The 55,658-nt window shown below is 67.2% G+C and carries 54 protein-coding genes and 3 pseudogenes (2 of these 57 cut by a window edge); 28 read left to right on the top strand and 29 right to left on the bottom strand.

Annotation, left to right across the window (positions count from 1 at the left end):
• Positions 1-205: the final stretch of a hypothetical protein gene (locus K244_RS0121100; protein ID WP_245259796.1), read on the top strand. Its footprint begins 356 nt before the window's first position; only the last 205 of its 561 coding nucleotides appear in the window; its start codon lies beyond the left edge, outside the window; its stop codon occupies positions 203-205.
• 58 nt (positions 206-263) lie between these two features.
• Here the strand turns inward: K244_RS0121100 and K244_RS0121095 are convergent, their stop codons facing one another.
• The 6 genes from K244_RS0121095 to K244_RS0121070 all read right to left on the bottom strand — a co-directional run bounded on the left by K244_RS0121095 (position 264) and on the right by K244_RS0121070 (position 5,038).
• Entirely contained in the window at positions 264-722 is a 459-nt protein-coding gene (locus K244_RS0121095) for a PRC-barrel domain-containing protein (RefSeq protein ID WP_020188288.1), read from the bottom strand.
• A 94-nt stretch (positions 723-816) separates the two neighbouring features.
• Positions 817-1,290 (bottom strand): DsbA family protein, encoded by a 474-nt coding sequence (locus K244_RS0121090; RefSeq protein WP_020188287.1) that lies wholly within the window; start codon positions 1,288-1,290, stop codon positions 817-819.
• A 28-nt stretch (positions 1,291-1,318) separates the two neighbouring features.
• Complete coding sequence (locus K244_RS0121085) at positions 1,319-1,831, bottom strand: redoxin domain-containing protein (protein WP_020188286.1); 513 nt, start codon at positions 1,829-1,831, stop codon at positions 1,319-1,321.
• 18 nt (positions 1,832-1,849) lie between these two features.
• On the bottom strand, positions 1,850-2,455 hold the full coding sequence (locus tag K244_RS0121080) for an HdeD family acid-resistance protein (protein ID WP_020188285.1): 606 nt from the start codon (positions 2,453-2,455) through the stop codon (positions 1,850-1,852).
• Between the two features lie 121 nt (positions 2,456-2,576).
• Complete coding sequence (locus tag K244_RS0121075) at positions 2,577-4,283, bottom strand: cation:proton antiporter (RefSeq protein ID WP_020188284.1); 1,707 nt, start codon at positions 4,281-4,283, stop codon at positions 2,577-2,579.
• 101 nt (positions 4,284-4,384) lie between these two features.
• Positions 4,385-5,038, bottom strand: a complete 654-nt coding sequence (locus K244_RS0121070) for a BON domain-containing protein (protein ID WP_020188283.1) — start codon at positions 5,036-5,038, stop codon at positions 4,385-4,387.
• A gap of 435 nt (positions 5,039-5,473) precedes the next feature.
• On the opposite strand from K244_RS0121070, the gene K244_RS0121065 reads away from it, so the two are divergent.
• Genes K244_RS0121065 through K244_RS0121055 form a run of 3 tightly spaced genes read left to right on the top strand, consistent with a single transcriptional unit; the run spans position 5,474 to position 7,281 of the window.
• The gene (locus tag K244_RS0121065; RefSeq protein WP_020188282.1) at positions 5,474-6,388 is read left to right on the top strand and encodes a J domain-containing protein; all 915 of its coding nucleotides are present in this window, start codon (positions 5,474-5,476) and stop codon (positions 6,386-6,388) included.
• A complete protein-coding gene (locus K244_RS22425; RefSeq protein ID WP_020188281.1) occupies positions 6,385-6,768 on the top strand; it encodes a chaperone modulator CbpM in 384 nt (127 codons plus the stop codon). The genes K244_RS0121065 and K244_RS22425 overlap by 4 nt, the downstream gene beginning before the upstream one ends.
• A 39-nt stretch (positions 6,769-6,807) precedes the next feature.
• The gene (locus K244_RS0121055; protein ID WP_020188280.1) at positions 6,808-7,281 is read left to right on the top strand and encodes a phosphate-starvation-inducible PsiE family protein; all 474 of its coding nucleotides are present in this window, start codon (positions 6,808-6,810) and stop codon (positions 7,279-7,281) included.
• A 5-nt stretch (positions 7,282-7,286) separates the two neighbouring features.
• Here the strand turns inward: K244_RS0121055 and K244_RS0121050 are convergent, their stop codons facing one another.
• The 3 genes from K244_RS0121050 to K244_RS0121040 form a co-directional block, all read right to left on the bottom strand.
• Positions 7,287-7,853 (bottom strand): nucleotide exchange factor GrpE, encoded by a 567-nt coding sequence (locus K244_RS0121050; protein ID WP_020188279.1) that lies wholly within the window; start codon positions 7,851-7,853, stop codon positions 7,287-7,289.
• A gap of 43 nt (positions 7,854-7,896) precedes the next feature.
• Positions 7,897-9,810: a molecular chaperone DnaK gene (gene dnaK, locus K244_RS0121045; protein ID WP_020188278.1), complete on the bottom strand. Its 1,914-nt coding sequence runs from the start codon at positions 9,808-9,810 to the stop codon at positions 7,897-7,899.
• 640 nt (positions 9,811-10,450) lie between these two features.
• The gene (locus K244_RS0121040) at positions 10,451-10,756 is read right to left on the bottom strand and encodes a DUF1275 family protein (RefSeq protein WP_197027194.1); all 306 of its coding nucleotides are present in this window, start codon (positions 10,754-10,756) and stop codon (positions 10,451-10,453) included.
• Here K244_RS0121040 and K244_RS0121035 point away from each other — a divergent pair.
• A complete protein-coding gene (locus tag K244_RS0121035; protein ID WP_081761524.1) occupies positions 10,755-10,976 on the top strand; it encodes a LysR substrate-binding domain-containing protein in 222 nt (73 codons plus the stop codon). The two genes, K244_RS0121040 and K244_RS0121035, sit on opposite strands and share 2 nt — an antisense overlap.
• Positions 10,977-11,107: 131 nt before the next feature.
• On the opposite strand, the pseudogene K244_RS22420 reads toward K244_RS0121035, so the two are convergent.
• From K244_RS22420 to K244_RS0121015, 4 genes and pseudogenes are all read right to left on the bottom strand, one after another.
• A pseudogene (locus K244_RS22420) lies at positions 11,108-11,524 on the bottom strand (SDR family oxidoreductase); the annotation flags it as partial.
• Positions 11,518-11,715 (bottom strand): annotated as a pseudogene (locus tag K244_RS24280) (MFS transporter); the annotation flags it as partial. The pseudogenes K244_RS24280 and K244_RS22420, both read right to left, overlap by 7 nt.
• A gap of 200 nt (positions 11,716-11,915) precedes the next feature.
• Positions 11,916-13,904, bottom strand: coding sequence for a PAS domain-containing sensor histidine kinase (locus K244_RS0121020; protein WP_051460045.1), 1,989 nt, complete (start codon positions 13,902-13,904; stop codon positions 11,916-11,918).
• A 453-nt stretch (positions 13,905-14,357) separates the two neighbouring features.
• Positions 14,358-15,383, bottom strand: coding sequence for a LacI family DNA-binding transcriptional regulator (locus K244_RS0121015; RefSeq protein WP_020188271.1), 1,026 nt, complete (start codon positions 15,381-15,383; stop codon positions 14,358-14,360).
• Positions 15,384-15,623: 240 nt separating this feature from the next.
• Between K244_RS0121015 and K244_RS0121010 the strand changes: the two genes are divergently transcribed.
• The 6 genes from K244_RS0121010 (at position 15,624) to K244_RS0120985 (ending at position 22,238) form a co-directional block, all read left to right on the top strand.
• Positions 15,624-16,859, top strand: coding sequence for a pyridoxal phosphate-dependent aminotransferase (locus tag K244_RS0121010; RefSeq protein WP_020188270.1), 1,236 nt, complete (start codon positions 15,624-15,626; stop codon positions 16,857-16,859).
• 28 nt (positions 16,860-16,887) lie between these two features.
• Positions 16,888-18,201 (top strand): MFS transporter, encoded by a 1,314-nt coding sequence (locus K244_RS0121005; RefSeq protein WP_020188269.1) that lies wholly within the window; start codon positions 16,888-16,890, stop codon positions 18,199-18,201.
• Positions 18,202-18,313: 112 nt separating this feature from the next.
• On the top strand, positions 18,314-19,243 hold the full coding sequence (locus tag K244_RS0121000) for a glyoxylate/hydroxypyruvate reductase A (RefSeq protein WP_020678391.1): 930 nt from the start codon (positions 18,314-18,316) through the stop codon (positions 19,241-19,243).
• A 253-nt stretch (positions 19,244-19,496) separates the two neighbouring features.
• Positions 19,497-20,534, top strand: coding sequence for an ABC transporter substrate-binding protein (locus K244_RS0120995; RefSeq protein WP_020188268.1), 1,038 nt, complete (start codon positions 19,497-19,499; stop codon positions 20,532-20,534).
• Between the two features lie 55 nt (positions 20,535-20,589).
• Positions 20,590-21,408: an ABC transporter permease gene (locus tag K244_RS0120990; protein ID WP_020188267.1), complete on the top strand. Its 819-nt coding sequence runs from the start codon at positions 20,590-20,592 to the stop codon at positions 21,406-21,408.
• 35 nt (positions 21,409-21,443) lie between these two features.
• Entirely contained in the window at positions 21,444-22,238 is a 795-nt protein-coding gene (locus K244_RS0120985) for an ABC transporter ATP-binding protein (RefSeq protein ID WP_020188266.1), read from the top strand.
• A gap of 193 nt (positions 22,239-22,431) precedes the next feature.
• On the opposite strand, the gene K244_RS0120975 is transcribed toward K244_RS0120985, so the two are convergent.
• From K244_RS0120975 to K244_RS0120940, 8 genes are all read right to left on the bottom strand, one after another.
• A complete protein-coding gene (locus K244_RS0120975) occupies positions 22,432-24,153 on the bottom strand; it encodes an FAD-binding protein (protein ID WP_020188264.1) in 1,722 nt (573 codons plus the stop codon).
• A gap of 13 nt (positions 24,154-24,166) precedes the next feature.
• Complete coding sequence (locus tag K244_RS0120970) at positions 24,167-24,625, bottom strand: MaoC family dehydratase (protein ID WP_020188263.1); 459 nt, start codon at positions 24,623-24,625, stop codon at positions 24,167-24,169.
• Positions 24,622-25,842, bottom strand: coding sequence for a CaiB/BaiF CoA-transferase family protein (locus K244_RS0120965; RefSeq protein WP_020188262.1), 1,221 nt, complete (start codon positions 25,840-25,842; stop codon positions 24,622-24,624). The genes K244_RS0120970 and K244_RS0120965 overlap by 4 nt, the downstream gene beginning before the upstream one ends.
• Entirely contained in the window at positions 25,839-26,933 is a 1,095-nt protein-coding gene (ugpC, locus tag K244_RS0120960) for a sn-glycerol-3-phosphate ABC transporter ATP-binding protein UgpC (protein ID WP_020188261.1), read from the bottom strand. Before ugpC ends, K244_RS0120965 begins: the two co-directional genes overlap by 4 nt.
• Positions 26,934-26,960: 27 nt before the next feature.
• A complete protein-coding gene (locus K244_RS0120955) occupies positions 26,961-27,833 on the bottom strand; it encodes a carbohydrate ABC transporter permease (RefSeq protein WP_020188260.1) in 873 nt (290 codons plus the stop codon).
• 2 nt (positions 27,834-27,835) lie between these two features.
• Complete coding sequence (locus tag K244_RS0120950) at positions 27,836-28,684, bottom strand: sugar ABC transporter permease (RefSeq protein WP_245259793.1); 849 nt, start codon at positions 28,682-28,684, stop codon at positions 27,836-27,838.
• A gap of 55 nt (positions 28,685-28,739) precedes the next feature.
• Positions 28,740-30,005, bottom strand: a complete 1,266-nt coding sequence (locus K244_RS0120945) for an extracellular solute-binding protein (protein ID WP_051460044.1) — start codon at positions 30,003-30,005, stop codon at positions 28,740-28,742.
• 110 nt (positions 30,006-30,115) lie between these two features.
• Complete coding sequence (locus K244_RS0120940) at positions 30,116-31,309, bottom strand: CoA transferase (RefSeq protein ID WP_020188257.1); 1,194 nt, start codon at positions 31,307-31,309, stop codon at positions 30,116-30,118.
• A gap of 239 nt (positions 31,310-31,548) precedes the next feature.
• On the opposite strand from K244_RS0120940, the gene K244_RS0120935 reads away from it, so the two are divergent.
• Positions 31,549-32,646: a LacI family DNA-binding transcriptional regulator gene (locus K244_RS0120935; RefSeq protein ID WP_020188256.1), complete on the top strand. Its 1,098-nt coding sequence runs from the start codon at positions 31,549-31,551 to the stop codon at positions 32,644-32,646.
• A 1-nt stretch (position 32,647) separates the two neighbouring features.
• Here K244_RS0120935 and K244_RS0120930 read toward each other — a convergent pair whose 3' ends face one another.
• A complete protein-coding gene (locus K244_RS0120930; protein ID WP_020188255.1) occupies positions 32,648-33,829 on the bottom strand; it encodes a glycoside hydrolase family 88 protein in 1,182 nt (393 codons plus the stop codon).
• Between the two features lie 101 nt (positions 33,830-33,930).
• Between K244_RS0120930 and K244_RS0120925 the strand changes: the two genes are divergently transcribed.
• Positions 33,931-34,746 carry an enoyl-CoA hydratase-related protein gene (locus tag K244_RS0120925; protein WP_020188254.1) on the top strand — a complete coding sequence of 272 codons (816 nt, stop codon included), beginning with the start codon at positions 33,931-33,933 and terminating at the stop codon, positions 34,744-34,746.
• A 6-nt stretch (positions 34,747-34,752) separates the two neighbouring features.
• On the opposite strand, the gene K244_RS0120920 is transcribed toward K244_RS0120925, so the two are convergent.
• The 4 genes and pseudogenes from K244_RS0120920 to K244_RS0120910 all read right to left on the bottom strand — a co-directional run bounded on the left by K244_RS0120920 (position 34,753) and on the right by K244_RS0120910 (position 37,269).
• Positions 34,753-35,199: a DMT family transporter gene (locus K244_RS0120920; RefSeq protein WP_020188253.1), complete on the bottom strand. Its 447-nt coding sequence runs from the start codon at positions 35,197-35,199 to the stop codon at positions 34,753-34,755.
• Between the two features lie 343 nt (positions 35,200-35,542).
• A complete protein-coding gene (locus tag K244_RS24275) occupies positions 35,543-35,980 on the bottom strand; it encodes a chorismate mutase (protein ID WP_020188252.1) in 438 nt (145 codons plus the stop codon).
• A gap of 52 nt (positions 35,981-36,032) precedes the next feature.
• Positions 36,033-36,260 (bottom strand): annotated as a pseudogene (locus K244_RS24270) (SDR family NAD(P)-dependent oxidoreductase); the annotation flags it as partial.
• A gap of 97 nt (positions 36,261-36,357) precedes the next feature.
• Positions 36,358-37,269: a hydrogen peroxide-inducible genes activator gene (locus tag K244_RS0120910; RefSeq protein ID WP_020188251.1), complete on the bottom strand. Its 912-nt coding sequence runs from the start codon at positions 37,267-37,269 to the stop codon at positions 36,358-36,360.
• A 158-nt stretch (positions 37,270-37,427) separates the two neighbouring features.
• Between K244_RS0120910 and katG the strand changes: the two genes are divergently transcribed.
• On the top strand, positions 37,428-39,599 hold the full coding sequence (katG, locus tag K244_RS0120905; RefSeq protein ID WP_020188250.1) for a catalase/peroxidase HPI: 2,172 nt from the start codon (positions 37,428-37,430) through the stop codon (positions 39,597-39,599).
• 136 nt (positions 39,600-39,735) lie between these two features.
• Here the strand turns inward: katG and K244_RS0120900 are convergent, their stop codons facing one another.
• Positions 39,736-40,104, bottom strand: coding sequence for a nuclear transport factor 2 family protein (locus K244_RS0120900; protein WP_020188249.1), 369 nt, complete (start codon positions 40,102-40,104; stop codon positions 39,736-39,738).
• 38 nt (positions 40,105-40,142) lie between these two features.
• Complete coding sequence (locus tag K244_RS0120895; protein WP_020188248.1) at positions 40,143-40,586, bottom strand: OsmC family protein; 444 nt, start codon at positions 40,584-40,586, stop codon at positions 40,143-40,145.
• Positions 40,587-40,856: 270 nt separating this feature from the next.
• Between K244_RS0120895 and K244_RS0120890 the strand changes: the two genes are divergently transcribed.
• The 10 genes from K244_RS0120890 to K244_RS0120845 all read left to right on the top strand — a co-directional run bounded on the left by K244_RS0120890 (position 40,857) and on the right by K244_RS0120845 (position 51,017).
• Complete coding sequence (locus tag K244_RS0120890; RefSeq protein ID WP_051460043.1) at positions 40,857-41,609, top strand: GntR family transcriptional regulator; 753 nt, start codon at positions 40,857-40,859, stop codon at positions 41,607-41,609.
• A complete protein-coding gene (locus K244_RS0120885; RefSeq protein WP_036305849.1) occupies positions 41,593-42,363 on the top strand; it encodes an ABC transporter ATP-binding protein in 771 nt (256 codons plus the stop codon). Before K244_RS0120890 ends, K244_RS0120885 begins: the two co-directional genes overlap by 17 nt.
• 4 nt (positions 42,364-42,367) lie before the next feature.
• On the top strand, positions 42,368-43,207 hold the full coding sequence (locus K244_RS0120880) for an ABC transporter permease (protein ID WP_020188245.1): 840 nt from the start codon (positions 42,368-42,370) through the stop codon (positions 43,205-43,207).
• A gap of 40 nt (positions 43,208-43,247) precedes the next feature.
• A complete protein-coding gene (locus K244_RS0120875) occupies positions 43,248-44,228 on the top strand; it encodes an MqnA/MqnD/SBP family protein (RefSeq protein ID WP_020188244.1) in 981 nt (326 codons plus the stop codon).
• Positions 44,229-44,294: 66 nt separating this feature from the next.
• Positions 44,295-45,311: a zinc-binding dehydrogenase gene (locus tag K244_RS0120870; protein WP_024816664.1), complete on the top strand. Its 1,017-nt coding sequence runs from the start codon at positions 44,295-44,297 to the stop codon at positions 45,309-45,311.
• A gap of 29 nt (positions 45,312-45,340) precedes the next feature.
• On the top strand, positions 45,341-45,748 hold the full coding sequence (locus K244_RS0120865) for a PaaI family thioesterase (protein WP_036307224.1): 408 nt from the start codon (positions 45,341-45,343) through the stop codon (positions 45,746-45,748).
• 12 nt (positions 45,749-45,760) lie between these two features.
• Positions 45,761-46,564, top strand: coding sequence for a VOC family protein (locus tag K244_RS0120860; RefSeq protein WP_020188241.1), 804 nt, complete (start codon positions 45,761-45,763; stop codon positions 46,562-46,564).
• Entirely contained in the window at positions 46,561-48,045 is a 1,485-nt protein-coding gene (locus K244_RS0120855; RefSeq protein WP_020188240.1) for a class I adenylate-forming enzyme family protein, read from the top strand. Before K244_RS0120860 ends, K244_RS0120855 begins: the two co-directional genes overlap by 4 nt.
• Before the next feature lie 211 nt (positions 48,046-48,256).
• A complete protein-coding gene (locus K244_RS0120850) occupies positions 48,257-49,354 on the top strand; it encodes a PLP-dependent cysteine synthase family protein (protein WP_020188239.1) in 1,098 nt (365 codons plus the stop codon).
• A gap of 40 nt (positions 49,355-49,394) precedes the next feature.
• The gene (locus K244_RS0120845; protein WP_020188238.1) at positions 49,395-51,017 is read left to right on the top strand and encodes a gamma-glutamyltransferase family protein; all 1,623 of its coding nucleotides are present in this window, start codon (positions 49,395-49,397) and stop codon (positions 51,015-51,017) included.
• Positions 51,018-51,057: 40 nt separating this feature from the next.
• On the opposite strand, the gene K244_RS0120840 is transcribed toward K244_RS0120845, so the two are convergent.
• Complete coding sequence (locus K244_RS0120840) at positions 51,058-51,723, bottom strand: GntR family transcriptional regulator (RefSeq protein WP_020188237.1); 666 nt, start codon at positions 51,721-51,723, stop codon at positions 51,058-51,060.
• 169 nt (positions 51,724-51,892) lie between these two features.
• On the opposite strand from K244_RS0120840, the gene K244_RS0120835 reads away from it, so the two are divergent.
• The 4 genes from K244_RS0120835 to K244_RS0120820 form a co-directional block, all read left to right on the top strand.
• On the top strand, positions 51,893-53,515 hold the full coding sequence (locus K244_RS0120835) for an ABC transporter substrate-binding protein (RefSeq protein WP_020188236.1): 1,623 nt from the start codon (positions 51,893-51,895) through the stop codon (positions 53,513-53,515).
• A gap of 96 nt (positions 53,516-53,611) precedes the next feature.
• Positions 53,612-54,625, top strand: coding sequence for an ABC transporter permease (locus tag K244_RS0120830; RefSeq protein ID WP_020188235.1), 1,014 nt, complete (start codon positions 53,612-53,614; stop codon positions 54,623-54,625).
• Complete coding sequence (locus tag K244_RS0120825) at positions 54,622-55,560, top strand: ABC transporter permease (protein WP_020188234.1); 939 nt, start codon at positions 54,622-54,624, stop codon at positions 55,558-55,560. Before K244_RS0120830 ends, K244_RS0120825 begins: the two co-directional genes overlap by 4 nt.
• Before the next feature lie 4 nt (positions 55,561-55,564).
• Positions 55,565-55,658, top strand: partial view of an ABC transporter ATP-binding protein gene (locus K244_RS0120820; protein ID WP_020188233.1) — the beginning only. Its footprint extends 1,592 nt past the window's final position; 94 of the gene's 1,686 nt are visible here — the first part of the coding sequence; its start codon is at positions 55,565-55,567; its stop codon lies beyond the right edge, outside the window.

The raw sequence follows: 55,658 nt of genomic DNA, 5'->3' as shown, positions 1-55,658 counted from the left end.
CGTCCGGGAGATCGACGAGCATGGCGCCGAGGCGTTCACGTTCCGCTCCATGGATAGTCTCGAGAAGACCAATCCCGAACTGATGCAGATGGCGCATCAATTCGCCGCTCGAAACCAGGACTATCTCGGCGTCATGCAAGGCTTCGCCCTGTTGCACCGGAGCCTCGTCGTCCAGTCGGGGGCCGACAGGTCCAGTCTGCACTGATCGTCGATACGCGCCGGGCGTCACGATCGGCGCCTGCCGTCCGGCGCGACGGTGGACGTCACTGCTTGTACTGGAACTCCGGCAGCTTCCCGAGAGCTTCCTTCGAGCCGCCGCCGAGGGTGATGCTGCCGCCGTCATCGCTGATATTAAGGCTTGTATAGGGAACCGCGACGAGGTGGCCGCCCAATCCCAAGAAGCCGCCCACCTGGAGAATGGCGAACAGATCCCGGTCTTTCGTAATGATCAGATCGTCCAGCGACCCGATCTTTTCCTTCTTGTCGTTCTCGACGTTCGCGCCGATGAGCTTGGATACCTGATAGCCTTGCGCGACAGCTTTTATGTCGACAACGACGAGGCGAACAACCTGCGCCTGAACGGCGTCGGCGGCCCCCGAACAGATCAGGGCCGCGGCCGACAGGACGCAAGCCGAGGCGGCGCGCCGACTTAAGATGTGATTGGACGTAGATATGTCGTCGCTAGATTTGCCGACGTGGTGCGATCGTGTGGCGAATGACATGGTATCCTCATTTTATCTAAGTGTTTGCATGAGGAGCCACGGTGACTGTTGGTGGGGCGAGTTGCGTTGACGACCGTCAGTTCCTTGAAAAGAGCTAACGCGTCGTCGCCAGGAGGAGCCGATCGATGGCCTCGCCAAGTCCAAACACCCCGTTGGGGCTGTCGTAACGCGCGCCATTGATGAAGAAGGTAGGCGTGCCATTGACGCCGCTGCGCACGCCGCCAGCGAAGTCAGCCCGGACCTTTCCGGCGTAGAGGCCGGAGGCGAGAGCGTCGCGCAGCGCAACAGTCGAAAGGTTCAGGCTGGAGGCCAGCGCGATCATCAACGGCACGCTCAACCGGCGCTGATTGGCGAACAGCGCGTCGTGCATCGACCAGAACAGGCCGTTGCCGCCGGCGAACTCCGCCGTCTCCGCCGCCGGGCCCGAATGCGGATGCACCTCGACCAGAGGGAAGTGCCGGAAGACCAGGCGAAGTTCGCGGCTGAAGCGCGCCTGGACCCGTTCGATGACAGGCTGCGCCGCTCCGCAGTAAGGGCATTCATAATCGCCGTACTCGACCAGCGTCACGAGCGCCTCCTGGCTGCCTCGGATGTGGTCATGCGATGTTACGGGAACCCTGAGCGTCGCCATCTTTGTTCTCCGTTGCTGGCAGCCCTTCAAGCGCATCCAAAATGCCGTCGGCGCCCGGATTCACCGCGATCGGAGAGCGGTAGCTCCAGGCGATTATGCCTTTCTCGTCAATGACAAACAGCGCCCGCTCCGCCACCCCCTCCGTCTCCCGATAAGCGGAGTAGCTTTTCGCGACCGCGCCCTTTGGCTCGAAGTCCGACAGCAGCGCGAAGTGCAGCTTGCGGTCGCGGGCGAACGCCTGATGGCACCAGGCGCCGTCGACCGAGATGCCGAGCAGCTCCGCGCCGTAGCGGCGAAACTCCGGGAGGATGTGGTTGTAGAGGGACATCTGGTCGCCGCAGACCGGACTCCAGTCCGCCGGGTAGAAGGCCAGCACCACCCGACGACCGGAAAATTCGCTGAGCGAGAGCGTCTGGTCGGGAGTGACGTGAAGGGTGAAGTCGGGGGCCTGAGCGCCCTTCGCAAGGATTTCTGTCATGGTTTGCCTCCCTGGGGGTCAGGCGGACGCCGCCAATTGTCCTGGCTCGTGTTCGCCGCGATGCTTCCGGAGCTGAAAGGCCAAGGCGATCAGGATCACGCCCAGCACCAGCGAATAGGCCGCCAACCACCAGGTGAGCACCAGCGCGCCGATCAGCGGCGCGGCGAACAGCAGCACGCCGTAGATCAGCGACGCGACGCCGCCGACCACCAATATCCACCGTCCATGGCTTATCTTGACGCTGAGCGCGGTCCCAAGCATGAGCCCGCCGGAGACCAGCGCCCACGCCCCAATCATGAAGACGAAGGCGACCACAGTGACGCCCGGCAAGAACGCCGTCAGGACGCCGACGACCACTCCGAACAGTCCGTTGAGGAGAAGCAGCCCCCAACGCTCGCCCTTTCGTGCGCCGCGCGCCGCAAGCACGATGTTGAGGACCCCGTCGACCAGACTATAGGCGGCGAAGACGAGCACGAGAGCCAACAACGCCGCGCCGGGCATGGCGAAGGCGGCGACGCCGAACAGCACGGCGAAGAGGCCGCGCAGCGCGACCGCCCACCAGTTGTCGGCCAGCACGGCGTTCATGGCCTCCACACGGGGGCTGACGGACTGGATCTTAATCATTACTGCGCCTCCGAGGTCCGCTTGCGCCTGAGTACTGTTCTCGCTTCACCGTACCCGGAGGTTGGGCGCGCAACCTTGACGGTCGTCAATTCCCCCTCTCGCGCTCGCGCCGACGTTGCGTTCAGATGCCGACACGGTCGCGCAATTCGGGACTGAGCTCGGCGCGCAGCGCGGTGACAAGGCGCCCGGCCTCTTCCTGGGTGAGCCCGGAGACCAATAGGGCTTGGTCGGCGAGGCCGAGGCCGGCCGCCAGATTTTCCGGGAAGACAACGCTTGCGCCAGCCTGGACGAAATCGGCCATGTCGCGATCGTCGTTCGTGCTGACGATGCAGGCGATCGATGGGTTCCGCCCGCGTGCAAAGGCCAGGATGCGCTCGACGACCGGCCGGTGGTCGAAGGTGATGATCACCAGCTTGACGTTCGCGATGCCCGCCGCCGCGAGGATCCGGTGGTGGCCGGCGTCGCCGTGAACCACCTTGTGGCCCAGGCGCTGGGCTTCCTTGAAGCGCGCATGGTCGGCCTCGATGAGGAGGTGCGGCAGCTTGGCGGCTTCAAGAGCCGTCGCCACCAGCCGACCGACGCGGCCGCAGCCGCACAACACAATATGGCCGTCCAGCCCTCCGGTCGCCTCGCGGATCGCCGCTTCATCGGCTGTCATTCGCCTCCGCCGGCGGTCGAAAAGCCGTCCGAATATGGCGTTACGCTGAATGATCAGCGGCGCGAGGCCCATGGTCAGCGCCAGAGCGATCAGCACGGGCTGGCCGATCGCCGGAGGCATCAGCCCGGTCGTCATGGCGAGCGTCAGCAGGAGCAGGCCGAATTCCCCGCCATGACCGAGGATGAGCGCGATCCGAACCGAGGTCGCGAACGAGCGGCCGAGCAGCAGGCACACGCCGAGGATGACGATCGGCTTTCCCACAAGGAACACGGCCATCCAGGCGAGGATGGTCGCCGGATGCTCAAGGATCAGTCTGGGATCGAGCGACATGCCGATGGTGACGAAGAACAGGCCGACCAGCACATCGCGGAACGGCCGGATGTCGTCGTCCACCCGATGGCGGAAATCGCTCTCGCCGATCACCATTCCTGCGATGAAGGCGCCGACCGGCAGCGCGAGGCCGGCGAGATGAACCAGATAGGCGGCGCCCAGCGCCACGAGGAGGGCGGCGAGCAGGAACAGGTCGTTGGAGCGGGACTTCACCACCCCGGCGAACAGCGCGCGCACCACCGGGCGCGAGATCACCGCCGCGGCGGCGAGCGCGAGGGCCGCCAGCCCAAGACGCCCCGCGAGGCCGAGCGGCGTGACGGAGTCTTGCCGCGCCCAGCTGTCGAGCAGCACGAGCAGGGGGATGGTCGCGAGATCCTGGAACAGCAAGATGCTGATGGCGCGCCTGCCATGCTGCGTGCCGAGTTCGCCCTGTTCGGCGAGTTGCTTGCCGGCGATCGCGGTGGACGACATCGCGACGGCGCCGCCGAGCAGCACGCAAAGCCGTGGATCGAGCCCGAGCAGCCATAACGGCCCCGCCACCGCCGCCATCGTCGCGCCAACCTGCAGGCCGCCGGCGAGCAGCACGTCGTACCGCGCCGCGAGCAGAGTCGACGGCGAGAACTCCAGCCCCACCATAAACATCAGGAAGACGAGGCCGAGCTCGGCCAGGAAGCGCGTCTCCTCGCCCGCCGCGATCATGTCCAGACCGTACGGACCGATCGCCACGCCGGCGACCAGATAGCCCATGACCGCCGGCATCCCCCACGCTGCGAACACGCCGACAGCGAGAGCCGAAGCGAGGACCAACAGCAGGCTCTGGGTCAACAGGGCGTCGTGCATGGCGGGACGCGGTTCCCGAACTGGGCGCCGACGGCGTCAGCGGGTCGGACGTTCGGCCCGACGGGTCCGCCGGGCCGCTTCAGACCAGCGCCGCCTCAACGTCAGAGGCGGATCGTGATCCGGTTCTCGACCTTGGTGACGCCGGGCGCGCGCCAGGCGGCGCGTTCGGCTTCCTGCCGCTCGGCCCATGATCTGACGGCGCCCTTGAGGATCACCTCGCCCCCGTGAGCTTCAACAGTGATCTGGTTGGCGTCGATCTCCGCGCTGCGGCGAAAGGCGTCCTCGATCTTGGCCTTGATCTCGGTGGGGGTGACGCGCGGCTTGAGGACGATCGTGTTGATGACGCCCTTGATGCCGCGAACGCGCCGCACGGCCTCTTCCGCGCGCGTGCGCTGGTAGTTCCATTCCGCATTGCCTTCGAGCGTGACCCAGCCGTTCTTCACCACCACCTTGATGTTCTCATGCGAGAAGGGCAGCTCGTTCTTGAGCGCAGTCACCGCGTCGCGCGCGAGCTCCGGGTCTGGCCGCTCGCTGCCGCTTGGCAAGCGCACCTCGATGTCGTTGGCCACGCCCAGCACGCCGCCGACGTGCTTCACGTCGCGTTCGGCCTGCCACTTCTGCGTATAGCTCCGAACGAAGCCGGTCAGGGTGACGACGCCGCCCTTGACCGCGACCGCAATGTCGGTCGCGTCGATATCGGCGTCCCATTTGAGTTCGGCTTCCACGTCGCGTTTGATGTCGCCGTCGGATTTCATCTCGCTCTCCCGTGCTCTGGATCGGCTGAGGAACCGCAGGCGCCTGTCGTGCGCTGCGTGGCCGAAGGCTGGCTTGGAAGTCCATGGGCCGCCTTGACGGTCGTCAGCTTTCGCAGCTCGTCGGCTGCGAGCTTGGATCCGGGGCGTGACGCCGCATCAAGTCAGGGAGGGACAGAGCCCTAGAGCGCATGGTCGCGCCGTTGTGTTCGATGGGTTTGCACCCGTGCGCGTTTGGCCGCGCCCGGAGTCCGGTTGGTCCTGCCCGATCTGGCGCTCAGGACGTCGCTCCGGCGCGCTTCCGCTCCCCATTGGCTGAGAGCGGGGGAAGGCGGCAAGAGTGCAGAAGGCGGTTCCCGGCCTCGTTGACGATCGTCAATTCGCTCATCGGCGAGACGAATTATCGTGCTCCATCAACGCATGGGGAGACCAGATGCGATGGCCGCGACCGATCCCTACGAAGTGCTGGGCGTCTCAAGAGACGCCTCGCAGAAGGACATCCAGTCGGCCTTTCGCAATCTCGCCAAGAAACTGCACCCGGATCTCAATCCTGGGGACCGGCAGGCGCAGAGCAAGTTCCAGGACGTGTCGGCGGCTTATGACGTTCTGGGCGACGAGGACAAACGCGCGCGCTTCGATCGCGGCGAGATCGACGCCTCCGGCGCCGAGCAGCCTCAGCGCCGCTACTATCGGGACTTCGCCGAAGCCGGCGGCGCGTCCGACGGATACAGCCAGACATCCGGCTTCCACGATTTTGACGACGCCGATGACATCATCTCCTCGTTCTTCTCGCGCAGCGGTCGGCGCGGCTTCCGCATGCGGGGCGCTGATCGGCGCTTTCGCCTCGAGGTCGATTTCCTGGACGCGGTGAACGGGGCCACGCGGCGCATCGTCCTGCCCGAGGGGACCTCTCTCGATGTGGTCATTCCGCCCGGCGCCCACGACGGTCAGGTGCTCCGGCTCGCCGGCAAGGGAGATCCCGGAGCGGAGGGCGGCGAAGCGGGCGACGCGCTGATCGAGATCGCCGTACGGCCCCATCCCTTCTTCCGCCGCGACGGCCTGAACATCACCCTCGATCTGCCGATCTCTCTCCCCGAAGCGGTGCTCGGCGGGAAGGTCGTCGCGCCGACGCCGTCGGGACCCGTCACCCTGTCCATTCCCAAAGGGTCCAACACCGGGAAAGTGCTGCGCCTGAAGGGCAAGGGCGCGCCGGGACGCGGCGACAAACGCGGCGACGAGTACGTGACATTGAAGATCGTGCTGCCGGCGAAGATCGACCCCGAGCTCGAGGCTTTCGCCAAGCGCTGGAAGGCGGGCAAGACCCATGATCCTCGCGAAGGGTTGCAAGCATGACGATCGACCGCGCCGAAATGTGCCGCAGAGTCAGCGTAGGGCGTCGGTCGCTGCAGCGCTGGATAGAGGCAGGCTGGATACATGCGCCAGACGGCGACGGCGTCATCGCATTCTCCGAGGTGGACGTAGCGAGGGCGGAGCTGATCCGCGATCTCGCGGGTCCCATGGGCGTCAATCAAGACGGCGTCGCCGTCATCCTCGACCTGATTGATCAGATCCATGGCCTCCGCCAAGCGCTGCGAGGCCTGAGCACGGCCGTCGCCGTGCAGGATCTCCCGGTGCGCCAGCGCATCTGGTCGGACGCCGCGACGCATCCTCTTGGCCGGCGCAGGGCTGATTGCACGCTGCCGCCGGCCCGCCGATCTCGTACCACCATGTAAAAGAAATCAAGAACGCCGATCGAGCAACGGGAGGTCGCAGTGGCGATCAAGGACGAACTCAGGGCCGTTCGAGCAGCGTTTATACCCCTCACGATCTATAAGCGCTTCGAGTATGTCGTCATCCTCGCGCTCACCGCCCTTATTTCCATCGTCGTCATCGCGGCGGTATGGACGCTGAGCTTGAAAGTCCTATTCGGCCTGGTCCTCTCCGGCGGAGTGGATCCCGCCGACTACTCCGTCTTTCAAGCCGTGTTCGGCATGATTTTCACCGTCATCATCGCGCTTGAGTTCAAGAAGTCGCTGCTGGTGGCGGCGGAGCCCGGCGGCGACCTATTTCAAATCAGCGCGGTGGTTTTGATAGCGCTGCTCGCGATCTGCCGAAAGTTCATCATTCTCGATCTCGCTGAGACCGATGCGCCGCACGTCATCGCCTTGGCGGCCGCGGCTCTCGCGCTGGGCGTGGTCTACTGGCTAGTGCGCGCTCGGGATGATGGCGCAGGCGAGAACAGCTGACGCGTCTACGTCTCGCGGGGCGCGCTCGGCGGCGCAGCGTGCTTGCTGACGCCGACCAGCGCCGGGCGCAACAGACGCTCATGGTGCATGTAGCCGGGCTGGATGACCTGCGCCACCGCGCCAGGCTCGTACTGTGAGTCCGCCACCTCGAAGCTCGCCTGATGCCGGTGGGGGTCGAACGGCTCGCCGATCGGATCGAGCCGATGAAGGCCGTGCTTTGCGAAGGCGTCGAGCAGAGCGCGGCGCGTCGCCTCGACGCCGGCGATCAATGGGGCGACGGCGGGCTCCGATCGCAGGTCCTCCGGCGCGCTGGCGATGGCGCGCTCAAGATTGTCCGCCGTCGCCAGAAGATCGCGGGCGAAGGCGGACGCCGCATAGCGGACCGCATCCTCGCGCTGCCGTCGCGCCAGTTCGCGCGCATTCTCCTGCTCGGCGAGGGAGCGAAGCAGGCGATCCTTGGTCGTCGCCAGTTCCTCGGCAAGTTTGGCCATGGATGTGTCCGGCGCGGGCTCGCCCTGCAGCGGCTCGCGATCGGGGCCGGCTGCGCCGGCCGCGTTCGTGGTTTCATTCATTGAGCCATCTCCCCGCTTCGCCGGTCGGAGCCGGTCGTCGCCGTCACCGCTTCGCCCGCTTCTGCTCGTCGACCTCCTCGAACTCGGCGTCGACCACATCGTCTTCTTCGGGCCCCCCCGCTGACCCGGCTTCGCCATCGCCTTGCGCGTCGGCGGCGCTGTTCGCGGCCTGATCGATCTTGGTCGACGCTTGCGACAGGGCTTGGCTCTTGGTTTCGATCAGAGACACATCCTCGCCGGCCACCGCCGCTTTGAGCTCGGCCAACGCGGTCTCGATCGCGGTCTTGTCCGCCGACTGGAGCTTGCCGCCATGTTCGGCGAGCGACTTCTCGGTCGAGTGAACGAGACTTTCCGCCTGGTTGCGGGCTTCCGCCAAGGCGCGGCGTTTCTTGTCCGCTTCGGCGTTGGCCTCGGCGTCCTTCACCATCTTCTCGATGTCGGCGTCCGACAGGCCGCCCGAGGCCTGGATGCGGATCTGCTGCTCCTTGCCCGTGCCTTTGTCCTTGGCCGAGACGTTGACGATGCCGTTGGCGTCGATGTCAAACGTCACCTCGATCTGCGGCGCGCCGCGCGGCGCGGGCGGTATGCCGACGAGGTCGAACTGGCCGAGCAGCTTGTTGTCGGCGGCCATCTCGCGTTCGCCCTGGAACACGCGGATGGTCACCGCCTGCTGATTGTCTTCGGCCGTCGAGAAGGTCTGGCTCTTCTTGGCGGGAATGGTGGTGTTGCGCTCGATCAGCCGGGTGAACACGCCGCCGAGCGTCTCGATGCCGAGCGAGAGCGGAGTGACGTCGAGCAGCAGGACGTCCTTGACATCGCCCTGCAACACGCCGGCCTGGATCGCGGCGCCGATGGCGACGACCTCGTCGGGGTTGACGCCCTTGTGAGGCTCCTTGCCGAAGAACTGCTTCACCACCTCCTGGACCTTCGGCATGCGCGTCATGCCGCCGACCAGAACGACCTCGCCGATCTTGCCCGCGTCGAGCGCCGCATCCTTGAGCGCCGCCATGCAGGGGGCGATCGTCCTCTGCACCAGATCTTCCACGAGAACTTCAAGCTTCGAGCGGGTCAGCCTGATGTCGAGATGCTTGGGGCCGGTCTGGTCCGCGCTGATGAAGGGCAGATTGATGCTGGTTTCAAAGGTCGAGGACAGCTCGATCTTCGCTCTCTCGGCCGCTTCGCGCAGCCGTTGGAGGGCCAGACGGTCGTTGCGCAGGTCGATGCCCTGCTGCTTGCGGAACTCGTCCGCGAGGAAATCGATGATCCGCTTGTCGAAGTCTTCGCCGCCGAGGAAAGTGTCGCCGTTGGTCGACTTCACCTCGAACACGCCGTCGCCGATGTCGAGGACCGAGATGTCGAAGGTGCCGCCGCCGAGATCGTAGACGGCGATCGTGCCTTGCCCTTTCTTGTCCAACCCGTAAGCGAGCGCGGCCGCGGTCGGCTCGTTGATGATGCGCAGGACCTCGAGGCCGGCGATCCGGCCCGCGTCCTTGGTCGCCTGGCGCTGGGAATCGTTGAAATAGGCCGGGACCGTGATGACGGCCTGCGTGACGGTCTCCCCGAGATACTGTTCAGCCGTCTCCTTCATCTTCTGCAGGATGTAAGCGGAGACCTGCGAGGGCGAATATTTCTTGCCGTTCGCCTCGACCCAGGCGTCCCCATTGTCGCCGGGCACGATCTTGTAGGACACTAGTCCCTTGTCCTTCTCGACGATCGGGTCGTCAAACCGACGTCCGATCAGTCGTTTGATGGCGAAGATGGTGTTCTCCGGATTGGTGACGGCCTGGCGCTTGGCCGGCTGGCCGACAAGGACTTCGCCGTCCTTGCCAAAGGCGACCATGGACGGCGTCGTCCGAGACCCTTCTGCATTCTCGATCACTTTCGCCTGCTTGCCTTCCATCACGGCCACGCAGGAATTGGTTGTGCCGAGATCAATGCCGATCACCTTGGTGGCCATGCCCGCCTCCATCCGAATAACGTTGCGCGACCCAGGCCAAATCGAGTCTGGCGTCGAGCCGTGTCTACGTCGTGATCAGACGCCTGGCGCAGACCGGAAACCTTGACGATCGTCAAGGCAGGGAAGGAGACGAAAAGTCGATCTTGGTCCGGCCGTGGCCGCTGGCGGGGGCGGTGCGTGCGCTGTGATCATCTGCGGATGGCGTCATGCCATGGCCGACGTCGGACGGCGGCGCCAAGCGGCTGCGAGCGGCCGGCCGGCAATGACCGACACCGTTGGAGAAGTCGGTGTTCGTCCGCGCTTTCGAGCCGAAGCGTCGTTCGTTTGACCGCCGAGCGAAGGCGGCGAGGTTTCAAGCCGGCGTGGGCTCAGATCTGGGATCAGCTTTGCGAGCTTCCTGAGGTTCTGGGCGGGGCTAGAAGCAGACGATCGGCGCGAGCGCCGCAGGTCCTCGAAGCCGAAGGCGAAGGCGCTTGAGTCCAGGATGCGCTTGAGCTTGCGCTGCAGAAAGCCAAAACGACTGCCGCTCTCCGCTTGGAACGGAAGAAATCGTGCTTGGCACGCGCTGCTCGCCCGCCGTCAAAATACGCCCTCGTCGAAACGCTTTTCTGGCGGCCGCCGCCCCATCAAATTCTATGAGTTACGCGGTCGCTTTCTGCTGGCCGAGCAGTGCAAAGAGAGCCAGAAGCACAAAGATCGGTACAGCAACGCAGGCGAAGCCATAGAGAGCGAAGCCAAAAGCGCCAGCGAAAGCGCCGACGGTGAAGCTGCCGATGGCCGGGGCCATACGCCACAACCTTGCCCTGGAGGCCCTTCCATGATCGGGCGCCGCGCCAAGCCAGATGTCGAGCGCGTCGATCGTCGCCTGCGCGACATTCACCGTCATCACCGTTGTTGCGGCGAGGTGGGAAATCGCGAGACGGCCGATCGCATTCTGAACGCCCATGGTGGCGGGCGCGCGCGCCGGCCTCGGCATCACACGCGCGCCCTCTTGGTATGTCGCCGACGACCTGCGCGCCGGCCGCCTGCAGGCGTTGCTTGAAGCCTATCAGCGCGAGCCAACGCCCGTGCAGTTGCTCTTCCCACAGACGCGGATGGTCTCTCGAAAGCTGCGGAGCTTTGTCGACTACGTGGCCACGCAATGGCCGCAGATTGGCGAGGGATGAGCGTCGAACGGAGAAGAGAGCGCGTGTTGGCGCCCGGGCCGCTTATGCGGCGCCGAGGGGACGTCGTGTCCATCCTCAGGCCGACCGTGCCGAGCGCCTTGATGGACGAGTTTTAGCCTGGCACCAGCCGCTCACTTGCCGCCCGTGACGTCTAGGGTCGTGTTGGTGACGAAGGACGCCTCCGCGCTCGCGAGCCACAGGATCGCCCGCGCGACCTCCTGCGGTTGGCCGCCTCGTCCCATCGGGATCAAGTCCTTCACGCGATCCACCCGTCCCGGTTCCCCGCCATCCGCGTGCATCTCCGTGTAGATGTGCCCCGGGCGGATGCAGACCACGCGTATGCCCTCGCGCGCGACCTCTTTGGCGAAGCCGGTCGAGAAGGTCTCGAGGGCGCCCTTCGAGGCGGCGTAGTCGACGTACTCGTTCGGACTGCCAAGCTTCGCCGACGCCGACGAGACGTTGATCACGACGCCGCCCCGCCCATTGTGACGATACGACATGCGCTTCGCCGCCTGTTGCGCGCAGAGCATCGGGCCGATCGCGTTGACCAGAGCGCCGACGATGTCCCGTTCAGCGCGATCCCCACCAACGGCAGCAGGGCGAGCGCCGGCGCCAAAGGGAGGGCCATCGGCCCGAGGATCAGCGCGACAGTGGCGCCTTCCGTTAGCAACACGGTGCGCGTGACGCCGAGGCGCGCGCCCAGCCAACCGCAGGCGAACTTGCCGAACGCTCCGCCGATGGTCGGCAGCGTCGCGCCCTTCGCCTGCAGCATGTGGCGGGGCTTTGAACCTGAGGAATGAACGGCGCTTTGTGTCGTGACTCCGGACCAATCGAGATCCCGTGAAAACATCCACCCATCCCGAGGCCGAGAAGCGATCTGGCCGACGTCGTGGAGCCAAGAGGCGCAATGTGCTTTGGAGCAGCCTCTATGCTGAACGATCAACTCGGATCATTTGAACGTCGTCGAGTCTCACTATCCCCAAATTTAAGTCCATTTGCAACAGCGCTCAGCATTCGCTCCAGTTCATTGCGTCGGTAAGGTTTAGCTAGTCTCTTAAACTGCTTCGGCATATCATTTGGGATCTCGGCGAACCCGCTAGCAAGCAGGATTGCAATTTCGGGCCTCTGCGATCGCACTGCTTTTGCGAGTTCTATGCCCGTCATCCCCGGCATTAAGACGTCTGTGATAACGAGATCGAGCCACGTTTCTTCGTCTAGCACTCTAAGCGCCTCAGCTCCGGACACTGCGACGCGCACTTCATGCCCCAGATCTTTGATCAGCTCGGCCGTGCTTGTAAGAACGAGTAAGTCGTCATCGACCAAGAGGATGCTCAATGGCTCTGTTCGCACGTCTTCGTGTTGACCGTCTTCCTGAGGGGCGGCCTTAGCCGAGAGCTCCGGCGCGGCTGGCAGCCATATCTCGGCGGTTGTTCCGTTCCCCACTGCGCTGTGCAAAACAAGCTTCCCGCCCACCTGCTCCGCCGTTCCATGGACCATTGGGAGGCCGAGGCCGGTGCCCTTTCCGACCCCCTTTGTGGTGAAGAACGGCTCGGACGCACGCGCAAGCGTCGCCTCATCCATCCCCACGCCATGATCCTTGACCGAAAGACGCACGTAGGGTCCTTCCGCGAGCGCCAACTCGTTGCCCGGGCCAAGGTCGGCGTCGCGCCCTGATATCTCGATATCGCCCCCGTTCGGCATAGCATCGCGAGCGTTGACGACAAGATTGAGGACTGCAAGTTCGAGCTGGTGAGCGTCCGCTAATGCCGAACGCAGGTTAAGAGGGAACCGCGTTTCGATCCTACAGTGAACTCCAAGCGTCCGGTTGATCAGCTGCGCCATTCCTTGGACAAGCGTTTTCAGGTCTACGGGCGTAAGCCGAAGCTCCTGTTTGCGTGCGAAGGACAGCATCCTCTGTGTCAGAGAGGCGCCCCGCTGTGCGGCTTCAAACGCGTTTTCCAAAAGAGGAGTTGTCCGGCGATCCGGCGGCAGCCGGCGCTTCAGAAGGTCGAGGCTCCCTAGGATAACCATCAGAAGGTTGTTGAAGTCATGGGCGACGCCGCCGGTCAGCTGTCCGATCGCCTCCATTTTCTGAGACTGGAAAAAAGCGTCTCGCGCCTGTTCCAGCGCCAGTTGCGCGGCGCGCTTCTCGGTGATGTCACGAGTGATCTTGGCAAAGCCGATCAACGCGCCGTCGTCGTCGAAAATTGCGTCAATGACGACATGTGCGTAGAATCGCGATCCGTCCTTCCGGTGGCGCCATCCTTCCTTTTCGAAGCGTCCTTCAAGCCGCGCCGTTCGGAGGCCGACACCGGGCAATCCTGCCTCACGATCTTCCTCGCTGTAGAAGGTCGAGAAATGCCTGCCGATGATCTCGTCAGGACGGTAGCCCTTGATGCGCTGCGCACCCGAGTTCCAGTTCGTCACGATCCCGTGGGGATCGAGCATATAGATGGCGTAATCCGACACTCCTTGAACGAGCAGGCGAAACTGCTGCTCGCTGCGAGCTAGGGCCAGCTCTGCGTTTCGCCGTTCGGTGAGGTCACGAGTGATTTTAGCGTAGCCGATGAAGGACCCGGTCTGCGTGTAAATCGGGTCAAGCACTGCGAGCGCCCAAAAGCGCGCGCCATCTTTGCGGACCCGCCAGCCCTCACTCTCGAAACGCCCCTCGCGCAACGCCGTAGCGAGCGCTCTCTCCGGAAGCCCGTCGGTCTGATCCTCGGGAGTAAAAAACAGAGAGAAATGCTCGCCGAGGACTTCGTCCGTCTTATAGCCCTTAAGCCGCTCCGCCCCGGGGTTCCAGCTCACGACTCGGCCCTCGGGATCGAGCATATAAATCGCGTAGTCGCTAATGGCTTCGACGAGCAGACGGTACCTGTCCTCCGATCCAATCGGCGCCGGTGCGTATGTCAAAGGGTCAACAATCATTCTCGGTCCCACAGGCGGCCCAGCCAGTCGCGACGCCGCCCCCTCTTATCGGGCGTACTGCATCGCGACGGGCTGCGTGTCACGGCACTGTAGGAGTCTACAGTTCGATTGCACGCGGCGACCTCGGCGCAAAGCACCCGCGCTGGAGCGCTCTTAACTGCCCTCCCGTAGGCTCTTGTCCATGGCAAAGAGCCCGAAGCGCTTACGAGAAATCAAACGCTCCACGGACAACGCCGTCTTTGCAGTATCGAGCGGCGTTCGCGTGCGTCGCCGCGACGCGCGTCAGGGCGAACTGTTTCCCATGACATTCATCCCGCCGTTCAAGCCGAGCCCGGGCCGAGGACTCCATCGGACCTGCGATGGCCGTTCTAAATCAAGCACGGCGGGTGCTGCGCGCAGCGCCACGTCGCGGCCGACAACGCCCGATCTTCACGACGAGCGCGTTCGCGACGGTCACTGCGGGGGGCGGCAGGACTCGCGGACGACGAGCGACACCGGCACCCGGACGCAGCGCGGAGGTTCGGTGGAGCGGCCCGTGACGCGATCGAGAAGCATCTGGGCGGCGTGACGGCCCATCTCCGCGCGATCCCACTGCAGCGAGGTGATCGCCGGCGTCGACAGCTCCGCGAGGTCGGAGTCGCCGCCGCTCACCACGGAGACGTCGCGGCCGATCGCGAGGCCCGCGGCTTTCAAAGCGCGCATCGCGCCCGCCAGCATGTCGATGCCCGCGACGAAGACCGCCGTCGGCGGCTCGGGCCGCTGCATCAGCGCGGCGGTTTCGCGGAAGGTGAACTCGTTGGACAGGGAATGGTCCCGGATCAGCGAGGGATCCGGCTCGAGCCCCGCCGCTCTGAAGGCGTCGCGGTAGCCCTCGATGCGGCTGCGCGACGGATGGGCGTGGGGGTCGCCGACGAACAGCGCGATCCGGCGGTGACCGAGCGACAGCAGATAATCGGTCGCCTGCCGGGCGCCGGAGCGATGGTCCGCCGCCACCCGGTCGACGCTCTGGATCATCTCCCGGTCGATCAAGACCAGCGGCATCTTGGCCTGCTCGACTGCCGCGATCAGCTCGGGGTCGTTCTCGTCGCTGATCGTCATCATCACGCCGTCGACGCGGCGTTGCGCGAACTTGCGCAACAGCGACAGCTCCACCGCCTTGTCGTTCGCCGTGCTCGCCAGAAGGAAGGTGTAGTCGGCCGCCCGGAAGATGCGCTCGGCCTCCTTCACGTAGGAGACGTAGCCGGGGATGTCGAAGTCCCGGATTGCGCAGGCGATCATGTGCGTACGGGCGCTGCGCATGCTCTGCGCCACCGCGTTCCGCTCGTAGCCGAGCGATGCGATGGCGCGCTGGACGCGCTCGCGCATGTCGCGCGTCACGGAAGGATGGTCGTTCAGCACGCGCGACACGGTCCCCACCGCGACCTCGGCCGACCGCGCCACGTCGCGGATCGTGAACTCACGTCCTGCTTTTCTGACCACGCGCGCACTCCTCCAGATGAACGTGAATCGAACCCGTTCATCGTCACGCGCCTACCCTACTCAAGAGGGAGCGCCGATCATACCCTGTATTTAGAGGGCCTCCCTTCGGGATAGGCCCGCCCCGCGAACCAAGCCCTCGACAAAACCAGTAAAATTTGGAACCGGTTCATTGACCTATCCAGCGGTCGCTGCTACTCGTTTGGGCGAGATCGAAAAGCATGCAGAAAGCGAGGCCGAGCCGTGTTCAAGGTCGCTGAACGCCTGACCCGCATCAAGCCGTCCCCCACCGTCGTGCTGTCTGGCAAGGTCGCCGCCAGGGTCGCCGCGGGACACGACGTCCTCGGCTTGGTGGCCGGCGAACCCGATTTCGACACGCCAGACAACATCAAGCAGGCCGCGATCGAGGCCATCCGCCGCGGAGACACGAAGTACACCGCGATCGACGGAACAGCCGCGCTGAAGCAGGCGATCTCCGCGAAGTTCGAGCGCGAGAACGGGCTGTCCTACGCTCCGGACGAGATCATCGTCTCCACGGGCGGGAAGCAGGTGATCTACAACGCGCTGATGGCGAGCGTGAGCGCCGGCGACGAGGTGATCGTCCCCGCGCCGTACTGGGTGTCCTACCCCGAGATGGTGACGCTCGCCGAGGGAACGCCGGTCATCGTCCCCTGCGCGGCGGACAACGGCTTCAAGATGACGCCGGAGCAGCTCGACGCCGCGATTACGCCGCGCACCCGCTGGCTGATCCTCAACTCCCCGTCCAACCCATCGGGCGCCGCTTACTCGGCCGACGAGATGAAGGCGCTCACCGACGTTCTCATCCGCCACCCGCACGTCTGGGTGCTGACCGACGACATCTACGAGCACCTGACCTACGAGGGCTTCAAGGCGGTGACGCCGGGGCGGATCGAGCCGTCGCTGCTCGACCGCACGCTGACGATGAACGGCGTGTCGAAGAGCTACTGCATGACGGGCTGGCGCATCGGCTACGCCGGCGGCCCGAAGCCTTTGATCAAGGCGATGTCGGCGATCCAGTCGCACTCGACCACGAACGCCTCGTCGATCAGCCAGGCCGCCGCCGTCGAGGCGCTGAACGGTCCCCAGGGGTTCATCGCCGAGCACGTGCTCCGGTTCGAGCGGCGGCGCGACATGGTCGTGGCTGCGTTCAACGCCATCGACGGCCTCGCCTGCCACAAGCCCGACGGCGCCTTCTATGTCTTTCCGAGCTGCGCCGGCATGATCGGCGCTACGACGCCCGCGGGGGACGTCATCCGCACCGACGAGGATTTCGTCCTCTACCTTCTGGAGACGGCGGGGGTCGGGCTCGTGCACGGCGCGGCCTTCGGCATGTCGCCGTACTTCCGGCTGTCCTACGCGGCCGCCGACGACAAACTCGTCCAGGCGCTCGAACGCATTGGTTCGGCCTGCGCCCGGCTGAGCTTCGCCAGGACCGACCGTTTGGCGGTCGTCGCCTGAGAGGGGGCGGGTCGTCGGAGGCTGCGCCATGAGCGTCAACGCCGATCGGGACGCGCGTCGGGAGCAGGGACGCTGGTTCAGCGCCGCGACGCTGTCGGACCAGGCCGTGGTCTGGTTGCTCAGCTCGATCGCGTTCCTGAACGCGCTGGGCTCGATCATCGTGTTCCCGCTGGGTCCATTCTTCGCGCAGGATCTCGGCACGGCGGCGCAGGACGTCGGCTTCGCCAGCGCGAGCTATTCGCTCGCCGCCGCGGCGGGAGGGTTCGGCGCCTCCTTCGTCCTCGACCGCTTCGACAGGCGGGCCGCGCTGCTCGCGGTCATGGCCGGCTTCCTCATGGCCACAGCGCTCTCCGGCTTCGCGCCGAATTTCGGACCGCTGGTCGCGACCCGCGCGCTCGCCGGCCTGTTCGTCGGGCCCATGACGGGGTTGTTGCTTGCGATCGTCACCGACACCGTGCCGCTCAACCGTCGCGGCGCGGCGGTGAGCAAGATGATCGGGGCCTATGGCGTGGCACTGGTGTTCGGCGTTCCGGCGGGCGTCGCGATCGCCTCGACCTTCGGCGGCTGGCGCTTCTGCTTCTTCGGCATCGCGCTCATAGGCGTCCCCCTGTTCATCGGGGTGATGCGCCTGCTCGCGCCGCAGCGGGCGCATCTGGCCTCTCTCAAACCCTGGCGGCTGAGGGAGCGCGCGCTCGACTTCTGGACCTTGCTGACCTCAGGCCCCAGCCTGCTGTCGTTTCTCCTGATCGGCAGCGCCTCCTACGCCGCATTGCTGATTTCGCCGAACCTGCCGACCTACCTGACGCACAATCTCGGTCTGCCGCGCGAGAAGCTTCAGGAGGTGTATTTTCTGGGCGGCGTCTTCACGCTCGTGGCGCTTCCGCTCACTGGCCGACTGATCGACGTCGCCGGGGCCCGGCTGATGGCGGTCGGCGTCGCCGTGATCATGACCGGCCTGCTCGCCGCGGCCTTTCTCACCACGACTCCGCCGCTTCCGAACGTGCTGCTGTTCGCGCTGATCGTCGTGTTCCAATTGATCCGCAGCACGATCAACCAAGCTTGGGTCACGCGCGTTCCGGCGGTTCAGGAGCGCGCGGCGTTCCAGACGCTGATCGCCGTCGCGACCAATCTCGCGCAGGCGGCGGGCGCTGCGACCGCGCCGGCGCTGCTCGCCCAGAGCGCCGAAGGCCGCCTGGAAGGCATGGGACTGATCGCCGCGATCGCGATCGCGTCGGCCTGGGCCGCCCCGCTGCTGCTGGCGGCCCTCGACCGCCTGCTCGCCTCCCTCATGCCAAGGCCAAGCCTAAATGACCGCCTAACCCCGCCTGTGATCGACGTCTGACGAAGGAGAGACCGATGCGTGATCATCTGTCCGAAGAGGAAGCCGAGACCTGGCGGCTGCGGCCAGATTTTATTTCGAACGAACGCCTCCAAGACTTCGCGAGACCCTGACGATGGCGATACTGACTTGGCTGCACACGGCCTATGGCGACGATCTGATCAACGGCATCCGCTCGTCGCTTCCGGACGAGACGATCTACGAATGGCCGGGCGACGTCGCGCATGACGAGATCGACGTCGCCATTCTGTTCCGCATGCCGCCCGGGTTCCTGAAGCCGTTCCCCAACGTGAAGCTGATCTCGGCGACCGGAGCCGGCATCGACCATTATCTGCTCGATCCGGACTTTCCCCGGGACGTGCCGCTCGTCCGTGTCGTCGACCACGACTTCGCGGCAAGGATGGCGGACTACGTGCTGTGCTGGACGCTGTTCCATCACCGCGACGTGCCGCACTTCCTGAAGGCGCAGAAGGAGCGCCGCTGGGCCTACAAGATCATGCGCTCGGCCAGCGACGTCACCGTCGGCATGATGGGGCTCGGCCAGATGGGACGGCTGACCTGCGAGCGCCTTGCGTTCCTGGGCTACGACGTGCGGGCCTGGTCGCGCAGCGAGCACGAGATCAAGGGCGTCCGGTGCTACGCCGGCAAGGACGCGCTTCCGGACTTCCTGCGTGACACCGAGATCCTCGTGAACCTTCTGCCGCTGACGGCGGAGACGCGCGGCATCCTCGGCAAGAAGACCTTCGACCAGATGCCGCACGGCGGCGTCTTGATCACCGCGGCGCGCGGCGGACACCTGGTCGAGAGCGACGTGCTCGACGCGCTCGACTCCGGACGCCTCAGCGCCGCAACGATCGACGCCTTCCCGGTCGAGCCTCTGCCCGAGACGCATCCGTTCTGGACGCATCCCAACATCTACGTGACCCCGCACTGCTCGAGCACTGCGAGCTGCGCGACGATCGTCGACACCTTCGCCGAGAACGTGCGGCGGTTCCGCTCCGGCGCTCCGTTGCTGAACGAAGTCGATCTCGCGGCCGGATACTGACGTCGCCGCGCGCAATGATCCTTCGGCAGCGCCTCTCGCGGAGGCGCGGCCGACGAGGAAATGAACGCACCGTCGAGCTCTCTCCTGTCACGCGCCCAGATGCCGAGCTTAAAAAACGGGACGAACGCTGCGTTTAAAATGAAACGTTTCACTTTGAGTTGCCCGCGGATTACGCGCCGCGCGTCTGGCCCGGACTTTGCAACTGGCATCCCGCCGTTTGCGCCTAAACGATCTGCAACGCTGGAGATCACAGATGGCATTCGAAACCACAGTGCATGCGGCGGTCCGGCGAAGCGGGCGTGTCGTTCCAGCTCTGGCGCTGGCGCTGGCCGTGACGCTCGGTCTCGGCGCGGGCGCCCGGCCGGCGACCGCGGACGACGCGCCGCTTAAGAAGCTGGACTTTGCGGGATCCGTGACCTGGCTCGGCCAGATCCCCATTCTCGTGGCGATCGACAAGGGCTTCTTCAAGGAGCAGGGGCTCGACGTCGGCGTGCAGGTGATCCTGAACTCGTCCGACCGGGTGCGCGCAATCACGGCGGGCTCCGTCGCCTTCAGCAATCTCGGCCGCACCGCTGTCATCAGTGAAATGGCCCGGGGCAACAAGAGCTTCTACTACTTCGCGAACGTCGACGACTCGCCCGGCAACGAGGGATGCTGGGCGCGCCCCGGGTTCGCGTCGCTCAGCGACCTCAAGGGCAAGAAGATCGCCGCCAACGCCTCCGCCGAGATCACGCTGGTCGGCCTCCTGAAGGAGGCCTCGATGACGACCAAGGACGTTGAACTCGTCAACCTGCCGCCGAACGAGATGGTGGTCGCGCTCGCCAACAGCGACGTTGACGCCGCCTGCGTGTGGCGCCCGGTGCTCGACAAGCTGAAGACCGCAGCGCCGGACGGAAAGATGCTCGGCACCGACAAGGACACCGAGTCGTTCCGCGCCTTCGGCACCATGTCGTCGCCCGACATCATGATCATCTCGAAGAAGCTCGTCGATGAGGACCCCGACTCGGCGCGGAAGATCGCCATAGCTGTGATGAAGGGCGCCGACTTCGCGACGAAGGAGCCGGAAGAGACGGCGCGGACCGTAGCGCACTACTTCAAGCAGCCGCCGGAGGTCGTGCTCGCCGGCGTCAAGGACTTCAAATATTTCGGCGCCGCCGGCTGGCCCGATCACATCAAGCGCCACACCGAACAGATGAAGCGCCTCGCCGCCTACCTCGCGGAGGCCGGCAAGATCCCGGCGACGCCGCCCGTCGAGGAGTGGATGAACGTCAGCTTCATTCCCGCGCCCTGACGCCGCTCGAGCCCACGACTTCACGGAGAGCCGACGCATGAACGCCGTACGCGCTATGACCCGATCCGTCGCGATCCCGCTGTTCGCCCTCGGCCGCCCCGGCGGGTGGTCCACCCGCGGATCAATCCTGCTGCTGAACGTCCTCGGCGTCGCGGGCTTTCTGCTGCTGTGGCAGGTCGCGACGGCCGGCGGCTTCCTCTCGCCGCTGTTCCTGCCTTCCCCCGGCCAGGTGCTGAGCGAGGCCGCGCAGGTCGCCGCCACCGGAGAACTGTGGCGCTCGATCGTGGACTCCTCCCGCCGCGTGTTCTTCGGCTTCGCGCTAGCCGCGCTGTTCGCGGTGCCGCTCGGCGTGCTGATGGGGCTGTGGGCGCCCGCGCGGGCGCTGGTCGGGCCGTTCGTCTCGCTGCTGCGCCCCCTGCCCTCGATCACCTGGATCCCCCTGACGATGCTGTGGCTCGGCATCGGCGAGGCCCAGAAGATCGCGATCGTCTTCATGGGGACCTGGGTCTACATCCTGGTCTACACGGTCGAGAGCACGAAACGGGTCGATCCGCTGCTGATCAAGGCGGCGCGCAATCTCGGCGCGTCCGACCTTTCCGTGATGCGCGAGGTCATTCTCCCCGGCGCCCTGCCCGGCATTCTCGCCGGCCTCAAGGTCAGCCTCGCGATCTCCTGGTCCTGCGTGCTCTCGGCCGAGATGGTTGCGGCCCAGAGCGGCCTCGGCGCGCTGATCTGGAACGCGAAGGACTGGAGCAACCTCGCGCTCGTCCTGGTCGGCATGGTCTGCATCTCGCTGACCGTCCTCGTCGCGGACCTCGCGGCCGGCGTGATCGAGCGCCTGCTGCAGCCGTGGGAACGGCACCGTCACGTCTGACGCGAGCCCCAACATCGAGACCGGAGATCAGACCGATGCAAGCGATCCTCGCCGCCGAGCACGTCACCAAGATCTACGCCGTCCACGCCAAGGAGACGACCGCCGTCCGCGACGTCTCGCTCGACATCCGCGAGGGCGAGTTCGTCTGCCTGCTCGGCACCTCCGGCTGCGGCAAGTCGACGATGCTGAACCTGTTCGCGGGCTTCACCCAGCCGACCAACGGCCGCGTGCTGCTGCGCGGCCAGCCGATCACCAGGATCGAGCCCCGCTGTGGAATGGTGTTTCAGTCCTATGCGCTGTTTCCCTGGAAGACGGTGCGGCAGAACGTCGAGTTTGGCCCGAAGATGAAGGGGTTGCCTTCGGCGCGACAGCGGGAGCTCGCCGGGCACTACATCGCGATGGTGAAGCTGTCGGGCTTCGAGAACCACTATCCCGCGGAGCTTTCCGGCGGCATGCAACAGAGGGTGACGCTGGCGCGCAGCCTCGCGGCCGACCCGGAAGTGCTGCTGATGGACGAGCCCTTCGCCGCGCTTGACGCCATGACCCGGCAGGTGATGCAGGAGGAGTTGCTCGCGATCCAGGAGGCGAGCGGCAAGACGGTGGTGTTCATCACCCACAACATCGATGAGGCGATCCTGCTGTCGGACCGCATCGTCGTGATGGCCGCCAACCCTGGCCGCGTGACGGCGGTGATCGAGAACCCGCTCAATCGACCGCGCGACCTCGCGGCTCAGGCGACGCCCGCCTACGCCGCGCTCAAGAGCCGGATCTGGGACCTCGTGGTCGGCGACGTCCGCGGCGCCCTGGCGGGCCGCGCTGGCCGCGCCTGAGCGTGTGTCAGCCCAGTTTGGCATGGCCGAAAGCTCGGAATCCAATGCCGATCTCGGCGAACCTGATGCCGGATGCGCATAGCGACGCCGTCATGCCCGCGCAAGCGCGGGTATCCGCGATTTGGACGTGGCCGGCTGGGGCCCGCCGCCGAAGCGTTCTGGACCTCGCTGACGTCTTGACGCGGGGTCGCCTCTAAAGATCTGCCAACCTGGCGCGGATGAAGCCATCGGGCGCGGATTGATCGATGACGATGTTCGTCTCGAGCGAACGGTCGACCATCGGAAAGTCCTCACGATAATGGCTGCCGCGGCTTTCGGGTCGGTTGAGCGCGGCGAGCGCCATCATGTCGCCGACCTCGATCAGGTTGTTGAGTTCGAGCGCCCTCACCCGGTCTTCGGCGGTTTCGATCCGCGATTCCTGGCGAAGCCGCTGTTTCGCCTCGGCGCAGAACGCGCGGAAGTCCGACAGGCCGGCGGCGCTCCTCAGGATGAGCAGGCTGCGGTTCGCCCTCTCCTGCAACTCCCGGCGGAGGACCGCGAGGTCGAGCGCCCCCTGGCCGGCGAAGGCGGCGAGGAAGCCGCGGTGCGCGTCGTGCGCGTCCACGGCTGGATGGCCGACCGCTTTCGCCCGCGCCGCCGCCGCCCGTCCGGCGCGGCCGCCGAAGACCTGGCAGGTGACGGACATGTTGCCGCCGAGCCGGTCCGCTCCGTGCGGTCCTGCGGCGACCTCTCCGGCCGCGAACAGGCCTTTGATGTTGGACTCGGCGTCTTCGTCGATCCGGAGGCCGCCGTTGACGGCGTGGGCCGAGCAGGCGATCTGCACCGTGTCGGCGTAGAGGTCCGCGCCTTTCTCCTTGTGCCAGTGGTAGGTCATCGCCCACATCCGCCCGAAGCTGCGGCTCTTGTCGGCGAGCAGGCGATCGAAGTCGCAGCCGATGAAGTCGAGGTGGACGCCGCCCTTCTCCGTCGCGCGGCCCTCGTTGATCGCTTTCTGGATCGATATCTCGACGTAGCGCGAGATGTCGCTGGACGAGAACGGGAAGTGCCTCTGCTTCTCGGCGAGCACCTCGGCCACGATGAGGCCCTCCGGCAGGTAGTCCGCGACGAATGGCCGGCCGTCGCGGTCGGCGAGGCGGGGCGCGGCGTCCCAGAGGTAGTTGCCGAACAGGTTGACGAAAGGGTGGATCAGGCTGACGCCCGCCTGCATGAACTCCATGTTGGCGAGGTGCGCGCCGGCCCGCCAGGCCATGGCGTAGCCGTCGCCGGTGATGTCCGAGGGGTAGAGGTTGGTCGCGAACAGTTGGCTCGCGCCGCCGGTCGTCATGATCGTGGCCTTGGCGCGGATCACCACCGTCGCGCCGTCGTCGGCGAGCGCATAGGCGCCGAGGCACGCGCCGTCGCGGACGATGAGGTCCACGACCATCAGCCTGTCCATCACCCGCACGCCGCGGCGCGACGCTTCGGTTCCGAGCGCCTTCACGATCGGCTTGAAGTGGTCCTTGATGACGTGCGAGCGGGATTTGGAGGAGAAGCAGGCCTGGTAGGTCAGGTAGCGGCCGGTGTCCTCGCTCCGCTCGAAATGGACGCCGTACCCCTCCAGATAGCGCAGAGCGTCCTCCGCCTCGGCGGCGAGGATCCCGCTCAGGCGATGATCGGACATCCCCTGCCCCGCAGTGAGCATGTCGGCGAGGAAGACGTCCGGGTCGTCCGCCGGGTCGCCGGCGCCGTCCGGCACGTTGAAGGCGCCCACCTCCGCGACGGAATGGAAGGTGGCTCCGCTGCGGCGGAACTCGCCCTTGATCACGACCAGCACCTCGGCGCCGCCGTCCTGCGCGCTCAGCACGGCGCGGAGCGCCGCGCCGCCGCTGCCGATCACGAGGACGTCGGTGACGACCTCGCGGATGTCCTCGCCCATCGCTCCGGTCCCGTCAGGCCGCGACGTCGGCGGCGGCCTCGTTACGCGTCCACTTGATGTGGTGCTTTCCGACCGCACAGAGTTCGCCCCGCTGGTTCGTCACCTCGATGTTGGAGAGCGAGCGGCGCTTCGCCTCGTCGACCGACTCGATCGTGTAGGTCACGGTGATCGTGTCGTTCAGGAACACCGGCTTCAGGAAGCGGATGCCGTCGTAGCCCAGCGAGACCGGCGTCGAGTCGATGCCCTTGCCCAAGCTGATTTCGATCATCCGGGTCGAGGCCGTCGACATGAAGCCGATCAGCAAGGCGCCGTGCGCGATCCGATGGCCGAAAATCGACTTCGACATGAACTCTTCGTCGACATGGTTCTGCGACAGGTCGCCGGTGAGCCCGGCGAACATGTAGACGTCGCTTTCGCCCACGGTCTTGGAGAACTTCACCTGGTCTCCGATCTTCGCATGCATAATGGTCATGCGGCGCAGGCCTTTCTGTTCGGGATCGTGACGGCTCCGGCCTCGGCGAGGCGGCGGATCGCGTCGGGGGAGAGGCCGGCCTCCGCGAGCACCTCTTCGGTGTGCTGGCCGATCTCAAGCGCGTAGTCGGCGCGCGACGGCGCGGCGCCGTCGTAGCGCAAGGGATGCCCCGCGACGGTGGCGACGCCGTCGCCGACGGGGATCTCGCGGAACGCGCCGTTGAAGATCGCTTGCGGGTCGCGTCGCAGGTCGTCGTAGTCCTGAACCCGCTGGTGCCAGACGTTCTCGCGATCGAAGGCGCGGGACACCTCGTCATAGGCGCGCCCTTCGAGCGCCCCGGCGACGGCCACCGCCACAGCGTCGCGCTCGACGTAAGGGTCTAGGGCTGCGAGCGCGGCGAGGTCCTCGCTGTCGAGGGCGCGCGCGACCGCTGCGAGGCTCGACAGTGAAAGCGCGACGAAGCCCTCGGCGAGGGCGTAGACGCCGTAGGGCGCCTGGTGGAACCACGTGGCGAGCCGCCGGTCCCTGCGCAGCACGGACGCGTCCCGGCCGCCGGAGTAGTAAAGCGCGAGCGCCTCCGCCTGCAGGTCGATGCCCGCGTTGAACAGGCTCGCCTCCACCCGGGCGCCGCGCCCCGTCTTCAGCGCGCGGACATAGGCGCCCAGGACCCCCATTGCGAGCAGAGACGCGCCGTGCTGGTCCACGGCGGCGCAGCCGACCGGCGTAGGCGCCACGGACGCGTCGCCTGTGGCCGCCATCAGCCCCACGCGGGCCTGCACCAGAAGATCCTGCCCCGGGCGGTCGCGCATCGGCCCGTCGGAGCCGAAGCCGGTCGCGGAGGCGTAGACGATGCGCGGGTTTACGGCCTGCGCCGCCCCGTAGCCGATTCCAAGGCGGTCCATGACCCCCGGACGATAATTCTCCAGCACGACGTCGAACTGCGCGATCAGGTCGAGCGCAAGCGCCTTTCCTTCCGGGGTCTTCAAGTCGATCGCCAGGCTGCGCTTGTTGCGGTTTCCGCTGAGGAAGAAGGCGCTGACGTCCCCGACGAAGGTGTCGGCGCCGGCCCAGCCTCGCTCGAAGGCGCCGCTGGGCGGCTCCACCTTCACTACGTCCGCGCCCATGTCGGCGAGGTACTGGCTCGCCGCCGGTCCCTGCAGGTAATGGCAGAAGCTCAGCACCTTCATGCCGGCGAGCAGCGTCGGAGCCTCGCTCATCGGATCACCGCCTCGGTCCGCGGATTGAAGAAATGCAGCGCCTTGGGGTCCATCCAGAACGGCGCGACCTCGTGCAGGCCAAGCGGCGTCTCGGGCGGCACGCGCGAGGCCATGATCAGCGCGTCGGCCGAACGCACGCCGACGACCATCTCCGCGCCGAGCTGCTCCGTCACCTCCACCGGGCCGGAAAACGCCGCCGCGCCGTCGGGCGCCGCGCCCAGATGGATGTGCTCGGGCCGCACGCCCATCACCACCGCACGAAGGTTCTGGCCAAGCAGCGCGACCGACTGGGCGTCCGGGATCCGGATGCTGAAGTCTTTCGCGGTGGCGCGGGTGACGTCGCCTTCGCTGACGAGATCGACCGCGATGAAGTTCATCGCCGGCGCGCCCATGAAGCCCGCGACGAAGCGGTTCACCGGGCGGTTGTAGATGTCGAGCGGCGCGCCGACCTGCTGGATCAGGCCGTCCTTCATCACCACCACGCGATCGCCGAGCGTCATGGCCTCGACCTGGTCGTGCGTAACGTAGACCGAGGTCGTCGCCACGCGCTCGCGGAGCTTCTTGAGCTCGATCCGCATCTGCGCGCGCAGCTTGGCGTCGAGGTTCGACAGCGGTTCGTCGAACAGGAACACCTGCGGATGCCGCACGATGCAGCGGCCGAGCGCCACGCGTTGCTGCTGCCCGCCGGACAGTTGCGTCGGCTTCCGCTTGAGCAGCGGGTCGAGCCCGAGAATAGCGGTCGCCCTTTCCACCTCCCGCCGGATGACGTCTTCCGGCGTCTTTCGGTTGCGCAGGCCGAACGCCAGATTGTCGTAGACCGTCATGTGCTGGTAGAGCGCGTAATTCTGGAACACCATCGCGATGTCCCGGTCTTTCGGCGCCAGATCGTTGACGACCCGCCCCCCGATCTTGATCGTCCCGCCCGAAATCGACTCGAGACCGGCGATCATCCTGAGCGTCGTCGACTTGCCGCAGCCTGACGGGCCGACCAGCACGACGAATTCCTTCTCCGCAATCTCGAGATTGACGTCCTGCACGACCCGCAGCGAGCCGTAGCGCTTTTCGACGCCCTGAAGCGAAACTTCAGCCATCTCTCAAAGTCTCCACGTAGGTTCGGGTCACATCCGCAGGCCGCGGATCACGTATTTCTGGCCGAAGATCGTCACGATCAGCGCCGGAACCATCGCAAGCGCGGCGGTCGCGCTCATGAGGTTCCACTCCGTCCCGGTCTCGGTGACAAACTGGGCCATCGTCGAGGTGATCATCGGCGTGCGTTGACCGGTGAGGATGAGCGCGAACAGGAACTCGTTCCACGTCCAGAGCCAGGAGAGGATCGCGAGCGCCGCGATTCCGGGGCCGGCCGCCGGCAGCGCGACGCGCAGGAAGGCGCCCCACCTGGTGCAGCCGTCGATCAGCGCCGCATGCTCCATCGAGGGGTTGATGCCGTCGAAGAAGCCTTTCATCAGCCATGAGAAGAAGCAGATGTGGACGGCGATGTGCGGCAGCAGCAGGCCGAGATAGGTGTCGTAGATGCCGACGCGCGTCGTCACCAGGTACAGCGGCAGAACGAACGAGATGTAGGGCACCGTGCGAAATATGTAGATCGATGCGAACCAGGTCTTCTGAATCCGGCCTGAGAATCGCGACAGCATGTACCCGCTTCCGACAGTAACCCCGAGGGACACGACGGTCGCGAGGGTCGCGATGACGAAGCTGTTGATCATCGCGTGCACGATGCGCGGCTGCTGCATCACTTCGAGGTAGTTGTCGAAGGTGAACTCGGTTCCGCGCCAGACATAGAACACGCCCCATGGCGGCCTGAGCGACGTGACGAACAGAATGAGGATCGGGCCCGTGAAGATCAGAAGGACGGCGAGAACGCACAGGATGAGCAGAACGCGTTTCGCGGCGAGCCCCAGCCAAGGGGCGCTGCCGGGGGCGTCACGTTCCAGCGGGGCGTCCGCCGTGGCCGGATAGGACAGGCTGCTCACGGTCAGACCTCCAGCACGCGGTGGACGAGTTTGTAGAGGCCGACGCCGACGATGATCATGATGATCGCGCCGAGGCCCGCGGCGGCGGCTCCTCGGCCATAGTCCAGATTCACGAACGCCTCGACGTAGGCGTAGACGCTGAACACTTCGGTGCTCCTCGCGGGTCCTCCACCGGTCAGAATCCAGACTTGGTCGAAGGTGCGGAAGGCGTCGATCGAGCGGATCAGGACGCACACGATGATGACCGGCCGAAGCATCGGCAGGACGACGTGGGTGAAAGTGCGCCATGGACTGGCTGCGTCGATCTTCGCCGCCTCGAACGGCTCCTTGGGCAGGCCCTGCATCGCCGCGAGAAGGATGATCGTGAACCAGGGAGTCCAGATCCAGACGTCGGTGAGGATGATGATGATGAAGCTCGGCCAGCGGTCCGAGAGCCACTGCACGCCGTCGATCCCGAACCAGGCGAGCAGGTTCGTGAGCACGCCGAACTGATCGTTGAATGACCAGCGCATCATCGTCGCGGTGATGACCGGCGCGATGGTGAGCGGCAGCAGGATGACGGTTCGGACGATCGGGCGCCCGAAGAACGGCTTGTCGAGCAGGGTTGCGAGCGCAAGCCCGCCGACGAGCGACAACGTCACCGACGACACCATCAGCAGGAAGGTGTTCGGCAGCACGACCTTCAGAAAAACGGGATCGTTCAGAATCGCCGCGTAGTGCCGCAGTCCGATCCATTCCTTGGTTGGATTCACGAGCGACCAACTGCGGAAGCTCGCGTTCATGCCGATGAGGATCGGGATGATCTCGAAGCAGATCATCACGAGAGCCGCCGGCGCGATGAGAAGGAGCATGAATCGCTCCTTCTCGCCGAACCTCGCTCCCAGGGCGCGCCTGGTGGTCATCCCCTTACTTCGGCGCGCCGTCGTGGATCGCCTGCACGCCGCTCGCAAGCGTCGCCGCGATGTCGTCCCGGTCGCCCTTCATCGCGCGGATCAGAGTGTCCGAGTAGTTCTTGTGCACAGCGGCCCAGTTGCGGAAGTAATAGGCGTCATAGGCGTGCTGCGTATCGTAGAGGATGGAGGACACCTGCCGCCAGAGCGCGTCGCTCTTGTCGAGCGTCTTCCAGAAGCGCGTGTTCGGGGGCGGACCGCCGGTCTTGTTCCACTGATCGATCTGCCCCTCTTCGTCGACGATCATCGCGGCGATGAGCTTCTTGGCCGCGGCCTGTTTCTCGGCCGGGATCGCCTTCGGGATGGACCAGCCCCAGATGTCGATCCAGGTGCGTGGCCCCTTCGAAGACGGACCTTGCGGGAACTGCGCGACGCCGATGTTGCCGGCGACCTTGGAGCGCCTGGGGTCGTTGAACTGTCCGAGGAACACGGTGTCGGCGACGGTGAAGGCGGCTTCGCCGGCCTGGAAGATCGCGTTCGCCTCGTCGCGCGAGTAGGTGGTCATGCCGGGAGGACTGATCTTGTCCTTGTTCAGCGCGTCCCACCAGAATTCGGCCGTCTGCTTCTGGCAGGCCGAATCCAGCATCGGCTTCCAGCCAGCCTTCGTCACCTCGTCCATGTCGCGGGAAAACGCCGGCGAATAGACGTCGCAATCGTTGTTCCAGAGGGTCCAGAAGAAACTGAAGAAGGTGTTGGTGTAGCTCATGCCTCCGACGAAGCCCCAACGGACCTTCCCTTCGGACTGGAGCTTCTGGCTGAGGGAGGTGAGTTCGGCCCAGGTCTTCGGCACCTGGTTTTCAGGGATCAGGTCTTTGCGATAATAGAAGATGCCGGCGGTCGTGGTGATCGAAACCGTGGTGGGCTTGCCCTCGGAGTTGAGAAACGGCCGGAGCTGGTTCTCCGCGACGTTGTTCACCTCTGGAACGTCGTCCATCGGCACGAGGTATTCCGCGAAATCCTGCCCCCAGTCGTCGTTGTTCCAGATGATGTCGCATTGGTCGGACGCGCCGGCCGACAGCATCTGCGTGATTTTTGGCAGATAGACCGCGTAGGACACCGGCGCCTTGTTCAGAATGACGCCCTGCGCCTTGGCGTGCTTCTCGAGGATGCCGACGTTCGTGACTTGAACGGGATGGTTCATGTAGCAGATGTTGAGCGTCGTGGTCTGCGCGCTCGCCGCGCTCCACGACGCGGCGAGCGCGCAGACCGCGACGGCCGACATCGCTCCGATCCGGCGCAAGCTGCGCCTCATATGCGTCATTGGCGTTCTCCCTGGATAAGACGTCCGGATGGGCCTGATGCGACCTTCTTTCCGGCAGGCGACGGCTTGGCTTAAGCTGCGGTCTCCATGACGACGCCCGATGCAAGCATTGCGGCGAGCTGGTCCTGGCCATAGCCGATCTCCGTGAGGATCTCGGCCGTCTGCGCTCCGAGCCGCTGCGGCGGCATCCGGATTTCGGGCGCCTGGCCATCGTAACGAACCGGATGGTTCACCAGCGTTATCGAAGTTCCCGTCACGCCGTCGATCGTCGAGAAGTTCTTGTTGTGCAGGACTTGAGGATCTTTCACCACGTCGGCGTAGTCGTTGATCGCCGAATGCCAGATGTTCGCCGCATCGAGGATGCGGCTCCATTCGGCCGTGGGTCGGGTTTTCAACGCACGGCCGATCGAGGCCGCGGCGTCCTCGCGCCGGACGTAAGACTCTGCGTCCGACACGCGCTCCTCCTCCGGCACGTCGAGCGCCGCGTTGATCGCCGCCATCGTGCCGAGCGAAATCGCGATGTGCCCGTCGCTGGTCTCATAGATCCCGTAGGGCGCGCCGTAGTACCAGCCGGCGATCGCGCCCGGCTGGCGCACGTCGTCGGGCGTTTCGCCGTTGAGATAGCAGGTGAAGGATTCGAGCTGCAGGTCGATCGCCGCCGACAGCAGGCTGACGTCGATCCGGCCGCCCACGCCCGTCCGCTCACGCTTGAGCAGGGCGGCGAGGATGCCGGCCGCCAGCAGCGCCGCGCCGTGATGGTCGACCACCGAGACGCCGACGGCGCGGGGACCGAGCTCCTTGGTGCCGGTGATCGTGGCGAGGCCCGACAGCGCCTGGATGATGAGATCCTGCCCCGGCCGGTTGACGTAGGGCCCGTCAGGACCGAAGCCCGACGCCGCGGCGTAGATGATGTCGGACTTGATCGCTTTCGCGGCTTCGTAGCCGAGCCCGAGCTTGTCCAGCACGCCGGGCCGGAAGTTCTCCGTCACGACGTCGCTGGTCGCGATCAGCTTTCGGGCGATCTCGACGCCTTCGGGGCTCTTGAGATCAATCGCGAGGCTGCGCTTGTTCCGGTTTCCCGACAGCAGCAGCATCGTCTGGCCGTCGACCTGCTTGTTCGCCCCGCCCCATTTGCGCTGGAACGCCCCGTCCGGAGGCTCGACCGCGATCACGTCCGCGCCGAGATCGGCCAGGAACTGCACCCCGACCGGACCCATCAGGAAATGATTGAAGCTCAGGACGCGGACGCCCTTCAGATGATCCACGCTGTCTCGCTCCCTCGGACGGCGCTTTCCGCCGTCCCATTCTCGACCTCGGTTTGAAACCGATTTCATGAAAGCTTATCGTCAGCGCGAAAGCCTCGTCAAGCGTCGCTTTTCAAATGTTAACGGCGGCGACAAATGTAGCAATACGGAAGAAGGGCACAGAATACCCGTTTGTTGAGGGTGCTCGGTCCGCGTGATATGAAGTTGATCCTAGATTTCGAGGCGCTGACAGCGTGGGCATGGGACTGAAGGGCGGATCCGGCCTGCTCGGACCGAACGGCAAAGTGAAGATCGCCGATGTGGCGCGGCTGGCGGGCGTGTCGCCGGCGACGGTGTCGCGCGCGCTGAACCATCCGCAGATCGTGCGCTCGGAGCTGCGCGAGAAGGTCGCTCGCGCAATCTCCGATCTCGCCTACACACGCGACAGCGCCGCCCGCGCGCTGAAGTCGCGGCGGACGCACACCATCGGGGCGATCGTGCCCACGCTCGGCATCAGCATCTTCGCAGAAGGCGTCGAGGCGCTGCAGAACCGCCTGAGCGAGCATGGCTACACGCTGCTGATCGGGAATTCCCAGTACGACACCCGCCGCGAGCAGCAGGAGGCGCGGGCGCTGATCGAGCGGGGCGTCGACGGCGTGGTGCTGGTGGGCGACGCGCAGACGCCGGAGCTCCATGCGCTGCTCCGGCAGCACAACGTTCCCTACGTGACGACCTACGTGCCGTCAGCGCGCGAGGGCGTGCCGGCGATCGGCATCGACAACCGCAAGGCGACCTACGACCTCACGAGTTATCTCATGGGGCTCGGCCACCGCGAGTTCGGCGTGGTGGCGAACGTGCCGGCCTCCAACGACCGCTCGCGCGCCCGCCTCGACGGCGTGACGCAAGCGCTCGATGACGCCGGCCTTGCGCTGCCGGCGGAGCGGCTGGTGCGGGCCGACCACTCGCTCGCCCAGGGGCGGATGGCGCTGCGCCACCTGGTCACGACGGCGCCCGAGATCACCGCCCTCGTCTGCACCACCGACACGCTCGCGATCGGCGCGCTCGCCGAGGCGCGCGCCATGGGGCTGAAGGTGCCGCTGGAGCTCTCGGTGACGGGCTTCGACGACATCGAGCTCTCGTCGCAGTGCGAGCCCTCGCTGACGACGATCAGCATCCCTGCCGCCGAGATCGGCCGCGCCGCGGCCGACCATCTGGTCAACGCCGTGATGGGACTCGCGATCCCCCCGCTCGACCCGCTGCCCTACCGGCTGATCGTGCGCGGTTCGACCGCGTCGCCCCGCGCCGCGAGGGCCGCGCGCGCGGGGGCCAGGGCGCGAAAGGCCGCCGCGGTCGACTGAGTCAGCCGGCGAGCCGATCCGGATGCGGGCGGAAGGCTCCAGGATGCAGGACGAGGCAAAGGGCCTCGACCAAGAAGTAGTCGCCGAACATCACCGCGCTGTCGACGCCGTCGTTGTGCGGCTTCGAATAGCAACCATGCCGCAACAGCCCGCGATGGGCGTCGTCGGTCGCGAGATAATCGCGGCACAGCGCAGCGAGCACTCGCTCGCCGAGCGCGCGCCAGCGTTCGCCCGCCGCCTGATCGGGATGGATGGCGCCCAGGGTGAGCAGCGCCGACGCCACGATGGCCGAGGCGGACGAGTCTCGCGGGGCGTTCGGAATTGCGGGATCGTCGAAGTCCCAGAACGGCACGAGGCCGTCGTCCACCCGCCGGAAATAATAGGCCAGCAGCCGCTCCGCCGTGGCGATGTGCTCGGACTTGCCGGTCGCGCGCGCGGTCTCGACGAAGCCGTAGATCGCCCAGCCCTGCCCCCGCGGCCAGCAGGATTCGTCGGCGTAGCCCTGGAAGGTGTAGCCCCGCACGCGCTCGCCGGTAACGTCGTCGTACTCGACGGCGTGGTAGGTGGAATCGTCCGGGCGAATGAACCCATCCCGCGTCTTCAGGGCGTGCGCCTCGCCGGCGAGCAGGAAGCTGCCGTCGCAGGCGTGCTGCGCCGCCCAGAACAGCAACGGCAGGTTCGCCATGGTGTCGATGGCGGAGGCGCGGCGGCCGCGCGCGTCGGAGAGAGGCCCCCAGGAGGACACGTAGGCGCCGTCGTGCGTGACGATGAGCCGACGCCGCAGCCGGTCCGCGGCCTTCAGCGCGGTGGTCGCCGCCGCCTCGTCGCCGAGGATGTGATGGAGCGGCATCGCGCTCGACAGAAAGATGAAGCCGATGTCGTGGGTGTTGCCGTCGCCGGCGCGCTCCGCGACGAGTTGCATGCGCGTGCGGGCGAACTCGACGAAGCGCTCGTCCCGCGTTTGCAGGTAGGAGGCCAGAAGGAGGCCGACCCAGAAGCCGCAGAACCAGTTTCCGTGGCTCCAGTCCGCGCCGCTGTAGCCCGCCGACCAGGAGGCGGGAAGCGTGCGCCAAGCTCCGTCGGGACCGGTGACATAGGGAAACGACACGCCGATCGTCGCCTCGTCGGCCAAGGTCTTTCGGGCGAGAAGATCCAGCGCTGCGGCGAAATCGGTGTGGCTCATGTCTAGGCGGCTCCCTGCTCGCGCCGATCGATTGGGCTCGATCGTGGTTCGATTTCAGGCTATTCAGAAAACGATTTCAGGAAATTGCAAGGGGCAAGGTCATGGATGAGCGGTCGGCCAACGATGCGACGGCGGCGGGGGGCGCGGACGACCTCGCCGTCTGCGATGCGCCTGAGCCGTACGTCCTGCGCATCCGCCTGAACCGGCCGCGCCAGCGAAACGCCCTGAACAACGCTCTGATTTCCCATCTCGCCGCGAAGCTGGCCGACGCTGCGGCGGACGACCACGTGCGCTGCGTTCTGTTGTGCGGCCAGGACCGGTTCTTTTCGGCCGGCGCCGACCTGAAGGAGATGCTCGCGCAGGGGTTCGAGGCCATCGACAACGCGACGCGACGCGCCGCCTGGGACGCGATCACGGCCTTTCCGAAGCCGGTGGTCGCAGCGGTGGAGGGCTACGCCTTCGGGGGCGGCCACGAACTCGTGATGCTCGCGGACATCGTGGTGGCGGGCGAGAGCGCGACCTTCGCCCAGCCGGAGATCAAGATCGGCATCCTGCCCGGCGACGGCGCGACGCAACGGCTGACGCGCATCGTCGGCAAACCGCTCGCGATGAAGATGATCCTGACCGGCGAGCCGATCGCCGCCGCGACCGCGCTCGCCGTCGGCCTCGTCTCGGAACTGGCGCCGGACGGCGGCGCCGAGGCCGCCGCGCTCGCCATCGCCGCGAGCATCGCCACCCGCCCTCCCCTCTCCGTGCAATACGCCAAGCGCGCGGTCCTCGCGGCCTACGAAACGCCGCTCAGCGCAGGCCTCCAAGCGGAGCGCGACGCGATCCGCCAAGCGTTCGAGACCGAGGATCAGAAGGAGGGCATGCGCGCCTTCGTCGAGGGACGCGCGCCGGTGTTCCAGGGGCGCTGACGACGTTCAGCGCCGGATCAGAACGACGCCCGCGATCAGCAGCGCCACCCCCGCGAGGCGCGGCAGATCGATCGGACGTTCGGCGACGCCAAGCCAGCCGAAATGGTCGAGCGTGACGGAGGCGAACATCTGGCCCGTCACCAACAGCGCGAAGAAGGTCGCGCCGCCTAGTTCCGGCACGAGGAAAATCGCCAGCCCGATGAAGGTCGCGCCGAACAGGCCGCCGCTCCACGCCCACCACGGAATGCGCGCGGCCTCGGCCGCCGAGGGGAGCGGATCGCGCAGCACCGCCGCGAGGATGGTCATGCACAGCAGGCCCACGAAGTAGCTCGCGAAGCCCGACCACGCGGCCGAGTTCAGCGCGTTGCGCAAGTTCGCGTTCAGGAATTGCTGGACGACGATGCTGGCTCCCGCCCCGACGGCGAGAAGAATCGGAAACAAGGGGATCGGCATGACGCGCCTTACACGAAGCGACAACGCGGGCGACCCTATCCGCGTCTGGTCCGCGCTGCTATCCGGGCTGAGCACGGGACGCGTCGAGGCGGGCGATCGACCTCCCCGCCGCTAAGTCTACGCGATGTCGATCCACGTGCAAACGGCGTCGATTCCACCGCGCCCGCAAGTGATCGATCGCCGCGATCGCGCCTCAGCCAGAACAGTTCGACGCATCGGGCCCAATGAGCGACGGCTGGTCGTCCGCTCCGCCAATCTCGATGATCGCGGTTCCGCACGCGGAGGGTGACGCCGTGCGCAATCGCCTGCCAGCCCTCGATGAGCGCTTTGCGAAACGCTCGGCTCATTGAGCGGCGGGATCGCGCATCATCTCCGCTGCGGCGCGACGCTCGTCCTCGGTGAACTTTGCGATCATCGCGCGGTAGGTCTGTTCCGCGACATCAGGGTTCAGCCGCCGTTCGGTCGCGAGCGTCCGCACCTTGCGGATGATCGCCTCGACGCGGGCCTTGTCCTCCACCGCCTCGGGGTTTTGCTTGAACCGGGCCGCCTCATGAACATACGCGCCGCGCTCCGCCATGAGCGCGATGAGGGCCGCGTCGATGCGATCGATGTTCGCCCGCACCTCGCCCAGAGTCTGGCAGCATGTCCCGCCATCGGCGGTCGGCTTTCCCCAAAATGCGGGAGAGCCGGTGTCCGCGCCCGCCTGAGCGAACGCGCCGCCCCCGCCCGCGAGAGCAAGGCCGCCAACGACGAGAAGCGTGACCGCGGCGAGCCTGTTCATATTTTCTCCGATCAAAGAGCCCCGGGGGCCGTCCCCGCCGGCGAAACGGACAGGATCCGCAGTAGAAGCTGATTCCCGGCATCGTGATGAAGCCGCCCATGGACGTGGCGTTGACGATCCGCCCGCGGCGCCGGCTCCGCACGCCGGGAAGCACGCCTGACCAGCGCGACCGCGCCGAAGACGTTGACGTCGAATTGCGGTCGAGCTCCTCGATCCGGGATTCCTCCGGGACGCCTTTGCGGCCATAGCCGACGTTGGTGGCCAACACGTCGATCGACCCAGAGCTCGCTCGGCGTCGGCGACGCAGCGTCTAAGCCTTCGGCCATTCGAAGCCCAGCCGCGCGGCTGGCCATTGAGGCGAGCGCGTCGGACGGCGCTTAGCGAGACTGGCGCAACGCCGCCGCCGACGTGCGGACCGCTTCGGATATGTGCGTCAGTTGCCGGGCCAGGGGGCTCGTTCGGCGCCAGACCATGCCGATGGTTCGTGACGGGCAGGGTTTTGGGAAACGCGAGATCGAGACCGACGCCGAACGCGTCTCGACGGCGACGGCCATTTCCGGAACCAGGGTGACGCCAAGCCCCGCCTCGACCATCTGGACGAGCGTGGAGAGCGAACTTGCGTCCAGCAGATCGCGGGGCTGGGCGGCGTGCTCGTTCCGATTGCAGAATGAAAGGGCTTGGTGGCGGAAACAGTGCCCCTCCTCCAGGAGGAGCAATCGCATCTCGCGCAGCGCCTCGCGGTCGGGAACGGGCTTTCCCTCGTCCGCCCGCGGCCGGACCAGCACGAAATCCTCCGTGAAAAGCGCCGTCTCGGTCAGAGACGGCTCCGACACCGGCAAAGCGACGATCGCCATGTCCAGGCGTCCGTCGTTCAATTCCTGGACAAGTTTGGGGGTCAGGGTCTCACGCACGTGAAGGTCGAGCCCCTCATGCAGCCGAGTGAGGTCCGCGACGAGGCTCGGCAGCAGGTAGGGCGCGATGGTCGGGATCACCCCGATGCGCAGCCTCCCGGCCAGCCCGCCGCGCGCGCCCCGCGCATAGTCTTCGAGATCATCGAGCGACCGCAGGATGTGCCGGGCCCGCAGGGCGATCTCCTCGCCGAAGCTCGTCAGGCGGAGCTGACGCCGGTCACGCTCGAACAGCGCCGCGCCGAGCTCTTCCTCCAAGGCTTTGATCTGCATCGAAAGCGCCGGCTGGGTGATCGAACAGGCCTCCGCCGCGCGCCCAAAATGGCCATGCTCGGCCAAAGCCTCAAGATAGCGAAACTGCTTGAACGTAAGGTTCTTCATAAGCTCAGATTATCGTCGCGATCAGGAAATCGGAATTAAAATAATGAAGGGCTTTTGGTAATACGCATCCCGAAAGCCTGCGGCGAACCGCAGAGCGCGTCAGCGGAGCTCGACGCCGGCCGGGGCCGACGCCGCGCTGACCACGATCGGAGGACGACATGGACGCGAAGACCGAGGACAACACGGGGAAATGCCCGGTGGCCCACGGCGGCCCGAGGCAGAACCCCGACTGGTGGCCCAACACGCTGCCTGTCGACCTGCTGAACCAGCACTCTTCCAAGTCCGATCCGCTTGATCCCGCGTTCGATTACCGCGAAGCGTTCAAGAAGCTCGACTACCACGCGCTGAAGAACGACCTGCGCAAGCTGATGACCGACAGCCAGGACTGGTGGCCGGCCGACTTCGGCCATTACGGCCCGCAGTTCGTCCGCATGTCGTGGCACGCGGCCGGCACCTACCGCCTGGCGGACGGCCGCGGCGGCGGCGGCCGCGGCCAGCAGCGCTTCGCCCCGCTCAACGCCTGGCCGGACAACGTCAACATCGACAAGTCGCGCCGGCTGCTGTGGCCGATCAAGCAGAAGTACGGCCAGGCGATCTCCTGGGCCGACCTGCTGATCCTCACCGGCAACGTGGCGCTCGAGAGCATGGGCTTCCGCACCTTCGGCTTCGCCGGCGGCCGCGCCGACACCTGGGAGCCGGATCGGGACGTCAACTGGGGCAACGAGACCGAGTGGCTCACCCACCGCACCCTCGACAAGTTCGAAAAGGGCCTCGGCGCGACCGAGATGGGCCTGATCTACGTCAACCCGCAGGGGCCTGACGGCAACGGCGACCCGATTTCGGCCGCGGAGTTCATCCGCGAGACCTTCGGGCGCATGGCGATGAACGACGAGGAGACCGTCGCGTTGATCGCTGGCGGCCACACCTTCGGCAAGACCCACGGCGCGGCCGCCGAATCGTACAAGGGCCCGGACCCGGAGGCGGCCGACATCGAGGACCAGGGCCTCGGTTGGAGCTCCAGCTTCGGCGCTGGCCATGGCGGCGACCAGATCGGCTCGGGCCTCGAGGTCACCTGGACGCAGACGCCGATCCAGTGGAGCAACTTCTTCTTCGAGAACCTGTTCAAGTTCGAATGGGTGCAGACGCGCAGCCCCGCCGGCGCGATCCAGTGGGAGGCGAAGGACGCCCCTGACATCATCCCGATGGCGCACGACTCGTCGCGGAAGATCAAGCCGACGATGCTGACGACCGACCTGTCGCTCCGCTTCGACCCGATCTACGAGAAGATCTCCCGCCGCTTCCTCGAGGATCCGCAGGCCTTCGCGGACGCTTTCGCGCGCGCCTGGTTCAAGCTGACCCACCGGGACCTCGGTCCCCGCTCGCGCTACATCGGGCCGGAAGTCCCGAAGGAAGTGCTGATCTGGCAGGACCCGATCCCGGCCGTCGACCATCCGCTGATCGACGAAGCGGACGCCGCGACCCTCAAGGCCAAGATCCTGGAGTCCGGCCTCGCCGTCTCCGAGCTGGTCGGGACCGCCTGGGCCTCGGCCTCGACGTTCCGGGGCGGCGACAAGCGCGGCGGCGCCAACGGCGCCCGCATCCGCCTCGCGCCGCAGAAGGACTGGGAGGTCAACCAACCCGAGCAGCTGGCGCGGGTGCTTGGCGTGCTTGAGGGCGTGAAGGCCGAGTTCGACGCCTACGCCGGCGGCGGCAAGAAGGTCTCGATCGCCGATCTGATCGTCCTCGCGGGCAACGCGGGCGTGGAGAAGGCCGCAAAGGCTGCGGGCCATTCGGTGACCGTGCCGTTCACGCCGGGCCGCGCCGACGCCCGGCAGGACGAGACGGACGTAGACAGCTTCCAGTGGCTGGAGCCCGAGCTCGACGGCTTCCGCAACTACGAGAAGTCGAACACCAAGCGCGCCGAGGTGGCCCTGATCGACAAGGCGCAGCTGCTGACCCTGACCGCGCCCGAACTGACGGTGCTGTTCGGAGGCCTGCGCGCGATCAACATCAACGTCGGCGGCGACACGCGGGGCGTTCTCACGGACAAGCCGGGCCAGCTCACCAACGACGTGTTCGTGAACCTGCTCTCGATGGACACGAAGTGGACCGCCACGGACGACGCGAAGACCACGTTTGTGGGGACCAACCGCAAGACCGGCGAGACCACCGGGACGGCGAGCCGCGCCGATCTCGTCTTCGGCTCGAACTCGGTGCTGCGCGCGCTGGCCGAGGTCTACGCCGCCTCCGACGCCAAGGAGAAGTTCGTGAAGGACTTCGTCGGGGTCTGGACCAAGGTGACGAACCTCGATCGCTTCGACGTGGCCTGACCTACCGCGAGGCGCGGCAGGCCCGCTTCCAGCACGCGCTGGAGTTGGGCCTGCGCCGCTTGGCGGGCCTTAAGCTGCAAAAGCCCGCTCCGGACACGATCCGGGGCGGGCTTTTGTCTGCCTGGGCGGCAGCCCTTCAGTCGGGCTTGGGCGCTTCGGGCTTGATCTTGAGTTGGTCGATCGCCCAGAGCCACCGGCCGTCGGGCTGCCTTCGGGCGACCTCCGCTGACAGGGCTCCGTTCGGCAAGCGGGCGAAGGTCATGGCGAGGTCGCCGCTCTCAAGAGCTGGAAGCTGGTCGACCTCGGGGAAATCCGACCGGCGCGCGAGCAGATCGCCGTAGAATCGACGGATCTCTTCGTGGCCATGGGCCACGGTGGCGCCCGCCGCCAGAAGGGCGTCCGGCTCATAGAGGGCCACGAGGCCGTCGACGTCGCCGGCGTTGGCGCGGGCGACGAACAGTCGCGCGAGATCTTGAGGGCTCCGGGCCCCGTCCTCCGTCGTCATCGGGTCGTCCTCCCTGCCATGCTGCGCATGGACTTCTGTTACTTGAGAAGCTGGCCGGCGCCGTCGCGCACCGAAACGGTGACGGGCACGCCAAGCTTCACGCTCTCCGACACCGTGCAGAAGCGCTCGAACTGCTCCAGCACGCGGTCGATCCGGTCCATCTCGGCGGCTTCGGCGCGAAGCGAAATTGCGACGTCGATGCCCTGCACGCGCAGCCGGCCCTCGGCGTTGCGGCCGATCACGCAGCTCGCCTGCGCGTCGACGCCGCGGCCGTCCTGGCGGAACTTCGCAAGCGCGAAGGTCATGCTGGCGACCAGGCAGTTCGCGACGCCGGCGATCAGCAGCTGTTCCGGGAACGGTCCGTCGCCGCTTCCAATCGGCGGCGCCTCATCGACCAGGAGATCCTCGAAGGACGGACCGAAATCGATCAGGAACTTGAAATCCTCGACATGCTTGATCCGGATGGTCGGGGCGGTCGTCATCGAACTCCTTCCGGCCTTGCGGCGACGGTTCGCATCCGGCGAACGCCATCTTGCGTTTATGCGCCGCTTTTTGGCTTCCGGCTCGACATGACGCCCTCGCCCAGCGCGTCAAGGCGGGGGCTGACGCGCGCGCCTCACGCCCCTGTTCACCCCCCGCCGTCGGAGCGGCCTGCGTAGGGATGTCGCGCCCGCCCTTTTGAGGCGAAAGGGACCTTGAGCATCTCAAATTCATTTCGTAGGCTTCTCACAGATACCCGGTGGAGCGGCCACATGGCGGGCGCAAGAGACGAGCAGCGACCGCCGCGCCAGGCGGCGGAGATTGCGATGCCCGAGGCGACGCTCAGGGGCGCCCAGGCCTACGACCTGATCCGTCGCGAGATCGTCTCGTGCCGGATCCTTCCCGGCGCCCGCGTGACCGAGCCGGAGCTGATGGACCGCTTCGGCGTCGGCAAGGCGAGCCTGCGCATCGCGCTGCAGCGCCTGACCCAATCGGGCCTTGTCTGTTCGATCCCGCGGCACGGCTATCGGGTGGCGCCCGTCACCGCCAAGGACGTCGACGAAATCTTCGCGCTGCGCGTCGCGCTGGAGCCGCTGGCGGCGCGGGCGGCGGCGGGACGCGTGAACCGCGCGCAGCTCGAGCGGCTGGAGCAGGCCTGCCGGGGCAAGATGCCGGCCGACGTGGGCAACCAGATCGACTTCTTCATGGAGGCGAACCGCAGCTTCCACATGGCGATCGCGGTCGCCTCCGGGAACGAACGGCTCTGCCGCACGCTGTCCGGACTGCTCGACGAGATGACGCGGGTGGTCGCGCTGGGCTTCGGGGTGCAGCGCGTGCGCCCCAACATCGAGAGCGACCACATGCTCCTGATCGAGCACCTGACCGCCGGCGACGCCGACGCCGCGGAGCAAGTGGCGCGCCGGCACGTGGAGACGTTCCGAGACATGACCATGGACAAAGTCGTCGCCAGCCTGCGCGCGACCGGCGCCCCGCTCGGTCCCTCAGCCCATGTCTCGAACGGTTGAGCCGCCGATGTCCGTGGTGAAGGTTCAGTCCGTCAGCAAATGGTTTCCGCGCCGGGACGGCGAAAGCCTTCACGTGCTCCAGAACATCGACCTCGACGTGCCTGAGAAGGCGATCGTCGCCATCGTGGGCGCCTCCGGCTGCGGCAAGAGCACGCTGCTGAACATCATCGCGGGCTTGGTCAAAGCGGACCGCGGCTGCGTGTTCCTGAACGGCGTAAAGGCGAGCGAGTTCGAAGACTGGCGCTCGCTCACCTACATGTTCCAGGAGGACCGGCTGCTGCCCTGGCGGACCGCAGCGCAGAACGTCGCTTTCGGGCTGGAGGCCGCCGGCGTGGCGCGGGCGGAGCGTCGCGAGCGGGTGGCGGAGACGCTGGCGCTGGTCGGCCTGTCCGGCTTCGCCGACGCCTATCCGCACGAACTGTCCGGCGGCATGCGCAGCCGCGTGGCGCTCGCCCGCAGCCTCGTCACCCGGCCGTCGATCCTGCTGATGGACGAGCCCTTTTCAAAACTCGACCCGTCGATCCGGACGCAGATGCACGACGAGGTGCTGCGCATCAAGGAGCTGATGGGCATGACGATCGTCTTCGTCACCCATGACGTGGAGGAAGCGGTGGTGCTCGCGGACAAGGTCGTCGTGCTGAACCCCCGTCCCGGCCGCGTGCGCGAGACGCAGGAGATCAGGCTCCCCTACCCCCGCGATCCGCTCTCGCCCGACGTGGCGGAGCAGGCGCGGCTGCTGCGACGGAGCCTCTGAGATCATGTCCGTCGCCCCGCTCACACCCGCCGCGCCCGTGGACGACGGCCGTCCGAAAACCGTTCCCGGCGCCGCGCGCGATCGCCGGTTGAAGCTCGCCGCGCTCCGTCTCGCGCTGCTCGTGGCGCTGCTCGCCATCTGGCAGGTCGCGTCGCTCGGCGCCCCGCCCTTCGTGCTGCCGAGCCCAATGCGGGTCTGGGAGGCCTGGACGACGCTGGTCGCCTCACCGACCTTCTGGAAGGACCTCGGCGTCACCTTCGAGCGCATCGTCACTGGCTTCGCGCTCGCCGCCGTCTTCGGCGTAGTGGTCGGCCTCATCCTCGGGGCGAGCAAGACGCTGGGCGAGTTCTTCGAGCCCGTGCTGACGCTGATCACCACCGTGTCGTCGGCGATCTGGGCGATCTTCGCTCTGATCTGGTTCGGCCTGTCGAACTGGACGACGATCTTCGTGGTGTTCATGACCGCGATGCCGTTGATCCTGACCACGGTCTGGCAGGGCACGCGGACGGTGAACGCCGATTTCATCGAACTCGCGCGCACCTTCCGCATGTCGCAGGCGCAGGTGCTGGCCAAGATCTATCTGCCGACGATCCTACCGCTGTTCTTCTCCTCCGCCCGCCTCGCCTTCGGCTTCGGCGCGCGCGTCAGTCTCGTGGCGGAGACGCTCGGCGCCTCGAGCGGCGTGGGCGTCCGCCTCAAGCAGGCGGCCGACCTGCTGCAGACCGACCAGGTGTTCGCCTGGACGCTGACGCTGGTCGCGCTGATGCTCGCCCTCGAAGCCCTCGTCCTCAAGCCGCTCGAAGCCCGCCTCTTCCGCTGGAAGAAGCAGGCCGACGCGTCGTGACCGCCAACCGCCCCCAACCCCTGACCGTGGAGCTTTCCCCGTGAAGCGCATCGCAGTCCTCGCCGCCGCCTTCGCCGCGGCTCTCGTCGCGGCCGCCCCCGCGCAGGCCGAGAAGGTCCGCATCGGCTACTGGAGCTCGGGCGTCAGCCTCGGCTTCGGCGCGGTGCTGGAGACCGGCAAGTTCATGGAGAAGCAGGGGCTCGAGGTCGAATACCTCAAGTTCCCGGACGTGAATGCGCCCACCAAGGCGCTGGCGGCCGGCGCCATCGACTTCGCGATCGGCGCGCCGGCGGCGGGCGCCTTCAGCGTCGCGGTCGACGGCCTCCCGCTGTCGATCGTGCTCGCGACCCAGGTCGCAGAGCTCGACTTCGTGGTGCCCGAGGACTCGCCCGTGAAGACCATGGCGGATCTGAAGGGCAAGAAGGTCGGCGGCTCGCCCGCCGGCAGCGCGACCGCCGCCATCACCTCGGCGATCCTCGCGACCAACTACGGCATCAAGACCGGCGAGTACGAGGCCGTGCCCGGCAACGACCCGCGCCTGGCGCAGTTCCTCGTGCAGAAGGACATCGACGCCGCGGCGCTCCGCACCGTGACGATCGCCCTGCTGAAGGACGTCAAGCTCCGCAAGATCGGCACGTTCCGCGAGGAATGGACCAAGATCACCAAGCAGCCCGCGCCGCCGGTGCTCGGCGTCGGCGTCATGCGCAACGACTGGCTGAAGGCGAACCCGGAGGCCGCCGCCAAGGTGATCGCCGGCATGCGCAACGCCTACGAGTTCGGCAAGGCGGACAAGACGGCCGTCGCCGCGGCGCTCGCCGCCGCCGCCAACATGAAGGACGAGGACGCCAAGGCCTACGCCGCGCTGTGGGACGGGATCTACACCGTCAGCATGGAGCCCGCCGACATCGCATCGCTCAAGGCCGAGTTCGACGTCTTCAAGACCGTCGGCGCCGTCAAGGGCGAGCTGCCCGACGCCGCCCTCGCCACCGCGCCCTACGAGGCGTCCAAGGCCATCAAGTGACGGCCTGACTGCGGCTCAACGCCAAACGACAAGCGCGAAACGCGCCGCACAAGAGAAAGCGACCCAATGCCCAAGATAATGAAGGCCCTTCTGCTCAAGCAGCACGGCGACGTCTCCGACCTCGTGGTCGTGGACGACTATCCCGTCCCGACCGCGGACGCCGGACACGTGGTGATCCGCGTCGGCGCCTCCTCCTTCAACTACCACGACGTGTTCACGGTGAAAGGCATGCCGGGCATCAAGGTGCCGCTGCCGGTGATCATCGGCCTCGACATGGCCGGCGAGATCACCGAGGTCGGCGACGGCGTCGAGGGCTGGAGCGTGGGCGACCGCGTGCTGGTCAACCCGCTCTATCCCAACAAGGGCCTGATGGGCGAAATGCTCGACGGCGGCATGGCGCAGTACTGCAAGGTCTCGGTCGGCCAGCTGATCCGGATGCCGGACAAGGTGAGCTTCGTGGACGCGGCCTCGCTGCCGGTCGCCTACGGCACCGCGCACCGCATGCTGGTGACCCACAAGACGGTCAAGGCCGGCGACAAGGTGCTCATTCTCGGCGCCTCGGGCGGCGTCGGCACCGGCTGCGTGATGCTGGCGAAGCAGCTCGGCTGCGAGGTCATCGCCTGCGCCGGCAGCGACGACAAGATGGCGCGCCTGAAGGAGCTCGGCGCCGACCACGTCGTGAACTACCGCGAGACCGACTTCTCGCGCTGGGCGATCCAGCAGTACGGCAAGCCGCAGCGCCGGACCTACGAGGGCGGCGTCGACGTCGTAATCAACTTCACCGGCGGCGACACCTGGGCGCCCTCGCTGAAGTGCGTGAAGCGCGGCGGTACGATCCTCACCTGCGGCGCGACCGCGGGCCACGATCCGAAGGAGGACCTCCGCTACATCTGGAGCTTCGAGCTCAAGATCATCGGCTCGAACAGCTTCTACGACGACGACCTCGCGGCGCTCATGGACATGATCCAGGAGGGGACGCTGAAGCCGGTGGTCGACAAGGAGCTGCCGCTGGAGCAGGCCGCGGAAGGCCTGAGGATGATCCGCGACCGTGAGGTCATGGGCAAGATCGTGGTGACGCCATGAGCAGCGAAAACACGAGCGAGACCAAGTCGATGATCACCGCGGCCGAGGTCGAGGAGAAGCTGCTGCGCGGGCCCTTCCACCAGTGGCTCGGCCTCAAGGTCGTCTCGGTCGGCGACGGCGAGATCGAGCTGACCGCCACCTGGCGGCCGGAATGGGTCGTCAACGCCGAGCGCGGCTACGTCCATGGCGGAATCCTCGCCACCCTGATCGACCTCACGGCGGACTGGGCGCTGGTCTCAAAGACCGGGCGCGGCGTGCCGACGGTGGACCTGCGCGTGGACTACCACCGCGCCGCCATGCAGGGCGACCTGACGGCGAAGGGCAAGGTCGTGAAGTTCGGCGGCACGCTTTCGGTCGCCGAGGCGCAAGTGCTTGATTCCGAAGGCCGACTGCTCGCCAGCGGCCGCGGCGTCTACATGACCGCGACCCCGAAGTGAGGGCCTGAGGCGATGGCGGACGGGACGGCGGCGGCGCTCGACCATGTGGTCGTGAACGTGCTGCGCGGCATGGACGAGGCGGCGGCGATCTTCGCCGCGCTCGGCTTCCAGCTGACGCCGCTCGGCCGCCATTCGCTGGGCTCCATCAACCACCTGATGATGACGCCGGGCGGCTATCTCGAGCTGGTCGGCGTTCCCACTGAGGGCAAGCAGCGCCAGGAGGTGCTGGACAGCCCCTTCGGGCTCAACGGTCTCGTGCTGAAAAGCGGCGACGCCGACGCGACTTACGCCCGGCTCCAGGCCGCCGGCCTCGACCCCTCCCCCCCGGTCGCGTTCTCGCGGCCGGTGGAGATCGACGGCCAGGCTCTCGAGGCGCGATTCCGCACGGTCCGGGTTCCCACGGCGCGGTTTCCCGCCGGCCGGGTCTATTTCTGCCAGCACCTGACGCCCGAACTGGTCTGGCGGCCGGAATGGCTGACCCACCCCAACGGCTTCGTCCGGCTTGACCGGATCGAGGTGACGTCGGGTGAACCGCAGAGTGACGCGGCGGGTTACGCGGCGGCCGCCGGGGTTAACTTGAGGTTAACCGAGAGCGGCGCCACGGTCGCCCTTTCCGATGATTTCGCGATCGAGGTCGTTCCCGGCGAACGGCCGCGCTTCGCGACGCTCGGGCTGTCGTTCGACGGCCTCGACGCGATCGCCGCGCGCGCCGCCGCCACGCCCGGCGCCGACTGGACGGGACCGGGGTCCGACGGGACGGCGATCCTCGCCATTCCGTCCCTCGACCTTACCCTCGCCTGCCGGAGCGTGCGATGAACGACGTCACCAATCTTGGAGCCGTCCTGTCCGCGACCGGCGACGCCGCAGCCCCGGCGATCGTCGGCATCGGGCTCGACGGCTCCGAGACCCTGCTTTCCCGCGCCGACCTCGACGCCATGGCGAACGCCTTCGCCCGCGGCCTTGCCGCCCATGGCGTCGGTCGCGGCGACCGCATCGCGATCCTCGCCGCGAACCGGCCTGATTACGTCGCGCTGCTTCTGGGCGCCATGCGGGCGGGGGTCGTCCCCGTCCCGCTGAACTTCAAGTTCCCGGATCCGACCATCGCCCAGATCGTCGCCGACAGCGGCGCGAAGGTGGTGTTCTGCGACGCGGAACGCCTCGCCCATGCGCCCGCGGGCGTGCCCGCGGCGTCGCTCGAAACCGACCTCGACGGCTGGCTCGACCCCGGCCCGTTCGAGCCCGTCGACCCGGCGCCGGACGACATGGCGATGATGCTCTTCACCTCCGGCTCCACCGGCCGGCCGAAGGGCGTCCGGCTCAGCCACGCGAGCCATCTCTGGGTGGTGCGCGCGCGCATGGCCGACGACGACCTCGCCGGCGAACGCATGCTGATCGCGGCGCCGCTCTACCACATGAACGCGCTGGCGAACGCCCTGCTGGCGCTGGCGAGCGGAGCGACCGTGCTGCTGCTGCCGCAGTTCCAGGCCAAGGCCTACATCGCCGCGATCGATCGCCATCGCGCGACTTGGGCGACCGCCGTGCCGCCGATGATCGCGATGATGCTGCGGGAGAAGGCGGCGCTCGCCGAGGCCGACCTCTCCAGCGTGCGGGTGGTGCGCATGGGCTCCGCGCCGGTGAACGACGCGCTCGCGGCGCAGACCCGCGCGCTGCTGCCGAACGCACGCATCATCAACGCCTACGGCACCACCGAGGGCGGCCCGGTGGTGTTCTCCGACCCCGACGGCTCGGCGCCGACCGGCTCTGTCGGCCGTCCGCACCCCGGGGTCCAGGTTCGGCTGGTCGGCCCCGACGCCCCCGACCTCGGCGTGCTGCAGATGAAGAGCCCGGCGATCATGCTGGGCTACCACGAGCGGCCGGACGTGCGCTCGCCGATCACCCCGGACGGCTTCTACGACTCCGGCGACGTGTTCCGGCGCGACGCGGACGGGTTCTATTTCTTCGTCGGCCGGGTCGACGACATGTTCGTCTCCGGCGGCGAGAACATCTTTCCGGGCGAAGTCGAGGCCATGCTCGAGACCCATCCCGACGTGCTGCAGGCGAGCGTCGTGCCGGTTGAGGACGACATCAAGGGCCAGAAGCCGGTGGCCTTCGTGGTGCGCCGGCCCGGCTCCAGCCTCGACGAGGCGGCGCTCAAGGCCTTCGCGCTCGCGAACGCCCCCGCCTACCAGCATCCGCGCCGGGTGTGGTTCCTGGACCAGATGCTGCTGGCCTCGACCAACAAGATCGACCGGGCGGGCCTTAAGGCCCGCGCCGAGGCGGAGCTGAGGGGGTCGTGAGGATGATCATCGACCACCGCCGCGCGCCGCACGAGACGGGAGCGGGACGCCTCCGCCCCCTCCCCCTTGCGGGGAGGGTAAGGGCGGGGGTGGCGCAGGAGAGGACGCGCCGCGCGGCGTCGAGCGGCGGAGGCCTGCGCTTCATTCTGGACCACCCCCACCCCCAACCCCTCCCCGCAAGGGGGAGGGGGGCCTCGTCGAGCGCGTCCCCATGCTGACCGCAGCAACCCCTGCCCCCGCCGCGACCTCCGAACCCTGCCGCCGCGCCTGGGTGGCCCAGGCGATCGCGCGTCTCGAGGCGGAGAGCGCTCGCTCCGCCGACACCCACCTGCTGCGGCTCGATCTCCCGAAGGCGCCGGGCGTCGCGCTCTACCTCAAGGACGAGTCCAGCCACCCCACCGGCAGCCTCAAGCACCGGCTGGCGCGGTCGCTGTTCCTCTATGCGCTCTGCAACGGCTGGATCGGGCCGGACACGTCGATCGTCGAATCCTCCTCCGGCTCGACCGCGATCTCGGAGGCCTACTTCGCCCGGCTGCTGGGGCTCAGCTTCGTCGCGGTGATGCCGCGATCGACCTCGCCCGAGAAAATCGCGGCGATCGCCTTCCACGGCGGCCGGCCGCATCTCGTCGACCACGGCGACGTCTCCGGCGAGGCGCGCCGGCTGGCGGCGGAGATCGGCGGCCACTTCATGGACCAGTTCACCTACGCCGAGCGGGCGACGGACTGGCGCGGCAACAACAACATCGCCGAGACGATGTTCGCGCAGCTCGCGCTGGAGGACCGCCCCGTGCCGGACTGGGTGGTCTGCGGCGCCGGCACCGGCGGCACCTCGGCGACGATCGGGCGCTACCTGCGCTACCGCAAGCTCTCGACGTCGCTGTGCGTGGCGGACCCGGAGAGCTCGGTGTTCCACCGCCACTACGCCGAGCGCTCGGTGAAGCGGGTCGAGCGCTGCGACAGCGTGATCGAGGGCATCGGCCGCACCATGGTGGAGCCGTCCTTCGTGCCGGAGCTGGTCGACCGGATGATCGTCGCGCCGGACGCGGCGAGCGTCGCGGCCGCGCGGCTCGTCAGCGACATTCTCGGCCGCCCCTGCGGCGGCTCCACCGGCACCAACGTCTGGGCCTGCCTGACCCTGATCGAGGAAATGCGTGCTGCGGGCCGCGACGGCGCGATCGTGACGCTGCTCTGCGACAGCGGGGAGCGCTACCGCTCCACCCTGTTCGACGACGCCTGGATCGCCGGCCGCGGCCTCGACCTCGCCCCCGCGCGCGCGCGCCTCGCCGCGGTGTTCGGGCGGGACGGCTGAGGGCGGAAGGTGTGATGACGCAGACCGGAACGAGGACCCCATGACCCACTTCGACTGGACCGCGGGCTACCCGTCGCGCCGCATGCCCGTATTCGGGAGGAACGTCGTCTCCACCTCGCATCCGCTCGGGGCGCAGGCGGGGCTCAAGATGCTGCACCAGGGCGGCAACGCCGTGGACGCGGCGATCGCCGCGGCGGCGGTGATGACGCTCGTGGAGCCCTGCAGCAACGGCCTCGGCTCCGACGCCTACTGCATCCTGTGGGACGGGAAAGAACTGCACGGCCTCAACGCCTCGGGCGGCGCGCCGGCCGCGTGGACCCCCGAGTACTTCGCGGCGAAATACGGCGAGGGCTGCGCGCGGCCGCCGATGCGCGGCTGGGACAGCGTGACCGTGCCGGGCGCGGTCGGCTCCTGGGTCGCGCTCAGCGAGCGCTTCGGCTCGCTGCCGCTCGAGGAGACGCTGGAGCCCGCGATCGAGATCGCGGAGCGCGGCTATCTCGCGCCGACCGTGGTGCAGCAGAAGTGGGCGGCGGCCGCCAGGGTGAAGGACCTCGTCAGCGCGCCGGGCTTCTCCGAGCTGTTTCTGCCGCGCGGCTGCGCGCCTGAGGTCGGCGAACTGGTGACGCTGCCGGGGGCGGCGCGCACGCTGCGGGCCATCGGCGCGACCAAGGGCGACGCGTTCTATCGGGGCGAGATCGCCGAGGCCATGGCGGCCCACGCCGCGGCGCACAGCGGCGCGATTACGGTGGCCGACCTCGCGGCCTTCCGCCCGGAATGGGTGGAGCCGATCGCCAAGACCTACCGTGGCTACACGGTCCACGAGATCCCCCCGAACGGACAGGGCATCGCGGCCCTGATAGCGCTCGGGATTCTCTCGCACTTCGATCTGGCGGAGCTGGAGGCGGACGGGGTGGACGCGAACCACCTGCAGATCGAGGCGATGAAGCTCGCCTTCGCCGACACCTACGCCCATGTCGCCGACCTCGCCCACATGCGGGTGACGCCGGCGCAACTGCTCGACGACGCGCATCTGGCGGAGGCCGCGAAGCTGATCGACCCGCGCCGCGCGCAGGTCTTCGCGCCGCGCAATCCGGTGAAGGGCGGCACCATCTACCTCACCGCGGCCGACGAGAGCGGCATGATGGTGAGCTTCATCCAGTCGAACTTCATGGGCTTCGGCTCCGGCGTCTGCCTGCCCGAGTGGGGCCTGTCGCTGCAGAACCGCGGCCACGGCTTCGTGCTGGACCCCGCGAGCCCGAACGTCGTGGCGCCGGGCAAGCGCCCGTTCCAGACCATCATCCCCGGCTTCCTCACGCGTGACGGCCAGCCCGTGATGAGCTTCGGCGTGATGGGCGGCAACATGCAGCCGCAGGGGCACATGCAGACGCTGGTGCGGATGATCGACTACGCGCAAAACCCGCAGGCCGCCTGCGACGCGCCGCGCTGGCGCTTCAACGCCGGGCTCGACATCAACGTCGAGGCGACCATGCGGGCGGAGACGATCGCCGGGCTTGCGGCGCGCGGCCACGAGATGAGCGTGATCGAGGACAGCTACCAGGACTTCGGCGCGGGCCAGTTCATCTGGCGCATGGGCGATCCCGGCGTCGAGGGCTACGCCGCCGCCAGCGACCCGAGGCGGGACGGCTACGCCGCTGTGAGCTGAGGCGCAGCCAAGCCTGCGAGGGCTCGCTCGTTCTCCCGCCTCAGCCCCGCACGGCCCTTGCGGCGGCAAGCCGCTCGAACGAGTCCTCCACCAGGCTGACGTGGCGCAGCATGGCGGCGTGGGCGGCCGCGGCGTCGGCGTCGAGGATCGCCGCCACCACGGCGCCGTGCTCGGCGTGGGAGCGCGGCAGCCGGCCCGGAGTGCGGAACTGCGCGCGCCGGTAGGGGAGCAGCCGGGAGCGCAGGCCGGCGGTGATCTCGGCCAGATGGCCGTTGTGCGCGCCGGCGTAGATCTGGGTGTGGAACACAAGGTTCGCGGCCGCGAAGCCCTCGGCGTCCGCCGCCGAGACCAGCGGCTCCATCGAGGCGTAGAACTCCTCGAGGCGGCGGCGCTCCATCGGCGTCATGCCGATCGCCGACAGCCGCGCGCAGGTCGCCTCCAGCTCGGCCATGGCGCCGAACAGCTCGGCGAGCTTCTCCGCCGTGATGCGCGCCACGATCGCCCCGCGCCGCGGGCGCACCTCCACGAGGCCGCTGGAGGCGAGCCGGCGCAGCGCCTCGCGGACCGGCGTGCGCGAGACGCCGTAGCGCTCGGCGAGCGAAAGCTCGTCCAGCCGGTCGCCGGGCGCGAAAGCCCCGTTGAGAATGTCTTCCGAGACGTCGCTGACGAGGCGGTCGGCGCGCGTGCGGTCGTCGACGATGTCCATTAACGAACTCCACCTGCCGCGCCAGAGTCGCCCGGCCGAGCGCCAATGCACAAGCCTAAACCGCATGCATCCTAATCTTTGTGCATCAATGATGCCTATTTAAGCATGCAATATTGATGAATTGCATACAATATTTCGCCAGCGAAGACATCGCTTGGGGAGACGAGGCATGAACCGTCGCGCGTTCCTTTCATCGGCATCGGCCATGCTTGGCGCCGGCGTCGTCGGCTCGGGACTGCCCTGGGCTCGGGCCTTCGCGCAGTCCAGGCAGGACACCCTCCTGCTGATCTCCGAGAACGGCCCGAACAACCTCGACATCCACGGCGTCGGGACCAACCGGCCGGGCTACGAGGCCTCCTGGAACTGCTACGACCGGCTGGTCACCTACGGCGTCAAAACGCTGCCGGACGGCTCCCGCTCCTACGACAAGGGCGTGATCGCGCCGGAGCTCGCCGAGAGCTGGACCGTGGACGCCACGGGCGTGACCTTCAAGCTGCGCAAGGACGCGACCTTCCACGACGGGACGCCCGTCACCGCGGCGGACGTCAAATGGTCGTTCGACCGCGCCGTCAGCGTCGGCGGCTTCCCGACCGTGCAGATGGCGGCCGGCAGCCTGCTGAAGCCCGAACAGTTTCAGGCCGTTGACGACCACACCTTCCGGGTGGCGTTCGCCCGGCCCGACGCGCTGACGATCCCGGACCTCGCGGTGATCGTGCCGGCGGTGTTCAATTCGGCGCTGGTGAAGAAAAATGCGACCGAGAAGGACCCCTGGGGCCTCGAATTCACCAAGAACAACGTCGCCGGCGGCGGCGCCTTCAAGGTGGCGAAGTGGACGCCGGGCACGGAGGTCGTCTACGCCCGCAACGACGACTGGAAGTGCGGCCCCCTGCCCGCGCTGAAGCGCGTGATCTGGCGCACCATCCCCTCCTCCGGCAACCGCCGGGCGCTGGTGGAGCGCGGCGACGCCGACGTCTCCTTCGACCTGCCGGCGAAGGACTTCGCGGAGATGAAGAAGGCCGGCAAGGTCGCGGTCGCCTCGACCCCGATCTCGAACGGCATGTGGTCGATCGAGATGAACGTCACCAAGCCGCCGTTCGACAACCCGAAGGTGCGGCAGGCGATCGCCTACGCCGTGCCCTACCAGAAGATCATGGACGCGGTGCTGTTCGGCGAGGCGACGCCGCTGTTCGGCGCCGCCTCCAACACGCCGGACGACCTGACCTGGCCGCGCCCGACCGCCTACACGACCGACGTCGCCAGGGCGAAGGCGCTGCTCGCGGAGGCGGGCTTCCCCGAGGGCTTCGAGACCAGGCTGTCGTTCGACCTCGGCCAGGGCATCGTCGGCGAGCCGCTCGCCATCCTGCTGCAGGAGAGCCTCGCCCAGATCGGGATCAAGGCCGCGCTCGACAAGGTGCCCGGCGCGAACTGGCGCGGCGAGATGGCCAAGAAGTCGATGCCGTTCATGATCAACTTCTTCTCGGGCTGGCTGGACTATCCCGAATACTTCTTCTTCTGGGCCTATCACGGCCAGAACGCCGTGTTCAACACGATGGCCTACAAGAACCCGGCGCTCGACACGGAGGTGGACGCGGCCCGCGCCGCCGCCGCGAGCGGCGACGCCGCGACCTACGCGGCCTCCGTCAAGAAGATGATCGCGATCGCCTACGACGACGCGCCGCGCATCCCGCTGTTCCAGCCGCACCTCAACGTCGCGATGCAGAAATCGATCGGCGGCTACGCCTACTGGTTCCACCGCCAGCTCGACTACCGAACGCTGACCAAGGGTGCGTAAGGCCCCTTCACCCGCCTGACGTTCGAGTGACCCCAAGCGTAACGCATGCCCTGCGCGGCGGATGACCGCCCGTGCGCTCCAGCCAAGGAGGCCGCCATGCTCCGCGCGCTCGCGCGACGCCTTGCGACCATCGCGCCGACGCTCGTCGGCGTGGTGATCGTGACCTTCCTGCTCACCCGCGTGCTGCCGGGCGACCCGGCGGCCTATTTCGCGGGGCCAACGGCCGACCAGGCCTCGATCGAGCAGATCCGCGCCTCGCTCGGCCTCGACAGGCCGCTGCCGGTTCAGTTCCTCGCCTATGTGAAGGACCTTGCGACCGGCAACCTCGGCTCGGCGCTCTCCACCGGCCAGCCCGTGCTGACCGAGCTCGCCGCCCGGCTGCCGGCCTCCGCGGAGCTCACCCTGACCGCGCTGCTGCTGGCGATGGCGATCGCGATCCCGCTCGGCATCCTGGCCGCGGTGAAGGAGGGCTCGCTCATCGACCACGTTTGCCGGGTGGTGACGACCGCGGGCGTCTCGCTGCCGGTGTTCTTCACCGGCCTGCTGTTCGTCTACGTCTTCTACTACCATCTCGGCTGGGCCCCGGCGCCGGTCGGCCGGCTCGACGTCTTTTTCACCGAGCCCGACAAGGTCACCGGCTTCTTCACGGTCGACGCCCTGATCGCGGGCGACCTCGAGACCTTCCGGGCGGCGGCGGCCCAGCTCGTGCTGCCGGCCGCGACGCTCGCCCTGTTCGCGCTGGCGCCGATCGCCCGGATGACCCGCGCCGCGATGCTCTCGGTGCTGTCGTCGGAGTTCATCCGCACCGCCCGCGCCTCGGGGCTCAGGCCCGGCACGGTGGTCGTCGCTTACGCCTTCCGCAACGCCATGCTGCCAGTCGTCACCACGCTCGGCATGGTGTTCTCCTTCCTGCTTGGCGCGAACGTGCTGGTGGAGAAGGTGTTCGCCTGGCCCGGCGTCGGCTCCTTCGCGGTCGAGGCTTTGATCCAGTCGGACTACGCGCCGGTGCAGGGCTTCGTGCTCGCCATGGCGCTGCTCTACGTCGCGCTCAACCTCCTGATCGACCTCGCCTACGGGCTGATCGACCCCCGCGTGAGGCTGGAGTCATGAGCAACCTCGACGTCTCAGCCTCCCTGCCGCAGCCGCTCCCGGAGCCCGCCCCGGCCGTGATCGAACACCCCGTGCGGCCCGCTGCCGGCTTCGCCGCCGGCCTCGGCCACGCCCGCTACGTCGCGACCTCGAACCCCGTCACCGGCTTCGCCTTCGCGCTGTTCTTCGTGATCGTGCTCGCCGCCGTCCTCGGACCGTGGATCGCGCCCTACGACCCGCTCGCCTCCGACACCGCCGCGGCGCTGCAGCCGCCCTCCGCGGCGCACTGGTTCGGCACCGACCAGATCGGGCGGGACATCTTCTCCCGCGTGCTGGTCGCGACCCGGCTCGACCTCACAATCGCGATCTGCTCGGTCGCACTGGTGTTCGCGCTCGGCGGCTTCGCCGGCGTCTGCGCCGGCTTCTATGGCGGCTGGACCGACCGCATCATGAGCCGCATCAGCGACACCATCATGGCCTTCCCGCTGTTCGTGCTGGCCATGGGCATCGTCGCGGCGCTCGGCAACACGGTGACCAACATCGTCATCGCCACCGCGATCGTGAATTTCCCCCTGTACCAGCGCATCGCCCGCGCGGAGGCCAACGTCCGCCGGGAGGCCGGCTTCGTGCAGGCGGCCCGGCTCACCGGCAACTCCGAAATGCGCATCCTGCTGACGCAGATTCTGCCAAACATCATGCCGATCATGGCGGTGCAGATGTCGCTGACCATGGGCTACGCGATCCTGAACGCTGCGGGTCTCTCCTTCATCGGCCTCGGCGTGAAGCCGCCGACGCCTGAGTGGGGGATCATGGTCGCCGAGGGCGCCGGCTTCATCATCTCCGGCGAGTGGTGGATCGCGCTGTTCCCAGGCCTGGCGCTGATGATCGCCGTGTTCTGCTTCAACCTGCTCGGCGACGGCCTGCGCGACATCATCGACCCGCAGCGGAGGACGTGAGCCCATGACCGCTCTGTTGGACGTGAAGGCCCTCACCGTCGAATTCGCCACCCGCAACGGCGTGGTGCAGGCGGTGAGGAGCGTCGACCTGGAGGTCG

The sequence above is a fragment of the Methylopila sp. 73B genome (assembly GCF_000526315.1).
GTDB lineage: Bacteria > Pseudomonadota > Alphaproteobacteria > Rhizobiales > Methylopilaceae > Methylopila.
The sequence above is the reverse complement of the archived record's forward strand: the minus strand, read 5'-3'. Positions and strand labels throughout refer to the sequence as shown.

Bases quoted from the DNA above. Each gene is read 5' to 3' on its own strand.
- K244_RS0121095 (WP_020188288.1), bottom strand. From the start codon at position 722: ATGTCATTCGCCACACGATCGCACCACGTCGGCAAATCTAGCGACGAC.
- K244_RS0121085 (WP_020188286.1), bottom strand. From the start codon at position 1,831: ATGACAGAAATCCTTGCGAAGGGCGCTCAGGCCCCCGACTTCACCCTT.
- K244_RS0121080 (WP_020188285.1), bottom strand. From the start codon at position 2,455: ATGATTAAGATCCAGTCCGTCAGCCCCCGTGTGGAGGCCATGAACGCC.
- K244_RS0121075 (WP_020188284.1), bottom strand. From the start codon at position 4,283: ATGCACGACGCCCTGTTGACCCAGAGCCTGCTGTTGGTCCTCGCTTCG.
- K244_RS0121070 (WP_020188283.1), bottom strand. From the start codon at position 5,038: ATGAAATCCGACGGCGACATCAAACGCGACGTGGAAGCCGAACTCAAA.
- K244_RS0121065 (WP_020188282.1), top strand. From the start codon at position 5,474: ATGGCCGCGACCGATCCCTACGAAGTGCTGGGCGTCTCAAGAGACGCC.
- K244_RS22425 (WP_020188281.1), top strand. From the start codon at position 6,385: ATGACGATCGACCGCGCCGAAATGTGCCGCAGAGTCAGCGTAGGGCGT.
- K244_RS0121050 (WP_020188279.1), bottom strand. From the start codon at position 7,853: ATGAATGAAACCACGAACGCGGCCGGCGCAGCCGGCCCCGATCGCGAG.
- dnaK (WP_020188278.1), bottom strand. From the start codon at position 9,810: ATGGCCACCAAGGTGATCGGCATTGATCTCGGCACAACCAATTCCTGC.
- K244_RS0121035 (WP_081761524.1), top strand. From the start codon at position 10,755: ATGGTGGCGGGCGCGCGCGCCGGCCTCGGCATCACACGCGCGCCCTCT.
- K244_RS0121040 (WP_197027194.1), bottom strand. From the start codon at position 10,756: ATGGGCGTTCAGAATGCGATCGGCCGTCTCGCGATTTCCCACCTCGCC.
- K244_RS0121020 (WP_051460045.1), bottom strand. From the start codon at position 13,904: ATGATTGTTGACCCTTTGACATACGCACCGGCGCCGATTGGATCGGAG.
- K244_RS0121005 (WP_020188269.1), top strand. From the start codon at position 16,888: ATGAGCGTCAACGCCGATCGGGACGCGCGTCGGGAGCAGGGACGCTGG.
- K244_RS0121000 (WP_020678391.1), top strand. From the start codon at position 18,314: ATGGCGATACTGACTTGGCTGCACACGGCCTATGGCGACGATCTGATC.
- K244_RS0120995 (WP_020188268.1), top strand. From the start codon at position 19,497: ATGGCATTCGAAACCACAGTGCATGCGGCGGTCCGGCGAAGCGGGCGT.
- K244_RS0120990 (WP_020188267.1), top strand. From the start codon at position 20,590: ATGACCCGATCCGTCGCGATCCCGCTGTTCGCCCTCGGCCGCCCCGGC.
- K244_RS0120985 (WP_020188266.1), top strand. From the start codon at position 21,444: ATGCAAGCGATCCTCGCCGCCGAGCACGTCACCAAGATCTACGCCGTC.
- K244_RS0120975 (WP_020188264.1), bottom strand. From the start codon at position 24,153: ATGGGCGAGGACATCCGCGAGGTCGTCACCGACGTCCTCGTGATCGGC.
- K244_RS0120970 (WP_020188263.1), bottom strand. From the start codon at position 24,625: ATGACCATTATGCATGCGAAGATCGGAGACCAGGTGAAGTTCTCCAAG.
- K244_RS0120965 (WP_020188262.1), bottom strand. From the start codon at position 25,842: ATGAGCGAGGCTCCGACGCTGCTCGCCGGCATGAAGGTGCTGAGCTTC.
- ugpC (WP_020188261.1), bottom strand. From the start codon at position 26,933: ATGGCTGAAGTTTCGCTTCAGGGCGTCGAAAAGCGCTACGGCTCGCTG.
- K244_RS0120950 (WP_245259793.1), bottom strand. From the start codon at position 28,684: ATGCTCCTTCTCATCGCGCCGGCGGCTCTCGTGATGATCTGCTTCGAG.
- K244_RS0120945 (WP_051460044.1), bottom strand. From the start codon at position 30,005: ATGTCGGCCGTCGCGGTCTGCGCGCTCGCCGCGTCGTGGAGCGCGGCG.
- K244_RS0120935 (WP_020188256.1), top strand. From the start codon at position 31,549: ATGGGACTGAAGGGCGGATCCGGCCTGCTCGGACCGAACGGCAAAGTG.
- K244_RS0120930 (WP_020188255.1), bottom strand. From the start codon at position 33,829: ATGAGCCACACCGATTTCGCCGCAGCGCTGGATCTTCTCGCCCGAAAG.
- K244_RS0120925 (WP_020188254.1), top strand. From the start codon at position 33,931: ATGGATGAGCGGTCGGCCAACGATGCGACGGCGGCGGGGGGCGCGGAC.
- K244_RS0120920 (WP_020188253.1), bottom strand. From the start codon at position 35,199: ATGCCGATCCCCTTGTTTCCGATTCTTCTCGCCGTCGGGGCGGGAGCC.
- K244_RS24275 (WP_020188252.1), bottom strand. From the start codon at position 35,980: ATGAACAGGCTCGCCGCGGTCACGCTTCTCGTCGTTGGCGGCCTTGCT.
- K244_RS0120910 (WP_020188251.1), bottom strand. From the start codon at position 37,269: ATGAAGAACCTTACGTTCAAGCAGTTTCGCTATCTTGAGGCTTTGGCC.
- katG (WP_020188250.1), top strand. From the start codon at position 37,428: ATGGACGCGAAGACCGAGGACAACACGGGGAAATGCCCGGTGGCCCAC.
- K244_RS0120900 (WP_020188249.1), bottom strand. From the start codon at position 40,104: ATGACGACGGAGGACGGGGCCCGGAGCCCTCAAGATCTCGCGCGACTG.
- K244_RS0120895 (WP_020188248.1), bottom strand. From the start codon at position 40,586: ATGACGACCGCCCCGACCATCCGGATCAAGCATGTCGAGGATTTCAAG.
- K244_RS0120890 (WP_051460043.1), top strand. From the start codon at position 40,857: ATGGCGGGCGCAAGAGACGAGCAGCGACCGCCGCGCCAGGCGGCGGAG.
- K244_RS0120885 (WP_036305849.1), top strand. From the start codon at position 41,593: ATGTCTCGAACGGTTGAGCCGCCGATGTCCGTGGTGAAGGTTCAGTCC.
- K244_RS0120880 (WP_020188245.1), top strand. From the start codon at position 42,368: ATGTCCGTCGCCCCGCTCACACCCGCCGCGCCCGTGGACGACGGCCGT.
- K244_RS0120870 (WP_024816664.1), top strand. From the start codon at position 44,295: ATGCCCAAGATAATGAAGGCCCTTCTGCTCAAGCAGCACGGCGACGTC.
- K244_RS0120865 (WP_036307224.1), top strand. From the start codon at position 45,341: ATGATCACCGCGGCCGAGGTCGAGGAGAAGCTGCTGCGCGGGCCCTTC.
- K244_RS0120860 (WP_020188241.1), top strand. From the start codon at position 45,761: ATGGCGGACGGGACGGCGGCGGCGCTCGACCATGTGGTCGTGAACGTG.
- K244_RS0120855 (WP_020188240.1), top strand. From the start codon at position 46,561: ATGAACGACGTCACCAATCTTGGAGCCGTCCTGTCCGCGACCGGCGAC.
- K244_RS0120850 (WP_020188239.1), top strand. From the start codon at position 48,257: ATGCTGACCGCAGCAACCCCTGCCCCCGCCGCGACCTCCGAACCCTGC.
- K244_RS0120845 (WP_020188238.1), top strand. From the start codon at position 49,395: ATGACCCACTTCGACTGGACCGCGGGCTACCCGTCGCGCCGCATGCCC.
- K244_RS0120840 (WP_020188237.1), bottom strand. From the start codon at position 51,723: ATGGACATCGTCGACGACCGCACGCGCGCCGACCGCCTCGTCAGCGAC.
- K244_RS0120835 (WP_020188236.1), top strand. From the start codon at position 51,893: ATGAACCGTCGCGCGTTCCTTTCATCGGCATCGGCCATGCTTGGCGCC.
- K244_RS0120830 (WP_020188235.1), top strand. From the start codon at position 53,612: ATGCTCCGCGCGCTCGCGCGACGCCTTGCGACCATCGCGCCGACGCTC.
- K244_RS0120825 (WP_020188234.1), top strand. From the start codon at position 54,622: ATGAGCAACCTCGACGTCTCAGCCTCCCTGCCGCAGCCGCTCCCGGAG.